At 74.8% G+C, this 45473-nt stretch carries 45 protein-coding genes and 1 riboswitch; of the genes, 23 read left to right on the top strand and 22 right to left on the bottom strand.

Annotated elements, in window-relative coordinates:
• Positions 1-199 precede the first annotated feature (199 nt).
• From pknB to ACI8AX_RS19380, 5 genes are all read left to right on the top strand, one after another.
• The gene (pknB, locus tag ACI8AX_RS19400; protein ID WP_456551493.1) at positions 200-2191 is read left to right on the top strand and encodes a Stk1 family PASTA domain-containing Ser/Thr kinase; all 1992 of its coding nucleotides are present in this window, start codon (positions 200-202) and stop codon (positions 2189-2191) included.
• An 8-nt stretch (positions 2192-2199) separates the two neighbouring features.
• Positions 2200-3111 carry a deoxyribonuclease IV gene (locus tag ACI8AX_RS19395; protein WP_456551492.1) on the top strand — a complete coding sequence of 304 codons (912 nt, stop codon included), beginning with the start codon at positions 2200-2202 and terminating at the stop codon, positions 3109-3111.
• A gap of 100 nt (positions 3112-3211) precedes the next feature.
• Positions 3212-3412, top strand: coding sequence for a (2Fe-2S)-binding protein (locus ACI8AX_RS19390; protein ID WP_456551491.1), 201 nt, complete (start codon positions 3212-3214; stop codon positions 3410-3412).
• 108 nt (positions 3413-3520) lie between these two features.
• Positions 3521-4009, top strand: coding sequence for a bacterioferritin (gene bfr, locus ACI8AX_RS19385; RefSeq protein WP_456551490.1), 489 nt, complete (start codon positions 3521-3523; stop codon positions 4007-4009).
• A gap of 176 nt (positions 4010-4185) precedes the next feature.
• On the top strand, positions 4186-5406 hold the full coding sequence (locus tag ACI8AX_RS19380; RefSeq protein ID WP_456551489.1) for a S8 family peptidase: 1221 nt from the start codon (positions 4186-4188) through the stop codon (positions 5404-5406).
• A 45-nt stretch (positions 5407-5451) separates the two neighbouring features.
• Here ACI8AX_RS19380 and ACI8AX_RS19375 read toward each other — a convergent pair whose 3' ends face one another.
• The 5 genes from ACI8AX_RS19375 to ACI8AX_RS19355 all read right to left on the bottom strand — a co-directional run bounded on the left by ACI8AX_RS19375 (position 5452) and on the right by ACI8AX_RS19355 (position 9905).
• On the bottom strand, positions 5452-6459 hold the full coding sequence (locus ACI8AX_RS19375; RefSeq protein WP_456551488.1) for a threonine aldolase family protein: 1008 nt from the start codon (positions 6457-6459) through the stop codon (positions 5452-5454).
• Positions 6460-6461: 2 nt separating this feature from the next.
• A complete protein-coding gene (locus tag ACI8AX_RS19370; RefSeq protein ID WP_456551487.1) occupies positions 6462-7799 on the bottom strand; it encodes a class II 3-deoxy-7-phosphoheptulonate synthase in 1338 nt (445 codons plus the stop codon).
• A 76-nt stretch (positions 7800-7875) separates the two neighbouring features.
• Complete coding sequence (locus ACI8AX_RS19365; RefSeq protein WP_456551486.1) at positions 7876-8901, bottom strand: 6-phosphofructokinase; 1026 nt, start codon at positions 8899-8901, stop codon at positions 7876-7878.
• A gap of 66 nt (positions 8902-8967) precedes the next feature.
• A complete protein-coding gene (locus tag ACI8AX_RS19360; protein ID WP_456551485.1) occupies positions 8968-9453 on the bottom strand; it encodes a polyadenylate-specific 3'-exoribonuclease AS in 486 nt (161 codons plus the stop codon).
• Between the two features lie 2 nt (positions 9454-9455).
• On the bottom strand, positions 9456-9905 hold the full coding sequence (locus tag ACI8AX_RS19355) for a RidA family protein (RefSeq protein WP_456551484.1): 450 nt from the start codon (positions 9903-9905) through the stop codon (positions 9456-9458).
• An 80-nt stretch (positions 9906-9985) separates the two neighbouring features.
• Here ACI8AX_RS19355 and glpK point away from each other — a divergent pair, with 80 nt between their 5' ends.
• On the top strand, positions 9986-11461 hold the full coding sequence (gene glpK / locus ACI8AX_RS19350; RefSeq protein WP_456551483.1) for a glycerol kinase GlpK: 1476 nt from the start codon (positions 9986-9988) through the stop codon (positions 11459-11461).
• Between the two features lie 142 nt (positions 11462-11603).
• Here glpK and ACI8AX_RS19345 read toward each other — a convergent pair whose 3' ends face one another.
• Together ACI8AX_RS19345 and ACI8AX_RS19340 are read right to left on the bottom strand one after the other, a co-directional pair.
• Positions 11604-12899 carry a cation:proton antiporter domain-containing protein gene (locus ACI8AX_RS19345; protein WP_456551482.1) on the bottom strand — a complete coding sequence of 432 codons (1296 nt, stop codon included), beginning with the start codon at positions 12897-12899 and terminating at the stop codon, positions 11604-11606.
• A gap of 43 nt (positions 12900-12942) precedes the next feature.
• Positions 12943-13848, bottom strand: coding sequence for an SDR family oxidoreductase (locus ACI8AX_RS19340; protein WP_456551481.1), 906 nt, complete (start codon positions 13846-13848; stop codon positions 12943-12945).
• Positions 13849-13949: 101 nt separating this feature from the next.
• Between ACI8AX_RS19340 and ACI8AX_RS19335 the strand changes: the two genes are divergently transcribed.
• Genes ACI8AX_RS19335 through ACI8AX_RS19325 form a run of 3 tightly spaced genes read left to right on the top strand, consistent with a single transcriptional unit; the run spans position 13950 to position 17010 of the window.
• Complete coding sequence (locus ACI8AX_RS19335) at positions 13950-15479, top strand: flavin-containing monooxygenase (protein WP_456551480.1); 1530 nt, start codon at positions 13950-13952, stop codon at positions 15477-15479.
• Entirely contained in the window at positions 15476-16426 is a 951-nt protein-coding gene (locus tag ACI8AX_RS19330) for an alpha/beta fold hydrolase (protein ID WP_456551479.1), read from the top strand. Before ACI8AX_RS19335 ends, ACI8AX_RS19330 begins: the two co-directional genes overlap by 4 nt.
• A 2-nt stretch (positions 16427-16428) precedes the next feature.
• Positions 16429-17010: a TetR/AcrR family transcriptional regulator gene (locus tag ACI8AX_RS19325; RefSeq protein ID WP_456551478.1), complete on the top strand. Its 582-nt coding sequence runs from the start codon at positions 16429-16431 to the stop codon at positions 17008-17010.
• Here the strand turns inward: ACI8AX_RS19325 and ACI8AX_RS19320 are convergent.
• Positions 17007-17771 carry a lysophospholipid acyltransferase family protein gene (locus ACI8AX_RS19320; RefSeq protein WP_456551477.1) on the bottom strand — a complete coding sequence of 255 codons (765 nt, stop codon included), beginning with the start codon at positions 17769-17771 and terminating at the stop codon, positions 17007-17009. The two genes, ACI8AX_RS19325 and ACI8AX_RS19320, sit on opposite strands and share 4 nt — an antisense overlap.
• A 114-nt stretch (positions 17772-17885) precedes the next feature.
• Here ACI8AX_RS19320 and ACI8AX_RS19315 point away from each other — a divergent pair, with 114 nt between their 5' ends.
• A complete protein-coding gene (locus tag ACI8AX_RS19315) occupies positions 17886-18692 on the top strand; it encodes an alpha/beta hydrolase (protein WP_456551476.1) in 807 nt (268 codons plus the stop codon).
• On the top strand, positions 18689-19375 hold the full coding sequence (locus ACI8AX_RS19310) for a DUF308 domain-containing protein (RefSeq protein WP_456551475.1): 687 nt from the start codon (positions 18689-18691) through the stop codon (positions 19373-19375). Before ACI8AX_RS19315 ends, ACI8AX_RS19310 begins: the two co-directional genes overlap by 4 nt.
• 27 nt (positions 19376-19402) lie before the next feature.
• Here ACI8AX_RS19310 and ACI8AX_RS19305 read toward each other — a convergent pair whose 3' ends face one another.
• Genes ACI8AX_RS19305 through ACI8AX_RS19290 form a run of 4 tightly spaced genes read right to left on the bottom strand, consistent with a single transcriptional unit; the run spans position 19403 to position 22345 of the window.
• Complete coding sequence (locus ACI8AX_RS19305) at positions 19403-20368, bottom strand: ROK family protein (RefSeq protein ID WP_456551474.1); 966 nt, start codon at positions 20366-20368, stop codon at positions 19403-19405.
• 1 nt (position 20369) lies between these two features.
• On the bottom strand, positions 20370-20759 hold the full coding sequence (locus ACI8AX_RS19300) for a hypothetical protein (RefSeq protein WP_456551473.1): 390 nt from the start codon (positions 20757-20759) through the stop codon (positions 20370-20372).
• Complete coding sequence (locus tag ACI8AX_RS19295) at positions 20756-21907, bottom strand: ion transporter (protein WP_456551472.1); 1152 nt, start codon at positions 21905-21907, stop codon at positions 20756-20758. The genes ACI8AX_RS19300 and ACI8AX_RS19295 overlap by 4 nt, the downstream gene beginning before the upstream one ends.
• A gap of 6 nt (positions 21908-21913) precedes the next feature.
• Positions 21914-22345, bottom strand: coding sequence for an SRPBCC family protein (locus ACI8AX_RS19290; RefSeq protein ID WP_456551471.1), 432 nt, complete (start codon positions 22343-22345; stop codon positions 21914-21916).
• 159 nt (positions 22346-22504) lie between these two features.
• Between ACI8AX_RS19290 and ACI8AX_RS19285 the strand changes: the two genes are divergently transcribed.
• On the top strand, positions 22505-24298 hold the full coding sequence (locus tag ACI8AX_RS19285) for an AMP-dependent synthetase/ligase (RefSeq protein ID WP_456551470.1): 1794 nt from the start codon (positions 22505-22507) through the stop codon (positions 24296-24298).
• Between the two features lie 42 nt (positions 24299-24340).
• On the opposite strand, the gene ACI8AX_RS19280 is transcribed toward ACI8AX_RS19285, so the two are convergent.
• From ACI8AX_RS19280 to ACI8AX_RS19260, 5 genes are all read right to left on the bottom strand, one after another.
• Positions 24341-25474 carry a glycosyltransferase family 4 protein gene (locus ACI8AX_RS19280; RefSeq protein WP_456551469.1) on the bottom strand — a complete coding sequence of 378 codons (1134 nt, stop codon included), beginning with the start codon at positions 25472-25474 and terminating at the stop codon, positions 24341-24343.
• A complete protein-coding gene (locus ACI8AX_RS19275; RefSeq protein WP_456551468.1) occupies positions 25471-26736 on the bottom strand; it encodes a M48 family metallopeptidase in 1266 nt (421 codons plus the stop codon). Before ACI8AX_RS19275 ends, ACI8AX_RS19280 begins: the two co-directional genes overlap by 4 nt.
• Before the next feature lie 146 nt (positions 26737-26882).
• Entirely contained in the window at positions 26883-27875 is a 993-nt protein-coding gene (locus tag ACI8AX_RS19270; RefSeq protein ID WP_456551467.1) for an NlpC/P60 family protein, read from the bottom strand.
• Positions 27876-28002: 127 nt separating this feature from the next.
• Positions 28003-28176, bottom strand: a riboswitch (cyclic di-AMP (ydaO/yuaA leader).
• Between the two features lie 200 nt (positions 28177-28376).
• Positions 28377-28682: a hypothetical protein gene (locus ACI8AX_RS19265; protein WP_456551466.1), complete on the bottom strand. Its 306-nt coding sequence runs from the start codon at positions 28680-28682 to the stop codon at positions 28377-28379.
• 68 nt (positions 28683-28750) lie between these two features.
• Complete coding sequence (locus ACI8AX_RS19260) at positions 28751-30493, bottom strand: NlpC/P60 family protein (protein WP_456551465.1); 1743 nt, start codon at positions 30491-30493, stop codon at positions 28751-28753.
• Between the two features lie 193 nt (positions 30494-30686).
• On the opposite strand from ACI8AX_RS19260, the gene ACI8AX_RS19255 reads away from it, so the two are divergent.
• Together ACI8AX_RS19255 and ACI8AX_RS19250 are read left to right on the top strand one after the other, a co-directional pair.
• Complete coding sequence (locus ACI8AX_RS19255) at positions 30687-32579, top strand: DEDD exonuclease domain-containing protein (RefSeq protein ID WP_456551464.1); 1893 nt, start codon at positions 30687-30689, stop codon at positions 32577-32579.
• Positions 32576-32863: an Lrp/AsnC family transcriptional regulator gene (locus ACI8AX_RS19250; protein WP_456551463.1), complete on the top strand. Its 288-nt coding sequence runs from the start codon at positions 32576-32578 to the stop codon at positions 32861-32863. The genes ACI8AX_RS19255 and ACI8AX_RS19250 overlap by 4 nt, the downstream gene beginning before the upstream one ends.
• On the opposite strand, the gene trpD is transcribed toward ACI8AX_RS19250, so the two are convergent.
• Positions 32860-33906: an anthranilate phosphoribosyltransferase gene (trpD, locus tag ACI8AX_RS19245; protein WP_456551462.1), complete on the bottom strand. Its 1047-nt coding sequence runs from the start codon at positions 33904-33906 to the stop codon at positions 32860-32862. The genes ACI8AX_RS19250 and trpD overlap by 4 nt on opposite strands.
• Before the next feature lie 4 nt (positions 33907-33910).
• Positions 33911-34342: a hypothetical protein gene (locus ACI8AX_RS19240; RefSeq protein ID WP_456551461.1), complete on the bottom strand. Its 432-nt coding sequence runs from the start codon at positions 34340-34342 to the stop codon at positions 33911-33913.
• 129 nt (positions 34343-34471) lie between these two features.
• Here ACI8AX_RS19240 and ctaE point away from each other — a divergent pair, with 129 nt between their 5' ends.
• Genes ctaE through qcrB form a run of 4 tightly spaced genes read left to right on the top strand, consistent with a single transcriptional unit; the run spans position 34472 to position 38763 of the window.
• A complete protein-coding gene (gene ctaE / locus ACI8AX_RS19235; protein WP_456551460.1) occupies positions 34472-35086 on the top strand; it encodes an aa3-type cytochrome oxidase subunit III in 615 nt (204 codons plus the stop codon).
• Positions 35087-35093: 7 nt separating this feature from the next.
• Positions 35094-35975, top strand: a complete 882-nt coding sequence (gene qcrC, locus ACI8AX_RS19230) for a cytochrome bc1 complex diheme cytochrome c subunit (protein WP_456551459.1) — start codon at positions 35094-35096, stop codon at positions 35973-35975.
• On the top strand, positions 35972-37084 hold the full coding sequence (qcrA, locus tag ACI8AX_RS19225; RefSeq protein ID WP_456551458.1) for a cytochrome bc1 complex Rieske iron-sulfur subunit: 1113 nt from the start codon (positions 35972-35974) through the stop codon (positions 37082-37084). The genes qcrC and qcrA overlap by 4 nt, the downstream gene beginning before the upstream one ends.
• Complete coding sequence (gene qcrB / locus ACI8AX_RS19220; RefSeq protein WP_456551457.1) at positions 37084-38763, top strand: cytochrome bc1 complex cytochrome b subunit; 1680 nt, start codon at positions 37084-37086, stop codon at positions 38761-38763. The genes qcrA and qcrB overlap by 1 nt, the downstream gene beginning before the upstream one ends.
• A 768-nt stretch (positions 38764-39531) precedes the next feature.
• On the opposite strand, the gene ACI8AX_RS19215 is transcribed toward qcrB, so the two are convergent.
• Both ACI8AX_RS19215 and ctaC read right to left on the bottom strand, forming a co-directional pair.
• The gene (locus tag ACI8AX_RS19215) at positions 39532-39933 is read right to left on the bottom strand and encodes a cytochrome c oxidase subunit 4 (protein WP_456551456.1); all 402 of its coding nucleotides are present in this window, start codon (positions 39931-39933) and stop codon (positions 39532-39534) included.
• A gap of 51 nt (positions 39934-39984) precedes the next feature.
• On the bottom strand, positions 39985-40866 hold the full coding sequence (gene ctaC, locus ACI8AX_RS19210; protein ID WP_456551455.1) for an aa3-type cytochrome oxidase subunit II: 882 nt from the start codon (positions 40864-40866) through the stop codon (positions 39985-39987).
• Between the two features lie 267 nt (positions 40867-41133).
• Here ctaC and ACI8AX_RS19205 point away from each other — a divergent pair, with 267 nt between their 5' ends.
• From ACI8AX_RS19205 to asnB, 3 genes are read left to right on the top strand one after another with little or no spacing between them, the layout of a single operon-like run.
• A complete protein-coding gene (locus ACI8AX_RS19205; protein ID WP_456551454.1) occupies positions 41134-41499 on the top strand; it encodes a metalloprotease in 366 nt (121 codons plus the stop codon).
• Positions 41489-41863, top strand: coding sequence for a DUF3817 domain-containing protein (locus tag ACI8AX_RS19200; RefSeq protein ID WP_456551453.1), 375 nt, complete (start codon positions 41489-41491; stop codon positions 41861-41863). Before ACI8AX_RS19205 ends, ACI8AX_RS19200 begins: the two co-directional genes overlap by 11 nt.
• 47 nt (positions 41864-41910) lie before the next feature.
• Positions 41911-43845 carry an asparagine synthase (glutamine-hydrolyzing) gene (asnB, locus tag ACI8AX_RS19195; RefSeq protein ID WP_456551452.1) on the top strand — a complete coding sequence of 645 codons (1935 nt, stop codon included), beginning with the start codon at positions 41911-41913 and terminating at the stop codon, positions 43843-43845.
• A gap of 120 nt (positions 43846-43965) precedes the next feature.
• Here asnB and ACI8AX_RS19190 read toward each other — a convergent pair whose 3' ends face one another.
• Positions 43966-44313 (bottom strand): HesB/IscA family protein, encoded by a 348-nt coding sequence (locus ACI8AX_RS19190; RefSeq protein WP_456551451.1) that lies wholly within the window; start codon positions 44311-44313, stop codon positions 43966-43968.
• Between the two features lie 144 nt (positions 44314-44457).
• Here ACI8AX_RS19190 and ACI8AX_RS19185 point away from each other — a divergent pair, with 144 nt between their 5' ends.
• Entirely contained in the window at positions 44458-45063 is a 606-nt protein-coding gene (locus tag ACI8AX_RS19185; RefSeq protein WP_456551450.1) for a DUF3043 domain-containing protein, read from the top strand.
• 77 nt (positions 45064-45140) lie between these two features.
• The coding region (locus tag ACI8AX_RS19180) for an aldo/keto reductase (protein WP_456551449.1) at positions 45141-45473 on the top strand (333 nt) is incomplete at its 3' end.

Below are 45473 nucleotides of genomic sequence, written 5' to 3'. Positions count from 1 at the left end.
GGCCAGCCCCCCCGCCCTCGCCCGCCCGCGCCGACGCCGCCCCCCCCCCCGCGGCGCGGCGGCCCCCCCCCGCCCCCCCCCCGCCCCCGCCCCCCCCTCCACCCGGGCCGGCGGGACCCCTGGGACTGCTGGTCCGGCCGGGAACGGCTCCGGCGCGTGCGGGCCTTCCTGCGGCAGCTGCGCTCCTACACTCGGGCGCGTGGACACCGCCGTGACCGACCCCGTGGTGGGGATGGTCCTCGAGGGGCGCTACCGCCTCGAGGAGCGGCTGGCCCGCGGCGGCATGTCCACCGTCTACGCCGCCACCGACCTGCGCCTGGACCGCACGGTCGCGGTCAAGGTGATGGCCGAGCACCTGATGCACGACCCGTCCTTCGTCGACCGGTTCACCCGGGAGGCGCGGGCCGCGGCGATGCTCAGCCACCCCAACGTCGTGTCGGTCAGCGACCAGGGCAGCGACCAGGGCCTGGTGTTCCTGGTCATGGAGCTGGTCCGCGGCCGCACCCTGCGCGACCTGCTGCAGGCCCGCGGCCGGCTCACCGTCGGCGAGGCGTTCGCCGTCCTCGAGCCGGTGCTGTCCGGGCTGGCCGCCGCCCACCGGGCCGGCATCGTCCACCGCGACATCAAGCCGGAGAACGTGCTCATCGGGCACGACGGCGTGGTGAAGGTGGCCGACTTCGGCCTGGCCCGCGCCGTCGCCGGCACCGGGCAGACCAGCCACACCGGCGGCGTCCTCATCGGCACCGTCGCCTACCTCTCCCCCGAGCAGCTCGAGCGCGGCAAGGCCGACGCCCGCAGCGACGTCTACGCCGCCGGGATCGTGCTGTTCGAGATGCTCACCGGGCACCCGCCCTTCGGCGGCGACACCCCGCTCGCGGTCGCCTACCAGCACGTGCACCACGACGTCCCGACGCCGTCGGAGGAGGTCCCGGGGCTGGCCTGGCAGGTCGACGAGCTCGTCGCCCGCACGACCCGCCGCGACCCGGTGGTGCGGCCGCTGGACGCCGGCGCCTTCCTGGCCGACCTGGAGGACGTGCGCTCCGACGTCGGCATCCCCCGCGTCCCCGTGCCCACCGGCCGCAGCTCCGCCGGGCCGGACACCCTGCGGCCCACCAACCGGCCGACCCGCCCCCGGGCCACCGGCCCGCAGCGGCACCCCAGCACCCCCGGCGACGGCACCGAGGTCCTCGGCGGCGGCCGCCCGCGCGGCTCCCGGACCAGCATGCTGCCCGGCATGGGCTCCGGCCCCACGACCGACGTGGGCGGGGCCCGGCCCACCCCGCCCCGGCCGCGGCCCGGCGTGCCGGACTCCGTCCGCCGGCGCCGCGCCCGCCTGGCGATCGCCGTCGTCCTGCTGCTCGTCGTCACCGTCGGCGCCGTCGGCTGGTGGTTCGGCTCGGGCCGGTGGACGACGGTCCCCCAGCTCGTCGGCCTGGACCGCGAGGCCGCCGTGGGGCAGCTGCAGGAGGCCGGCCTCGAGCCGGACTGCTGCGAGGAGGTCTTCAGCGAGGAGGTGCCCGCCGGGCAGGTCATCGCCGCCGACCCGGCCGACGGCGACGCCATCCGTGGCACCGACGTCCGCCTCACCGTCTCCAAGGGTCCCGAGCGGTTCTTCGTCGAGGCCGCATGGGCCGGCCTGCCGATCGAGGACGTCCGCGCCCGGCTCGACGGCGTGCCCGTCGCCGTGACCGAGGTGCAGGACTACGACAACGAGGTCCCCGTCGGCCACGTGACCGGCTTCGACCCGGCGCCGGGCACGCCCATGCCCCGGGACTCCGCCCTGACCGTGTTCGTCAGCCGCGGGCACGAGCCCGTCGCGATCCCCGCGGTGGTCGGGGTGGCCGCCGACGACGCGCAGGACACCCTGGAGCAGCTCGGCTTCACCGTCGAGCGGACCACCGGCCGCAGCCCCGACGTGGAGACCGGCGAGGTCATGGCCGTATCGCCCGGCTCCGGCGAGGTCGTCGCGTACGGGAGCACCGTCACCGTCCAGGTGTCCGAGGGCCTGCCGCAGGTCGAGGTCCCCGACGTGCGCGGCATGGACGCCGACGAGGCCACCGAGCAGCTCGAGGCGCTGGGCCTGCAGGTCGAGGTGGACACCTTCATCGCGGGCTCGACCGTCCGCTACCAGAACCCCAGCGGCGGCACCGTCGAGTGGGGCACGACGATCAGGCTGCTGGTCACCTTCTGAGGGAGCACGTGCGCACACCCCGTGTCGCGCCGCCGGTCGGCGCGCACATCCAGATCAAGGGCGGGCTGGCCAAGGGCGGGCTGCCGTACACCGACGCCACCGGGGCCCGGGCCGTCCAGGTCTTCGTCGGCAACCCGCGCGGCTGGAAGCCGACCCCGGGCACCCCCGCCCAGGACGCCGCCTTCACCGCCGGCTGCGCCGAGCGCGGGATCCCGTCGTTCGTCCACACGCCGTTCCTGGTGAACGTCGGCTCCCCCACCGAGGCCACCGTCGAGGCCTCGATCGCGAGCATCGCGCACAACCTGGCCCGCGGCGCCGAGCTGGGCTGCGCCGGGGTGGTCGTGCACGCGGGCTCCGCCGTCGGCGAGGACCGGTACGACGACGCCCTCCGCCAGCTGCACGAGCGCCTGCTGCCGGTGCTCGACGCCGCGCCCGCCGACGGGCCGCGGCTGCTGATCGAGCCGACCGCGGGCGGCGGGAGGTCGCTGGCCGCCACGGTCGAGGACCTGGGCCCGTACCTGGCGGCGCTGGAGATGCACCCGCTGGTCGGCGTCTGCTTCGACACCTGCCACGCCTGGGCCGCCGGCCACGACCTGGCCACCCCCGGCGGGATGACGGCGACCCTGGACGCGCTGGAGGCCGCGGTCGGCCCCGGCCGGCTGGGGCTGGTGCACGCCAACGACTCCCTCGACGGGTGCGGGTCCAAGCGCGACCGGCACACCACGATCGGGGAGGGCCGGATCGGGGCGGCGCCGTTCGCGGAGCTGCTCGCGCACCCCTCGACGTCCGGCGTCCCGGTCGTCGTCGAGACCCCCAGCGAGGCCCACGGCACCCCGTGGGGCGGCCACGCCCGCGACATCGCGCTGCTGTGCGCCCTCCGCGACGGGACGGCGCTGCCGGAGGGCGGCGCGGCCGCCTGACCAGCGGCGGAGCAGTTCACCCACCAGTGACTCTTGGCACACAGGCAAGGCTGGGCTAACTTAGGCGGGCCTTCCCGTCGCAGCACCCAGGAGCGCGCCCGTGTACGTCTGCATCTGCTTCGCCGTCACCGAGGTCGAGCTGACCGGTGTCCTGGCCGCGGGCGCGCGGACCGAGGAGGAGGTCGGCGACGCCTGCGGCGCGGGCACCGGCTGCGGCAGCTGCCTCGACCGGATCTGCGACCGGATCAGCGCCGTCGACCCGCTGCACGGCCTCGCCGTGGCGGCCGCCGACGCCGCCTGATCGGCGCAAAACCGCAGGTGAGCCTACCCACAGCAAGGGTGACCTGAAGAGGTGGCACCCCCACGGCTCCGGTTAGCCTCGTCGCAGCCGGACCCCAGGGAGGACCCCATGCAAGGCGACGCTCGCGTCATCCAGATGCTCAACGAGCAGCTCACCAGCGAGCTGACCGCGATCAACCAGTACTTCCTGCACGCGAAGATGCAGGAGAACTGGGGCTACAACAAGCTCGCCGCGTACACCCGCAAGGAGTCCATCGAGGAGATGGTCCACGCGGAGCGGATCACCGAGCGCATCCTGTTCCTCGAGGGCCTGCCGAACTACCAGAAGCTGCTCGCCCTGCGCATCGGCCAGACCGTCCGCGAGCAGTTCGAGGCCGACATGGCCATCGAGCTCGAGGTCGTCGAGCGGCTGCGGCCCGCCGCCGCCTACTGCGACGAGGTCGGCGACCGGGTCACCAAGAACCTCTTCGAGGAGATCCTCCAGAACGAGGAGGAGCACATCGACTACCTCGAGACGCAGCTGCACCTGATGGACACCATCGGCGAGCAGCTCTACCTCGCCGGCCAGATCGACCACCCGACCACCGGCAACGGCTGACCGGACCCCGGCTGCCGCGGGCCCGTACCCCTGCCGGGGTGCGGGCCCGTCGTCGTCCCGGGCGTCTCGTCCGGCACTCCCGTCCCGCGTCCGCGTGGGAATCCGGCCGGGCCCGTCTCGTCGTGTTGGCTGCCGACGCCCCCGCCCCGGGGGTGCCGTCCGCCCGAGGAGTGCCCGTGTCCGTCCGCCGTCCCCTCGCCGCCCTCAGCGCGGCCCTGCTGACCTGCGCGGGTCTCGCCGCCGGCGTCGGCACCGCGTCCGCCGCGCCGTCCTCCCCGAGGGCCGACTACATCGTCACGCTGGCGGACGACGCCCCGCAGAGCGCCGCTCTCCAGCATGCACGAGGGCTGGGCGGGCGGATCGGTCACACCTACACGCACGCGCTCAACGGCTTCTCCGTGTCGCTGCCCGAGCGCGCGGCCGCACGCTTGTCCGACCTGCCCGGCGTCGTCGACGTCGAGCCGGTCGTCACGGTGCAGGCCAAGCCGCAGGCGGCCCCGGCACCCCCGGCGCTGTGGGGCCTGGACCGCATCGACCAGCGCACGCTGCCCCTGAGCGCCATGCCGTACGCCCCCGCGGCCACCGGCGGCAGCAACGTCACCGCCTACGTCGTCGACACCGGGATCAACGCCGGGCACGAGGACCTGAGGGGTCGCGTCCTGTCCGGCACCGACCTCGTGGACGCCCTCCCCGCCGACGACTGCAACGGTCACGGCACGCACGTCGCGGGGACCATCGGCGGGACCCGCCACGGTGTCGCCCCGGCGGTCACCCTGGTCCCGGTCCGCGTGCTCGACTGTGCCGGCAGCGGCACCAATGCCGACGTCGTCAAGGGTCTGGACTGGGCGGCCGGACACCATGTGGGAGGTCCCGCGGTCGCCAACCTGAGCCTCGGCGGCGGCGCCAGCACGGCCGTGGACGCGGCGGTGAACGGGCTCATCGCGGACGGCGTCACCGTCGTGGTGGCCGCGGGCAACGGCAACCAGGCCGGGCGTCCGCAGAACGCGTGCAACTACTCCCCCGCGCGCGTGCCGGCGGCGCTGACCGTCGCCGCCACCGACAGCACCGACACCGTGGCCTCGTTCAGCAACTACGGGACGTGCGTGGACCTGTACGCGCCCGGCGTCTCGATCACCAGCACCTGGTACGGGAACCCGACCGCCACGAGGACGATCAGCGGCACCTCGATGGCCAGCCCGCACGTCGCCGGCGCCGCGGCCGTGTACCTGACGGCGCACGCCGCGGCCTCCCCCGCGGACGTCGCAGCGGCGATCACCGGTACCGCCACCGGCGCCACGACCGCCGACGTCGTGCGGGGAGCACCGGCCGGCACGCCCAACCTGCTGCTCTTCGCCGGGGCCGACCTGGTGACCGCCGGCTCGACGGCCACCAGCTGAGCTCGGGGCCGGGTCGCCGCGAAGGGCGGCCCGGCCCACCCGGCGTCAGCGGTCGAGGAACTCGACCAGCACGTCCGCGGCGCGCTCCACGGCGGCCCGGTCCACGTCCAGGTGGGTGACCAGCCGCAGCTTCCGCGGGCCGACCTGCGACACCAGCACGCCCCGCGCCTTGGCCGCCTCGGCGACCACCGGCGCGGGGACGTCGTCGACCACGACGATGTTCGTCTCCACCCGCGCCTCGTCGACGCCCAGGCGCTTGGCCAGCACGCGGGCGTGCTCGTGGTCCTCGGCGAGCCGCTCGAGGTGGTGGTCCAGTGCGTACTGCCCGGCCGCGGCCAGCACGCCGACCTGGCGCATGCCGCCGCCGAGGCGCTTGCGCCACAGCCGGCCGGTCGCGATCCGCTCGGCGGAGCCCACCAGCACCGACCCGACCGGCGCGCCCAGGCCCTTCGAGAGGCACACCGAGGCCGTGTCGACCAGCCGGCCGTAGGTCTCCAGCGCCACGCCGGAGGCCACCGAGGCGTTGAACAGCCGGGCGCCGTCGAGGTGGACGGCGACGCCGTGGTCGCGCGCCCAGCCCGACAACCGCTCCAACTGGTCCAGCGGCTGGACCAGCCCGCCGCCGCGGTTGTGCGTGTTCTCCACGGCGATCGCCGCGGTGGCGGTCAGGTGCCAGTCGTCGCGGCCGCGCACCTGCTCGATGAGCTGGTCGGCGTCCAGCCGCCCGCCCGTGACCACCGTGCGGGTCGAGATGCCGAAGACGGCCGCGGCCGCGCCCATCTCGTAGGTGACGACGTGGGCGTCGGCGTCGCAGAGGACCTCCTGGCCCGGCTCGCAGACCAGCCGCATCCCGATCTGGTTGCCCATCGTCCCCGAGGGGACGAACAACGCGGCCTCGTGCCCGAGCAGGCCGGCGACCCGCTCCTCCAGTGCCCGGACCGTCGGGTCCTCGGCGTAGACGTCGTCGCCGACCTCCGCCTCGGCCATGGCCCGGCGCATGCCGGGCGATGGCCGGGTGACGGTGTCGGAGCGGAGGTCGACCAGGTCGGACACACTCAGCCGCGCAGCATCTCGGCGACGAGGAACGCCAGCTCCAGCGACTGCCCGGTGTTCAGCCGCGGGTCGCAGGCGGTCTCGTACCGGCTGTTGAGGTCCTCGTCGCTGATCTCCATGGCCCCGCCCAGGCACTCGGTGACGTCCTCACCGGTGAGCTCGACGTGGATGCCGCCGGGCCAGGTGCCCAGCGCCCGGTGCACGTCGAAGAAGCCGAGCACCTCGTCGACCACCCGGTCGAAGTGCCGGGTCTTGTAGCCGGTGGAGGACTCGTGGGTGTTGCCGTGCATCGGGTCGCACTGCCAGACGACGGTGTGCCCGCTGGCGGTGACCTTCTCCACGATGGGCGGCAGGACGTCGCGGATCTTCCCGTTGCCCATCCGGCTGATCAGCGTCAGCCGGCCGGGGATGCCGTCGGGGTCGAGGCGCTCGACGAGGTCGACGGCCTGCTCGGGCGTCGTCGTGGGGCCGATCTTGACGCCGATCGGGTTGGCGATCCTGGAGAAGAACTCGACGTGGGCGCCGTCCATCTGGCGGGTCCGCTCGCCGATCCAGACGAAGTGCGCGCTGGCGGCGTAGGCGCGGCCCTCGTGCACGCGCAGCAGCGCCCGCTCGTAGTCGAGGATCAGGCCCTCGTGGCTGTTGTAGAGCTCGACCCCGCGCAACGCGTCGGAGTCGATGCCGCAGGCCTTCATGAACGCCAGCGCCCGGTCGATCTCGCGGGCGATGACCTCGTACCGCACGCCGGCCGGGGAGTTGGCGACGAAGTCCTTGTTCCAGTCGTGGACGGCGTGCAGGTCGGCCAGGCCGCCGCGGGCGTAGGCGCGGATCATGTTCATCGCGGCCGCGGAGTTGGCGTAGGCGCGCACCAGCCGGTTCGGGTCCGGGATCCGCTTCTCGAGCACCGGCTCGAGCGAGTTGACCATGTCGCCGCGGTAGGACGGCAGGCCGAGCGCGTCGAGGTTCGACGACCGGGGCTTGGCGTACTGACCGGCCACCCGGCCGACCTTGACCACCGGGACGCTCGCGCCGTAGGTGAGGACGACGGCCATCTGCAGCAGCGTCCGCGTGGTGCTCTGCAGGTGCGGCTCGGTGTTCAGGTCGAAGGTCTCGGCGCAGTCGCCGCCCTGCAGCAGGAAGGCCTTGCCCTGTGCCACCTCGGCCAGCTGCGCGCGCAGCGTGTCGACCTCGCTGGGCGCGACGATCGGCGGCACGGTCGACAGGGTGTCCAGGACGGCGTCGAGGGCGCCGCGGTCGGGCCACTCGGGCTGCTGGGCGGCGGGCAGCTCCCGCCACCGGTCCAGGTCGGGGACCAGCTCAGCAGGTTCGGTCAGGCTCACGGTCCCAGGGTACGTGGAAGGGCCCCGCCGCCTCCCAGCACTCGCACGCTCGCGCCGGGACCCTGCGCCGGGGCCGTCAGCCGAAGAAGACCTCGGCCTCGGCGTACCTCTCCAGGGGAACGAGCTTCAGCCGCGCGGTCGCCTCGGCGACCGGCACCCGCACGATGTCGGTCCCGCGCAGCGCGACCATGACCCCGGTGGCCCCGTCGTGCACCGCGTCGACCGCGGCCAGACCGAACCGGGTGGCGAGCACGCGGTCGAACTGCGAGGGGGTGCCGCCGCGCTGCACGTGCCCCAGCACCACCGCGCGCGCCTCGCGGCCGGTGCGCTCCTCGATGACCGCGGCCAGGGCCGCGCCGATGCCGCCGAGCCGCACGTGCCCGAAGGCGTCGGTCTGGCCGGTGGAGGTCACCAGGTCGCCGTCGGCGGGCCGGGCACCCTCGGAGACGACGACGATCGGCGAGTAGCCGGACTCGAACCGGTGGCGGCAGTGCGCCACGACGGCGTCGACGTCGAAGGGCCGCTCGGGCACCAGCACCACCGTCGCCCCGCCGGCCATCCCCGCGTGCAGCGCGATCCAGCCCGCGTGCCGGCCCATGACCTCGACGACGAGCGTGCGGTGGTGGCTGTCACCGGTGGTGTGCAGCCGGTCGATGGCCTCCATCGCCACCCCGACGGCGGTGTCGAAGCCGAACGTGTAGTCGGTGCCCTCCAGGTCGTTGTCGATCGTCTTCGGCACGCCCACGACCTGGACCCCGACGTCGCCCAGCCGCGCGGCGACGCCGAGGGTGTCCTCGCCGCCGATGGGCACCAGCGCGTCGATGCGCAGCCGCTGCAGGCAGTCGCGCAGCCGCTGCTCGCCGTCGTCCAGGGCGTACGGGTTGGTCCGGGAGGTGCCCAGCACGGTGCCGCCGCGGGGCAGCAGGCCGCGGACGGCGGCGAGGTCGAGCGGGACGGTGTCCCCCTCCAGCACGCCGCGCCAGCCGTCGCGGAAGCCGACCACCTCGTCGCCGTGCTGCCCGACCCCCTTGCGGACCACGGCGCGGATGACCGCGTTGAGACCGGGGCAGTCGCCCCCGCCGGTGAGGACGCCGATGCGCATGCTGGACCTCCGCGGAGCGGGCGGGTTCCCGGTCGGCGCCATCCTGCCGCACCGGGGGCCCGCTGGTCAGCGCCCTGCGGCCTCGATCGCGCGCCAGCGGGCCAGGTTGTAGCGGGCGTCGACCAGCGCGTCGTGGGTCCCGGCCGGCTTCGGCGGCAGCGGCGGCTGCCCCGCGTCGTCCCACCGCTGCCGCAGCTCGCGGGTGAACCGCGGGATCGCGCGGGGCAGCGCGGTCATCGGCCCCCACAGCTGGGCGAGCGCGACGTGGTCGTAGGCGGCGAACCAGGCCCACAGCTCGACCTCCTCCCCCGGTCCGGTGAGGAAGGCGAGAAGGTCGTCGCGGATCCGCCGGCGGTCGCGCCAGGCCCGGTCCGACGGCAGGGGCAGCTGGTCGAGCACGTTGCGGCGCACCCACGGGACGGCCTTGCGGTCGTCGAACTCGGTGCTGACGGCGTAGAACTCGCGACCGGCCTCGTCGACCACGCCGATGGAGACGAGGTCGATCGTCGTGCCGTCCTCGATGAACTCGGTGTCGTAGAAGAACCGCCGCACGGTCAGTCGCCCCCGCCCGTGCCGTCGTGCGGTGGCGCCGGCTCCTCCCAGCTGTCCCGCACGGCCACCGCCTCGACCTCCACGAGCTGGTCGGGCCAGCCGAGCACGGTCACGCCGACCAGGGTGCTCGGCGCGTCGTGGTCGGCGAAGGCCGCCCGGACCACGTCCCAGGCGGCCAGCAGGTCGGTGCGCTCGGTGGTGGCCACGTAGACGGTCGTCCGGAGGACGTCGCCGAGGCCGGCGCCGGCCGCCGCGAGGGCGGTCTCCAGGTTCGCCATGACCTGCCGCGCCTGGCCGGCGACGTCCCCGGGCGCGACGGTCGCGCCGTCCGCGTCCAGCGGGCAGGCGCCGGCGGTGAAGACCATCCGCCCGGGGTCGGTGACCGCGGCGTACGCGTAGGGGACCGCGCCGGTCAGGCCGGGCGGGCGGACGAGCTCGATGCCGGTGGTCACCGTTCGATCCTGGGGCACGACCGACCCGCTGTCGTGCGCAGCCCCTGCGCTCCCCCGGAGCCGCCGATAGGTTCGCCGGCATGCCGGTTCTCGCCATCGACGCAGGGACGACCGGGGTGACCGCGCTGGTCGTGAGCGAGGACGGCGGCGTCCTGGCCCGCGGCTACCGCGAGTTCGCGCAGCTGTTCCCCCGCCCCGGGTGGGTGGAGCACGAGCCCGACGACATCTGGACGGCGACGCTCGCCGCCTGCCGCGAGGCGCTGGCCGGCACCGGGCACCAGCCGACCTGCGTCGGCATCACCGACCAGCGCGAGACCGCCGTCGTCTGGGACCGGCGGACCGGCCGTTCGCCGCGGCCGGCGATCGTCTGGCAGGACCGGCGGACCACCGGCACCTGCGACCGGCTGCGCGAGGCCGGGCACGAGCCGCGCGTCGCCGAGCTGACCGGGCTGCGGCTGGACCCCTACTTCACCGGCACCAAGTTCTGCTGGCTGGCCGCCGAGGAACCCCGGGTGTGGGACGGCGTCCGCGACGGGTCGCTGGTGCTGGGCACGGTCGACTCCTACCTGGTGCACCGGCTGACCGGCGGCGCCGCGCACGTGACCGACCCGAGCAACGCCAGCCGCACGCTGCTCTACGACCTGGCCGCCGGGGACTGGTCCGACGAGCTGTGCGAGCTGTTCGAGGTCCCGCGCTCGGCGCTGCCCGAGCTCGTGCCCAGCTCCGGCGTCGTCGGCACGACCGACCCCGACGCCTTCCTCGGGCTGGAGCTCCCGGTCGCCGGCATCGCCGGCGACCAGCAGGCCGCGCTGTTCGGCCAGGCCTGCTACTCCCCCGGCGACTCCAAGTGCACCTACGGCACCGGCTCCTTCGTGCTCACCAACACCGGGACGACGCCGGTGCGCTCGGACGCCGGGCTGCTCACCACCGTGGCCTGGGACGTCGGCGACGGGCTCGTCTACGCGCTGGAGGGGTCGATCTTCGTCACCGGCGCGGCCGTGCAGTGGCTGCGCGACGGGCTGGGCCTCATCGACTCCGCCGCCGAGATCGAGGGGCTGGCCCGCACGGTGCTTGACTCCGGGGACCTGGTGTTCGTGCCGGCGCTGACCGGCATGGGCGCCCCGCACTGGGACCCGCACGCCCGCGGCGCGATCGTCGGCATCACCCGCGGCACCACGCGCGCGCACCTGGCCCGCGCCACGCTGGAGGCGATCGCCTTCGAGGTGCGCGACGTCGTGGACGTGATGGTCTCCGAGGCCGGCCTCGAGGTGCCCGAGCTGTCGGCCGACGGCGGGGCCAGCGCCAACGACCTGCTGCTGCAGCTGCAGGCCGACCAGCTCGGCGTGCCGGTCCGCCGTCCGCGGGTCACCGAGACGACGGCACTGGGCGCGGCCTTCCTGGCGGGCCTGGGCACCGGCGTCTGGGGCGGGCAGGACGAGCTGGCCGCCACCTGGGCGCTGGACCGCCGGTTCGAGCCCGAGCCCGGCCGCCGCGACGACGGCCGCCACGGCCGCTGGCGGGATGCCCTCGGCCGCGCCGGGCACTGGACCGGCTGAGCGGCCAGGGGGGCGGCCGGCGCGGGGCGCCGGGGTCAAGGCCAGCCTGGCCGGCGACCCCGCCGCCTTCTACGGCCGGCTCCCGGCCTGACCGCTGCCCGGCGGCCGCACGACCGCGGCCGCCGGGCAGCATCGACCCGTCTCACACCGCGGTGACCGGCGCCTTGTCCTCGGTGCCGTGGACCCGGCGGGCCCGCCGCGCACGCCGCCGGTCCAGCCAGAGCATGACGGGACCGGCCGAGACGCCGTGCACGAGCACCGACCCCAGGACGACCAGCACCGTGACGCGCCACAGCTGCTCGGCGCCCGGGATCTCCGCCTCCTCCAGGCCGTAGGCCAGGTAGTACAGCGAGCCCACGCCGCGGACCCCGAAGAAGGCGATCGCGTTGCGCTCCCACCGCCCGGTGTCCCCGCCGAGCTGCGCCACCCAGCCGGTCAGCGGCCGGACCACGAGGAGGAAGAGCGCGGCGAACACGTACTCCTCCCACCCGGTGCCGGCCAGCACGCCGCGCGCCACGGCTCCGCCGACGAGCACGAGGACGACGACGGTCAGCAGCCGCTCCAGCTGCTCGACGTAGGCGTGCAGCACCTGGTGCCGCCCGTGCTGCCGCTCGGCGGCGCGGACGGTGCAGGCGCCGACGAAGACCGCGACGAAGCCGTACCCACCGATCAGCTCGGCCAGGCCGTACGCCAGCGCGATGCCGGACAGCGCGATGAACCCCTCGGCCCGCTCCGCCAGCCCGACCCGCTCGGCGGGCCGGGAGAAGAACAGCGCCCGGAGCGCCCAGCCCACCGCGATGCCGGTGACCACCCCCGCGGTGAGCCGCCAGAGGACGTCGACCAGCAACCACTCCCCCAGCCAGCCCCCGGGTGCCAGCCCGGCCGCGGCGACGGCGATCGCGGCGTAGGTGAAGGGGAACGCCAGACCGTCGTTGAGCCCTGCCTCGGAGGTCAGCGCGAAGCGGGCCTCGTCCTCGCTCTCCACGTCCTCGGTCGGCTCGGCCACCTGCACCTCGCTGGCCAGCACCGGATCGGTCGGCGCGAGCGCGGCGGCCAGCAGCAGCGCGGCGGCGGCGCCGAGACCGAGCAGCCAGCCGCCGAGCAGCGCCATGGCCAGGATCGTCAGCGGCATGGTGATCCCGAGCAGCCGCCAGGTGGTGGACCACCGCCGCCACCCCACCGGCCGGTCCAGCGCGAGCCCCGCGCCCATGAGCGACACGAGGACCACGATCTCCGTGAGGTGCACGGTGGCCGTGCCGTGCTGGACGGGGTCCGGCGAGGGCAGGCCCTCGACCAGGGCGAAGCCGAGCACCCCGATGCCGACGAAGACCATCGGCATCGACAGCGGGGCGCGGCTCAGCGCCCGGGGCAGGAGGGCGGCCAGGAGGGTGGCGACCCCGGCTGCGGCGTAGGCCAGTCCGGTGGGGTCCAGGGGCACCCCGCCAGTGTGTGCGCGGGTGGTCCCGGCGGCTCGGCGGAGGTCAGGCCGGGCGCCGCTGGTTCCCCACGGACGAGCGCCCGAACTCCTGCCCCTGCAGCGCCTCGATGTCCCGCTCGAGCTGCGGCACGGCGGTGGCCGCGATGCGGGTCATGAGCCGCTCGGCCAGCGCCCCGGTGACGACCTGGCGGAGGGCGGCCACGGTGCCCACCGACCGGGGCACGAACACGCGGCGGCCGCGGGTCTCCAGGTTGTCCAGCAGCGCCTGGGCGCACTCCTCGACCGAGGTGTGGGCGCCCAGCGGGCCGGGGAGCCGCTTGCGGGTCTCGGCGAAGGTGGGCAGCGCCGCCTCCGTGTCGCGGACCAGGTCGGTGTCGATCCAGGTCGGGTGGGCGCTGGCCACGGTCACCCCGCGGTGGGCGACCTCGAGCCGCAGCGCGTCGCCGAAGCGCTCGACCCCGGCCTTGGACGCGCAGTACGCGCTCATCCCCGGCAGCACGGTGAAGGCGGCGGCCGAGCTGACGAGCAGCACGTGTCCCCGGCGCTTCGCCACGTAGGGCAGCGCGGCGTGGGCGGTCAGCATCGTGCCGATGAGGTTGACCTCGATGGTGCGCGCGAGCGCGTGCGCCGAACTGGTCATGACGGTGGTCAGCGGTGCGATGCCGGCGTTGGCGACGACGACGTCCAGCCCGCCGAAGGTGTCGACCACCCGCTGCACCGCCGTGGCCAGCGCCTCGGGGTCGGTGACGTCGCACTCGACCCACAGGTGCTCGGGCCCGAGCTCGTCGGCCACCCGGGCCAGCAGCTCCGGCTCCAGCCCGGCCAGCGCCACCCGGGCGCCCCGCGCCGCCGCCTTGCGGGCCAGGGCGGCACCGATGCCGCGGGCCGCGCCGGTGATCAGCACGCTCTTGCCGGCCAGGGGCGTGCGCGTGCGGGACAGAAGCGCCATCGGGGACTCCAGGGCTCGGTGCGCTCGTGTTGAGCACTGCTCAAGAGCCGTTGTAGCTTGCTGACCGTTGCTCAGCAAGCCGAGGACAGGAGCACCCCACGGTGACCAGCACGCTCGAGACCCGGTCCGACGCGGACCGGGCGGCCCGCACCGTGCGGGTGGCGATCATCGGGACCGGCTTCGCCGGGCTGGGGATGGCCATCGCGCTGCGCCGCCGCGGCGAGGAGGACTTCGTGCTGCTGGAGCGTGCCGACGACGTCGGCGGCACCTGGCGCGACAACCACTACCCCGGCGCCGCCTGCGACGTGCAGTCGAACCTCTACTCGTTCTCCTTCGCGCCCAACCCCGACTGGCCGCGCTCCTACTCCGAGCAGCCGGAGATCCAGGCCTACCTGCAGGCCACCGCCGACCGCTACGGCGTCCGCGAGAGGTGCGTGTTCGGCGCGGAGGTCACCGCGGCCCGCTGGGACGACGCCGCGCGCCAGTGGGTGGTCACCACGACGGCCGGCGAGTTCCGGGCGACCGTCCTGGTCTCCGCCGCCGGGGCGCTGGCCGACCCGACGTACCCCGACATCCCGGGCCTCGACTCCTTCGCCGGCACCGTCATGCACTCGGCCCGCTGGGACGCCGGCCACGACCTCACCGGCGAGCGGGTCGCGGTCATCGGCACCGGCGCCTCGGCCATCCAGATCGTCCCGGCGATCCAGCCGCGGGTGGAGAGCCTCGCCGTCTACCAGCGGACGCCGCCGTGGATCGTGCCGCGCACCGACCACCCGGTGCGGCCCTGGACGCAGCGGCTCTACCGGGGGCTGCCGGGGTTCCAGAAACTGGTGCGCGCCGTCCTCTACGTCGTGCGGGAGCTCCTCGTCGTCGGCATGGCCAAGCGGCGGCGGTTCCTGAAGCCGGTCGGCCGCCTCGCGCGGGCGCACCTGGCGCGGCAGGTGCGCGACCCGAAGCTGCGCGCGGCCCTGACGCCGGACTACACGATCGGCTGCAAGCGGATCCTGATCAGCAACGACTACTACCCGGCGGTCGCGGCCCCCAACGCCGAGCTGGTGACCGCCGGGATCGCCGAGGTCCGGCCGCACTCGGTCGTCACGCGCGACGGGCTGGAGCGGCCCACCGACACCATCGTGCTGGCCACCGGCTTCCACGTGACCGACCTGCCGATCGCCGAGCGGATCGCCGGCCGCGACGGGCGCACGCTGGCCGAGGTGTGGGCCGAGGGCATGGTCAGCAACCGCAGCACCACCGTGGCCGGGTTCCCGAACCTGTTCCTGCTGGTCGGGCCGAACGTCGGCGTCGGCCACACGTCGATGGTCTACATGATCGAGTCGCAGGTCGCCTACGTCGACGACGCCCTGCAGACCATGGCCGCCGAGGGCCTGGCGGTGCTGGAGACCACGCCCGAGGCGCAGCGCGCCTACCGCGACCTCATCGCGAGGAGGTCACGGGGCACCGTCTGGCTGACCGGCGGCTGCGCCTCCTGGTACCTGGACCGGCACGGGCACAACACCACCCTCTGGCCGGACTTCACCTTCCGGTTCCGGCGGATGACCCGCCGGCTGGACCGCGAGAACTACGTCGGCACCCCCGCCGGCGACCGGCGTCCCTCGGAGGTGGCGGCGTGACCGGCCGACAGCTGCGGCAGCGACGCACGGCCGCCGTCCGCACCGACGACGACGCGCTGCTGCACGCCACGGTGGACGGCTCGGACGACGCGCCGGTGACCCTCGTCCTCGCCCACGGCTGGACGCTCTCGCAGGCCTCCTGGGACGACCCGGTCGAACGGCTCGTCCCCCGCATCGCCGCCGGCGACCTGCGGCTGGTCCGCTACGACCAGCGCGGCCACGGCCGGTCGACCTGGGCGGCGGGCGACGACGACCCGGCCGCGGTGACCATCGACCGGCTGGGCCTGGACATGGGGAACGTGCTGGACCGGCTGGCGCCCCGCGGCCCCGTCGTCGTGGCCGGCCACTCGATGGGCGGCATGACGATCATGTGCCTGGCCGCGGCCCGCCCGGAGCTGTTCGGCGACCGGGTGCGCGGTGCCCTGCTGGTGTCGACGTCGGCCGGCGAGCTCGGGCCGCCACCGGGGACGACCCAGGAGCGGCTGGCCCGCCGGTTCGCCCCCGGGCTGGTCGCCGCCGCGGTGGGCGGCGCGCGGGTGGTCGAGGCCCTGCGACGCCTCGCCCCGCCGGCCGGCCGGCGGCACCGGCAGCTGGTCCGCGGGCTGCTGTACGGCGCCGACGCGACCGACGAGATGGTCCGCGAGGGCGCGGAGATCATGCACGCCTCGACGGTCCGCGCGTTCGCCGTCTTCTACCCGGCGCTCGGGGACCACGACAAGCGAACCGAGCTGGCCGCGCTGTCGCGGGTGCCGGTCGAGGTCCTCGTCGGCGACGGCGACAAGCTCACCCCGGTGCGGCACAGCCGGCAGCTGGCCGAGGCGCTGCCCGACGCGGTGCTGCACGTGGCGCCGCGCACGGGGCACATGCTGCTGCAGGAGCGGACCGGGCTCGTCGTCGACGCCCTCGACCGGCTGCTCGCCGGGGCGCTCGACCGGGTCGCCGCCTGACCGTGGCCCCCGCCGGAGCCGGACCGTCCCGGCGCCGCTCGGCCGGCGACCGCCGTGCCCAGCTGGTCGCGATCGGCCTGGAGCTGCTGCCCACCACCCCGGTGCAGGAGCTCACGATCGACGAGGTGGCCCGCCGGGCGGGGATCAGCCGCAGCCTGCTGTTCCACTACTTCGCCAGCAAGCGCGACTACTACACCGCCGTCACCCGGGCGGCGGCCGACGTCCTGCTCGAGCACCTGGCGCCGCGGCCGGGCCTGCCGGCCGGCGAGCAGGCCGCCGGGATGCTGGAGCGCTACGTCTCCTGGGTGGAGACCTACCGCGACGCGCACCTGTCGTTCGTCCGCGGCGCGGCGGCCGGCGACCCCTGGGTGGCCGAGGTGTACGACCAGACGCGCGAGCAGCTGGTCGAGGTCACGCTGACCGCCCTGGGCGCCCCGGACGACGCGCGCCGCCGGCAGCTCGTCCGGGCCTGGTTCGCCTTCACCGAGGACCTGGTGAGCCAGTGGGTGCGCGACCCCGCGATGGAGCGCGCGGAGCTGGTCGACCTGCTGCGCGGCCTGCTCGACCGGCTGCTGGAGCGCTAGCCCGCCAGCGCCTCGGGGGCCCGGTCCCCGGCCTCGTCGGCCGGGGGCTGCAGCCGGCGGACCGCCTCGGAGGCGCTCACCCCGCCGGCGTCCATCGACTTCTTCACCTGCGCGCCGTACACGTCCACGTACTCCTGGCCCGACAGGGTCATGACCTCGTACATGATCTCGTCGGTGATCGAGCGCTCGACGAAGCGGTCGCCGGCCAGCCCCTCGTAGCGGGAGAAGTCCAGCGGCCGGCCGAAGCGCACGCACACCTTCGGCAGGTACCGGCCGACCACCGGGATCCTGCGCTCGCGGTAGATCATCGCGACCGGGACGACGGGGACGCCGACCTCCAGCGCCATCCGGGCCACGCCGATCTTGCCGCGGTACAGCCGGCCGTCGGGCGACCGCGTGCCCTCGGGGTAGATGCCCAGCAGCTTGCCGTCGCGCAGGATGCGGACGCCGGTGCGGATGGCGTCCTCGGCGGCCGACGCGCTGGACCGGTCGATCGGCACCTGGCCCGCACCGGAGAAGAAGGCGCGCTGCAGGAAGCCCTTCACGCCCTTGCCGGTGAAGTACTCCTGCTTGGCGAGGAACGTGACGCGGCGGCGCAGCTGCAGCGGCATGAAGATCCAGTCCGCGGCCGAGAGGTGGTTGCTCGCGAGGATGGCCGCACCGGAGCGCGGGACGTTGTCCACGCCCTCGGCCTGCGGCCGGCAGACGAGCGTGACCCAGGGCCCGATCGCCACGAACTTGAGGAACCAGTAGAACAACACGCCTCCCTCGGGAACTGTCAGACTAGGGAGCCGCGCGGCGGAACGACAATCCGCCCGCTCCCGTACCGCGACACGCCGGCCCGTCGGCACGGCCACCGGACGCCGAGGAGACCCGTGCCACCCACCCCGCCGCCGTCCGCCGGTGCGACCGTCGTCGCCGGCGCCGAGCCGTTCGCCTTCCCCGCCGGACCGGGCGGCGACGGCACGGGCGTCCTGCTCGTGCACGGGTTCACCGGGTCGCCGTTCAGCATGCGGCCGTGGGGCGAGCACCTGGCGGCCGAGGGCTTCGCCGTCCGCGCCCCCCTGCTGCCCGGTCACGGCACCCGCTGGCAGGACTGCAACCTCTCCACCGAGCCGGACTGGCTCGACGCGGTCGGCGGCGCCTTCGACGAGCTGCGCGCCGAGTGCGACCGGGTGGTCGTCGCGGGCCTGTCGATGGGCGGCACGCTGGCGGTCCGGCTGGCGGAGCTGCGGCCGGACGACGTCGCCGCGCTCGTCCTGGTCAACCCCTCACTGCTCACCGAGCGGCTCGACGCCAAGCTGCTGCCCGTGCTGGCGCGGCTCACGCCGAGCTGGAAGGCGATCGCCAACGACGTCAAGAAGCCGGGGGTCGACGAGCGCGCCTACGCGAAGCTGCCGACCCGCGCCGTGCTCGGCCTGCGCCGCCTCTGGACGGCCACCCGTGCCGACCTCGCCCGGGTCACCGCCCCGCTGCTGGTGTTCCGCAGCGTCATCGACCACGTGGTGGAGCCGGCCTCGGTGCGCGTGCTGCTGGCCGGGGTCTCCAGCACCGACACCACCGAGGTGCTGCTCGAGGACAGCTACCACGTGGCCACGCTCGACAACGACGCCCCGCGGATCTTCGCGGAGTCGGTGTCCTGGATCCGCGAGCGGGTGCCGGCGCCGGGGCAGGGCTCGTGAGCGAGCCCAGGCGCGGCCGGGGCCGCCGGGACAACGGCCTGGACGCCGCGCTGTGGTCGCCGCTGCGCGACGTGGACCCGCGGGTCGGGGAGCACCTGCTCGACGTCCTGCGCGAGGCGGGCATCGCCGCCTACCTGGAGCCGGCCACCGACGTCGGCCCCTACACCCGCACGGTCTTCCTCCCCAGCCCGCCCAGCGACCGGCTCTTCGTCGACCGGGCCCGGGTGCGGGAGAGCCGGGAGCTGGTCGAGCAGCACGGCGACGAGCACGCCCCGGAGCGGACCGCGACACCCCGGTCCGCCCGGCGGGAGGTCGACGAGGACGCCGAGTGGGCGCGCATCGTGTCGGCCTACGAGGCGGAGCACGGCCGGGTCGTCGTCGACCGCGAGCCGGCCGACGGAGCGCCCCCGGCGCCGCACGAGCTGCCGGTGCTCGACCGCCCCGAGGAGCACTTCGAGCCGCCGCCACCTCCTCCGGTGGGCGTGCCGTCCCCGAACACGCTCTACGCCAGCCTGCTGATCGCCGTCGGCGCGCTGCTGGTCATCGCGCCGGGCGTCGTCGGCCTGACCCTCGACGTCGGCCTGGTGCTGGGCGTCGCCGCCGTCGTCGGCGGGGTCTACATGCTCGTGTCGCGGATGCGCGAGCGCTCCGTCGAGGACGGCGACGACGGCGCGGTCGTCTGACGTCCCGCCGGCGGGGGTGCCTCTCGGCTAGCGGACGCCGGCCTCCAGCCGGGCGAGGTCGGCGGCACCGACCAGGCCGGCCTGGGCGCCCAGCGTCGCGGCGACGACCTCCGGGCCCGGGCGGAAGCCCCGCCCGGGCAGCGCCCGCTCCAGGCGCTCCCGCGCGGGCGCCAGCACCGCCTCCCCCAGCACGCTGACGCCCCCGCCGATCACGACGACGTCGGGGTCGAGGACGGCGGCGAGGTCGGCGATGCCCTGCCCCAGCCAGTGCCCGACCTCGGCGATCAGCTCCCGGGCCAGCGCGTCCCCCGCCGCGGCGGCCTCGGCGACGTCCTCGCCGGTGAGCGCGTCGGCCCGGCCGGCCACCCGCTCGAGCAGCCCGGCGGCCGCGGCCGGGGAGCTCCGCGCGACCTCCCGCGCGGTCGAGGCCAGGGCCGTGCCGCTGGCATACTGCTCCCAGCACCCGCGGTTGCCGCAGGCGCACAGCCGTCCGTCGGGGACGACGCGCATGTGGCCCCACTCCCCCGCCACGCCGTGCGCGCCGCGCTGCAGCCGGCCGTCGAGCACGATCCCGCCGCCGATCCCGGTGCCGAGCGTGACCATCAGCGCCAGCCGGGCGCCCCGGGCCGCACCGAACCGGTACTCGGCCCAGGCGGCCGCGTCGGCGTCGTTGCCCACCCACAGCGGGAGCGGCAGCCGCCGGGCCAGGTCTCGCCGCAGCGCGGTGTTGCGCCAGGCGAGGTGCGGGCTGAACAGGACCGTGTCCCCGGTGCGGTCGAACCAGCCGGCCGCACCGACCCCCACGCCGACCGGCGGCTCCCCCGCCGCGGCGGTGAGCTCCTCGACGACGGCGACGATCGCGTCCTCCGTCTCGGCCGGGGAGCCGCCGGGCGTCGTCCGGCGTGCCGTGCCGACGACGCCCCCCTCGGCGGTGACGAGGCCACCGGCGACCTTGGTGCCGCCGATGTCGACGCCGACGGCGGGGGCGTCCACCTCAGGCGATCTCGATGTGCTGCACCACGGGACCGGCGGTCTCGGGCCCCGGCTGCGGGCCCGGCGCGGCCGCGGGCTCCGCCCCGGCCGGCTGCTCCGCCCGCCCCGGCTCCTCCGCGGGGCGCCCGGGCTCGGCGGCCAGCGCCCGCAGGGCCGCGGCCGCGGCGCCGAGCGCGTCGGCCAGCGCCGCGGTCACCTCCGGCCGCTCGCCGCGCAGCACCGCCGCCGCCTGGCACAGCGGGCACCACCGGCAGTCGGACCCGTGCGCGGCGGCCGGCTCCGGCCCGTCCGCGGCGTCCGCGCGGTCGGCCGGCGCGGCGGCCGCCAGCGACTGCCCCAGCCCGGCCACGAGCCGCCGCGCGTGCTCCAGCCAGTCGTCCCCCGGGTTCATGCGGTGCTCCCCTCGGCGGCCAGCAGGTCGGCCGGCCACTGCTGCGGATCAGGTGCGAAGTCGACCTCCAGCCGCGCGGTCGCGGTGCCGGCGTCGGTCAGCGACCCGCCGGTCACCACGCAGCGGCGCAGCAGCGGGTCCAGGCGCAGCGAGCGGCGGGCGCCGGCCACCGTGACGACGAGGTCGTCGTCCCACCGGGTCAGCTCCAGCGCCCCGCGCCGCGCGAAGGGCAGCGGGACGGCGAGCCGCCACCCGCCGGGCACCCGCGCCGGCGCCGGGACCTCGGGCGACGCCACCGGCGCGACGGCGTCGGCGGCCAGCAGCGCGGCGAGCGCGTCGGCCCCGGCGGGCGCGCGGGCGAGCTCCGGGAGCGGCGCCACCGGGGCGAGGCCGGCCAGGTCGGCGAGGCAGCGGTCCTGCTCGGCGACGCGCGCGTCCCACCACGGGCCCGAGCCGCCGTCGGCCAGCACGCGCGCGTGCACCACGGCGGGACGCTGCCCGTGCAGCGCCAGCACCGGGAGCGCGTCGCGGACCGCGGCGACCGCGGCCTCCCGCGGCTCGGTGACCAGCCGCAGCTCGGTGGTGGCCGGGTCGGCGAGGTCCACCCGGGCGAGCAGCCGCTCGACCGCCGGCACCGCGGCGAGGGCGGCGTCCACCGGGCCGGGGCGGACGGCGCCGGTGCGCACCGCGGCGGTGCGGACGGCGCCCAGCATGCGCAGCCGGGTCGGCAGCACCTGGCCGAACCACCACCGCAGCCCCGCGGGCAGGGCCAGCAGCGCCAGCGCGGCCTCCAGCGGCCCCGCGTCCACCACGACGAGGTCGGCCCCGCCGTCGGCCTGGGCGTCGGCGAGCCCGGCGAGCAGCGCCAGGTCGGCCGCGCCCGGCGGCGCCACCACCGACGAGGCCGGCGGGACCGGCAGGTCGGGCAGGGCCGCGGTCAGCGCCGGGCCGACCGAGCCCCACAGGCCCTCGAAGGCCCGCTGCGGGTCGGGGGTGACCACGCGCAGGCCCTCGACGTCGCCGACCGGGACCGGCCGGCGGGACAGCAGCACGGCACGGCGGCCGGCGAGTGCCGCGCGGACGGCCAGGGCCGCCGACACCGTGGAGGAGCCGGCCCCGCCGGGACCGGTGACGAGCGTGGTGGTCACGCCGGGTCAGCCCTCGACGCGCTTCTTGAGCTCCTTGAGCGCGGTGTCGAGGATGACCTTCTCGGCCTTGCGCTTGATCATCCCGAGCATCGGGATGGAGAGGTCGATCGTGATCGCGTACGTGACCTCGGTGCGGCCGTCGGTCTCGACGAGGGTGTAGGACCCCTCCTGCCGCTTCTGCATCTGGCCCTTGACCAGCCGCCAGGAGACCCGGCGGTCGCCCTCCCAGGTGTAGTCGAGGACGTAGTCGTCCTTGACCGCGCCGGCGTCGAGCACGAAGTGGACCTGCCGGGCGCGGCCGTCGGGACCGGTCTCGAGGACCTCCACCCGCTTAGCCGCGGCCACCCACGTCGGGTAGGCGTCGAAGTCGGCGATGACCGCCATCACGTCGGCAGCGGGGGCGTCGACGACGATCGACTGGGTGGACTGGTCGGCCATGCGGAGCAGGCTAACCGCTCGCGCGCCCGCCGCCGCGGGCAGACGCCCGCCTCAGCTACTCACGAGTAGCCACCACCGACTAGATTTGCAGGCCGGACGCCCCACCGGGGCCGGCCGGGCGACGGCGCCCGGGGCGCGGTGCGGCAGAGAGGACCAGGCGTGCGCGAGTTCAGCGTCCCCGCGACGACCGAGGTGGGCCCGGACGAGGCCCTCCCCGACATGCTGGCCGAGAACGTCGCCGGACACGGTGACGAGGTCGGCCTGCGCATCCAGCGCAACGGCCGCTGGGAGGACGTGACCTGGCGGGAGTTCGGCGACCAGGTCCGCGGCGTCGCCAAGGGCCTCGTGGCCGCCGGCGTCCAGGCCGGTGACCGCGTCGCCCTGCAGGCCAAGACCCGCTACGAGTGGACGGTCGTCGACTTCGCCATCTGGACCGCCGGCGCCGTCGTCGTCCCGGTGTACGAGACCTCCAGCCCCGACCAGGTGGCGTGGATCCTCTCCGACTCGGGCGCCACCGCCATGATCGTGGAGAAGGGCGAGCACGCCGCCGCGGTCGACTCCGTCCGCGACCAGGCGCCGGACCTGGGTCCCGTCTACGTCATCGAGGACGACGCCCTCGGCACGCTCACCGCGGCCGGCGCCGAGGTGCCCGACAGCGAGCTCGACGCGCGCCGGGCGACGCTGAACGCCGACAGCCTGGCCACCCTCATCTACACGAGCGGGACGACGGGCCGGCCCAAGGGCTGCGAGCTCACCCACCGCAACTTCCTCTTCGAGGTCGGCAACGGCATGAGCCTGCTCGGCCGGTTCATGAACGTGCAGGGCTCCCTGCTGCTGTTCATCCCGCTGGCGCACGTGCTGGCCCGGGTCCTGCAGGTCGGCGCGATCAAGACCCGCACGGTCATCGGCCACACCCCCGACGTGAAGAACCTGGTCGAGGACCTCGGCGCCTTCAAGCCGACCTTCGTCCTCGCCGTCCCTCGGGTCTTCGAGAAGGTCTTCAACCAGGCCAAGGCCAAGGCCGAGGGCGACGGCAAGGGCAAGATCTTCGACCGGGCCGCCCAGGTGGCCATCGACTGGTCCCGCGCCCAGGACACCGGCGGCCCCGGCCTGGCCCTGCGCGCCCAGCACGCGCTGTTCGACAAGCTGGTCTACGGCAAGCTGCGCGCCGCGCTCGGCGGCCGCTGCCTGGGCGCCATCTCCGGCGGCGCCCCGCTCGGCGACCGGCTGGGCCACTTCTTCCGCGGCATCGGCGTCACGGTCTACGAGGGCTACGGCCTGACCGAGACCACCGCCGCCGCGTCGGTCAACCACGACGACGCGCTGCGCATCGGCACCGTCGGCCGGCCGCTGCCGGGCGTCGCCTTCGCGATCGCCGACGACGGCGAGATCCTCATCCGCGGCGGCGTCGTGATGCGCGGCTACTGGAAGAACGAGCAGGCCACCGCCGAGGCGATCGACGCCGACGGCTGGTTCCACACCGGCGACCTCGGCGAGATCGACGCCGACGGGTTCGTCAAGATCACCGGCCGCAAGAAGGAGATCCTGGTGACCGCCGGCGGCAAGAACGTCGCCCCGGCCGTCCTCGAGGACCGCCTGCGCGCGCACCGGCTGGTCAGCCAGTGCATCGTCGTCGGCGACCAGCGGCCGTTCATCGGCGCGCTGATCACCCTCGACGAGGAGGCCCTGCCCCAGTGGCTGGAGTCCAAGGGCAAGCCCGCCGACACGAAGATCACCGCGCTCGTCGACGACCCCGACGTGCGGGCCGAGCTCGACGCCGCGGTCGCCGACGCCAACAAGGCCGTCTCCCAGGCCGAGGCGATCAAGAAGTACAAGGTGCTGACGACCGACTTCACCGAGGACAACGGGATGCTGACCCCGAGCCTGAAGCTGAAGCGCAACGTCGTCCTCAAGGAGTTCGACGCCGAGGTCGAGTCGATCTACGCCCGCTGAACCACCTCGCCGAGCCCCGTCCCGCCACCGGCGGGGCGGGGCTCAGCCGTTCCCGGGCTCCAGCAGGGCCGCGAAGGTCTCGGCGATCCGGGTCCACGACCACCGCTGCTCCACCCAGGCCCGGCCGGCCCGGCCCATGGCCCGCGCCCGCTCGGGGTCGTCCAGCAGCCCGGTCAGCACGGCAGCCACGCCCTCGGGCGAGCGCGGGTCGGCCACGACCCGGCCGGTGACGCCGTCCTGCACGGCCTCCGGGGCGCCGCCGGAGGTGCCGGCGACGACGGGCAGCCCGCAGGCGGCGGCCTCGAGGTAGACCATGCCCAGCCCCTCGACGTCGAGGCCGCCCCGCCGGGTGCGGCAGGGCATGGCGAACACGTCCCCGGCGGCGTAGTGGTCGGGCAGCTGGCCGGGGGGCACCGGCCCGGTGAGGACGACGGAGTCGCCCAGCCCCCGCGCCGCGACGGCGCGACGCAGGGCGGCCTCCTCGGGCCCGCCGCCGACCAGGAGCAGCCGCGCGTCCGGGTGCCGCGCGAGCACCCGCGGCCAGCCGGCCACGAGCACGTCCTGGCCCTTGCGCGCGACCAGCCGGGACACGCAGACGACGACGGGGGCCTCCCCCAGCCCGTACCGGCGGCGGACCGCCGTCCCGTCGGCCGCCGGGGAGAACGCCTCGACGTCCACCCCCGGGGAGAGCTGCGCCATCCGCGCGCGCCCGCGCAGCGCCGGCTCCAGCCGGCCGCGGGTGTACTCGCTGATGTAGGTGAGCACGTCGAGCTCGGCGGCGATCCGGCGCATCAGCTGCCGGCCGCCGGGCACGGCGACCCAGCCGGTCTCGTGCCCGTGGGTCGCCCCGACCTGGTGGCGCACCCCCGCCGAGCGCAACGCCGGCGCCAGGAGCCCGAGCGGGGCGGCCGCGCCGTAGAAGGCGGTGTCGCAGCCGTACCGGCGGGCGAGGTCGGCGGCGGCCCGGGCGGCGCCCCGGGTGGGCAGCAGCATCGCCGTCGGACGGCGGACCACCGGGTACGGCAGCGCGGCGTCGTGCTCCTCCCAGCCCGGCGAGCGCGAGGCGAGCACCACGAGGGAGTCAGGCGGGCGGCGGGCCAGCAGCGCCGCCACGAAGGTCTGGATGCCGCCCTGGCGCGGCGGGAAGTCGTTGGTGACGACGAGCGTGCGGCTCACGGCTCCCCCGCGCGCAGCCAGTCCTCGGCGAAGGCGATCCGCTGCGCCGAGGTGGGGTGCGACCCGAAGAACCAGTGCCAGGCCGCCGGCGGGTCGGGGTCGGAGAGGTTGGTCGAGGCGAGCCGCTCCTGCATGTCGACGAACGCCTGCGCGTCCCCGGTCAGCTCGAGGGCGTGCAGGTCGGCGCGCGTCTCGATCTGCCGCGACACGAGGTTCTGCACCGGCGTGGCCAGCAGGGTGCCGGCGGAGACGAGCAGCAGCGCCAGCGCGACCACCCGGCCGTCGCCCGGGGACCCGACGCCGGCCCGGCGCAGCAGCGGCGCGGAGGTGAGCAGCCAGCCGAGCAGGCACACGGCGCCGGCCGCGCCGAGGGCGCCCATCAGCGTGCCGGTGAGGACGTCGTCGGTGGCCACGTGGCCCAGCTCGTGGGCGACGATCGACTCGATCTCGTCGTCGGGGAGCCGGGTCAGCAGGGTGTCGTAGAGGACGATCCGGCGGGTGCTGCCGAACCCGGAGACGTAGGCGTTCAGCGACGTCGTCCGCCGGGAGGCGTCGGACACCAGCACGTCCTCGACGGGTGTGCCGTTCTCGTCGGCCAGCTCCAGCAGGTCCGTGCGCAGCTGTCCGGCCGGCAGCGGCTCGAAGCTGTTGAACGCCGGCTCGATGACCACCGGGTAGAGGAAGGACCCGACGACGACGAGCGCGGCCGCCGCACCGGCGGCCCAGGCCCACCACGTGCGCGGGGCCCTGCGCACCAGCCAGACGAGCACGAGCAGCCCCAGGGCGGTCAGGGCCGCGTCGATGGCCAGCGAGACGACGACGTCGCGCGCCCACAGGGGCCAGCTGCGGGTCGACAGCCCGTACCGGTGGCGCACCACCTCGCCGTAGACGCTGATCGGCAGGGTGACCAGGCGGCCCACGGCGCTGAGCGCCAGCGTGCCGAGCAGCACCTGCCAGACCCACCCGCCGCCCAGCGGCCGGGCGACGGCCTGGACCAGCCGCGCGCCGAGGCGGGTCAGCCCGAGGACGGCGGACACCGCCAGCCCCAGCACCAGCGAGGCGAGCGACGCCGGGCGGATGGCGCCGGCGAAGGCCTCCGCCCGCTCCACCACGGCGGCCGGGAGGCCGGCGCCGGGGTCGGGCGCGGTGGCGCCGCCCGGCAGGGCGGGCAGGAGGGTCCAGGGCGTCCGCAGGACCACCACGAGGACGAAGGCCGCACCGAGGACGACCGCGGCCACGAGCGCGGCCCGGCGGGCGGACACATCCCGAGCTTAGAAGAAGGGCCCCGCTGCCCCTCACGCCTGGCGAGCTCGGCGCGGCCCTCTGCACCGGGGCCGAAGGGACCGGGCCGGTGACCCCCGAGGGGTCACCGGCCCGGTCCTGTCGACGCCCGCTGCGGGGCGCCGGCTCAGACGATGCGGCGGATGGCGGTGATCCCGCCCATGGAGTCGACGCTGACCACCTTCACCGGCTGCCCGGAGGTGGAGGCGTGCACCATCTGGCCGTTCCCGATGTACATCGAGACGTGGCTGACCGGGCTGTAGTAGAAGATCAGGTCGCCCGGCTGCATCTCGCCCCGCGAGACCGAGGTGCCCATCTGCGACTGCATGCGGCTGGAGTGCGGCAGGCTCACGCCGGCGGCGGCGTAGGCGTACTGCGTCAGGCCCGAGCAGTCGAAGGAGTTCGGCCCGCCGGCGCCCCACACGTAGGGGTCCCCGACCTGGGCCAGCGCCGTGTCGACGGCGACCTGCGCGGCGGCGCTGTTCGCCACCGGGCGGGCGACCGCGGCCGGCGCCACGGCCTGACCGGTGTGCGCGGCCTGGGCCTGCTGCACCTGCGCCTGCTGGGCGGCGGTCAGCTCGTCGTACTGCCGCTGGTAGTCGGCGATGTCGGACTGGAGCTGGTCCTCCTGGGCGCTGAGGTCGTCCAGCGTCTGCTGGGCGGCCTCCTCGGCCGACTCGGCGTCGGCCCGGGCCTGCTCGGCCACCTCGGCAGCGGCCGAGACGTCGTCCAGCACACCGGTGGTGTGGCCGGCGATGTGCTCGAGCATCGCCAGGCTGCTGACGAAGTCCTCGGCGGACTCGCTGGTCATCAGCAGGTCGAGGGTCGCCAGCCCGTCGTCGGCGCCGGTGTAGGCGCTGCGGGCGACCTGCCGGATCTGCCCGTCGAGGGAGTCCAGCTGCGCCTGGGTGGTCTCGACCTCCTGGCGGGCGGCCGCGGCGGCGAGCTGCTGCAGGGCGAGGACCTCGCGGGCCTCGTTGACCTGCTCGGAGACCGCCTCGAGGCGGTGGCTGGCGTCGGCGACCAGCTGGGCGGCCTGCTCCGGGGTGGTGGCCGCCTCCGGGTCGGCGGCGGCCGTGCCCGGCAGGACGGTGATCGTCAGGGCGGCGGTGGTCCCCACGAGCACTCCGCGGCCGAGCCGGCGGGAGCGGGTGGGACGGCGGTTCCCGGACGGGAGACCGGGGTGGAACTGATCTCGTGCATGCCCCAGGGCAGGGCGAGGCGTCGCCACGGTCGGCGGCTCTCCGTTCTTCCTCAGCAACCGCCTACCGAGTTAGCTGACGGGTTCGGGCTGGGAAGACGTGCCCTATCTCTGCGCGCCGCGGACGGCGCGTGCACACCGGCATGCCGGCGCACACGAGAACTCACCCCAGTGCTGCGGTGGGTCCCCGGCTCACCTCGGTCCCGGGCGCCCCGTGGTGGCGGCGCCGGAGCCTGCGGTGACTCGGCGGTGTCCGGCCGAGGTCACCCCGCGCGGGGCGACGACCACCCGGTCGGACGCCGGACACGGTACGGACGTGATGCAGAAGTGACAAACGGGGGGTGCGTGCGTTGTGGGAAACAGCACGATCAGCACGCTCGCCACTCCGGTGCGTCACCGTCCCCGGGTCCCCCGGACCCGTCAGCCGATCCGGCGGTGGTCGCCGGACGCGTCGTCGGGCCCCGTCCGGTGCCGCAGCGGGGGCACCAGGCCGCCCTCGGCGAGCGCCCGGACGGCACGGCGCTCCACCTCGTCGAGCTCCACGACCACCCCGGCCTGGGTGGTCGCCGTCACGGGCTCCTCCGCGGGGGACGCCGGACGGCGGGTCATCGGCACCACGGCCGGATCCGTGCCCTGCCAGCCCGGCGGGGCCCCCAGCAGCACCGTGACCACGCAGTCGGCGCAGCCGGTACCGCGGGCGGTGCAGGTGTCGCAGTCGATGAGCATGGCCGCTCTCCTCCCGGTCCTCTCGTCGGTCAGGCGCGACGCTAGGCACGGCCACCGACAGTTCCGGGTCAGGTGCCCGCGTACTCCCAGTGCCAGGGCTCCTCGCGCCCGTTGCCGGGATCGGCCCACGTGGGGTGCAGCCAGCCGAAGCGGCCGGCGTTGGCCACCATCCACCGGTACTGCGGGGTGCCGAAGTCCTGGATGCCGCCGCACAGGTCGACCGCCAGTCCCCAGCCGTGGTTGCTGGTGCCGGGCACGGCCGCCAGCGCCGGCTTCTGCCCGTAGAGGCGGACCTGGCTGGCGTAGGTCCGGTAGGAGTCGGTGATGCAGATCGGCGAGCCGAACGCGGCGGCGTAGGCGGCGTCCATCGCCCGGTAGGCCGCGGCCGCGTCGCAGCGCAGCGAGTGGGCCGCGACCCCGATCTCGCACAGCGCGCTCGGCGGGATCAGGCCGTTGGGGTACCCGCCCCACGACCGCGCGCCGTCGAAGCTCGGCGGGTAGACGGTGTTGCCGCACTCCACCTCGAGCGCGCCCCCGGTCGGCCCGGGCGCCGGCTCGGCCGGGCGCTGGCCGGTGCTCGGCCGGCCGATCATCAGCACCTGGTCCATCGGCAGCGAGCGCACGACGACCGCGCCGGCCCGCGCGTCGGCGGCCAGCATCGAGCGGGTGTCCAGGGCCAGGCCCACGTGCCCGAGGCCCGCCTCCGGCGTCCCCAGGAAGACCAGGTCCCCGGGCAGGACGTCCTCGTTCGCGATCGGCCGCGTGACCGCGAACAGGCCGGCCTGGTCGGCCGGCAGCTCGATGCCGGCCGTGCGGTAGGCCGACTGCACCAGCGACCCGCAGTCGAACGACTCCGGGCCCGTGGTGCCCGGCGCGTAGGGCAGGCCCAGCTGCCCCATCGCCGTCGTCACGGCCGTGAGCACCTCGCGGGGCAGGACGAGCAGCGACGTCGGCTGGCGGGGCAGCTGCGCGGCGCCGGCCTGGGCGCCCCCGGAGACCGAGCCGACCGGGACCAGCCCGCCGGGCAGCCCGGCGACGGGGTCGAGCATCTCGGCGGCCGGCGGCGCCTGCACCCCGGCGGCCACCAGCTCGTCGAGGTAGGCCTGCCAGTTGGCGGCGGTCTGCTCGTTGACCCGGACCTGCTCCTGCTGCAGCTGCGCCAGCTGCCGGTCGACGTCGCCCAGGGCGGCGTCCAGCTCGCCGGTCACGGCGGCCGCGGCGTCCTCCAGCTCCTGCACCTCCGCGGCGACCTGGTCGGCGCGGGCCTGGGCCTCCGCCAGCGCCGCGGCGGCGCGGTCGCGCTCGGCGACCGCCGCCTGGCGCTGCCGCTCGGCCGCGGTCACCACCTCGGCGGCGTGCGCGTCGACGGCGTCCAGGTAGCCCATCGCGGCGACGATCTCGCCCGGGTCGCCCCCGGTCAGCAGCAGGGTGAGCGGGGTGAGCGCGCCGCCGTCGCGGTAGACCGCCGAGGCGTACTCGGCCACGACGTCCTGGTAGCCGGCCAGCTCCCCCTCCACGTCGGCGACCACGGCCTCGGCCTCCTCGGCCGTCACCCGGGCGGCGGCCAGCGCCTCCTGCGCCGCGACGACCTCCCCCTGGCGCGCCAGCAGGTCGGCCTGGACCTCCGCCGCCCGCCGCTGGAGCTCGTCGAGCGCGTCGCTGTCCAGGACGCCGGTGGTCCCGCCGGGCTGGTCGCTCGGGTCCGCCGCGGCGGGTCCGGCCAGCGGGCCGGCGAGGGCGACCACGACGGCGGCCGCCCCGGCCAGGAGCACCGACGGACGACGTGCGCGCCACGGCCAGCGCTGGAGCATCGGTTCCCTCTCTCCGGCGGGGTCCTCGGCGACCCCGACGGGATGGTGTCCCGTCCGACGCCCCTCCGCCACCCCGACCTGGGGGTTCGTCCTCGCGGGGGACACCCCCGAGCTGGAGGAGGACCCCCGCGGGAGGCGGGCGCGTCGGCGTGGCTCGGCGGGACTGTCGGTGCCCCGACCTACCGTCCGCCGCGTGCCACCCGCTCCCGCCACCCCGCACGGGTGGGTCCCTCCCGCCGGCTCCGGCGGCCGCGACCTGGCACCGCGCTTCGACCCGGGTCCGCGGTACGTGCAGGCCACGATCGAGGAGCTCGGCACACCGCTGTCGGAGGTGACCTTCGTGGTGGTCGACCTCGAGACGACCGGCGGGTCGCCGCGGGACAGCGCGATCACCGAGATCGGCGCCGTCAAGGTGCGCGGCGGGGAGGTCCTCGGGGAGTTCCAGACCCTGGTCGACCCGGGGCGCGAGATCCCGCCCTACATCAGCGTGCTGACCGGCATCACCACCACGATGGTCGCCGCCGCGCCGCGCATCGGCAGCGTGCTCCCGGCCTTCCTCGAGTTCGCGCACGGCGCCGTGCTCGTCGCCCACAACGCCCCGTTCGACCTCGGCTTCCTCAAGGCGGCGTGCGCGGAGAACGGCATCCCCTGGCCGGCGGCGGCCTCGGTCGACACCGCCGTCCTGGCCCGCCGGCTGCTCAGCCGCGACGAGGTGCCCAACTGCAAGCTGGCCACCCTCGCGCCGTACTTCTCCGCCACCACCGACCCCTGCCACCGCGCGCTGGCCGACGCCCGCGCCACGGTCGACGTGCTGCACGGCCTGTTCGAGCGGCTGGGCCCGCTGGGCATCACCTCGCTGGAGGAGCTCACCGGCCTGACCCGGCAGGTCGACCCCGAGCGGCGGCGCAAGCGGCACCTGGCCGACGGCGTGCCCAGCGGGCCGGGCGTCTACCTGTTCCGCGGCCCGAAGGACGAACCGCTCTACGTGGGGACGTCGAACGACCTGCGCAGCCGGGTGCGCAGCTACTTCTCCTCCAGCGAGCAGCGCAGCCGGATCACCGAGATGGTGGCGCTGTCCCAGCGGGTCGAGGCCATCCCCTGCGCCCACGACCTCGAGGCGGCCGTGCGCGAGCTGCGCCTGATCGCCGAGCACAAGCCGCGGTACAACCGGCGCTCCCGGTTCCCCGAGCGGGCGCTGTGGATCCGGCTGACCGAGGAGGTCTTCCCCCGGCTCTCGGTCGTCCGCCGCGTCCGCCCGGGCGCCGGCGTCTTCCTCGGCCCGTTCCCCGACCGCCGGGCGGCCGACGCCGCGGCCGCCGCGATCCACGAGTCGCTGCCGCTGCGGCAGTGCACCTCGCGCCTGTCGCTGCGGGTCCTGGGCACGGCCTGCGCGCTGGCCGGCATGGGGCGGTGCGGGGCGCCGTGCACCGGGGCGCAGTCGGCCGAGGAGTACGGCGAGATCGCCGGCGTCCTGCGCGCCGCCGTCGCCTCCGACCCCGAGGCCCTCCTCAGCCCCCTGCTCGCCCGCGTCGACCGGCTGGCGGCCGAGGAGCGGTTCGAGGACGCCGCCGTCCTGCGCGACCGCGCCGCCGTCCTCGTGCGCGCGGTGCGCCGCCGGCAACGGCTGGAGTCGCTGGCCGCGGTGCCGCAGCTGGTCGTCGCCCGGCCCGACGGCGCCGGTGGGTGGCACCTGTCCGTCGTCCGCCGCGGGCGCCTGGTGGCCGCGGGCGGGGCACCGCGGGGCAGCTCGGTGCGGCAGACGCTGGCCGGCCTGCTGGCCACCGCCGAGACCCCGGTGGGGCCCGAGGGGGAGCTGGCCGCGACCGTCGACGAGACCGAGCTGGTGCTGCGCTGGATGGAGAAGCCTGGCACGCGGCTCGTGGAGGTCGACGGGACGCTGGCCTGCCCCGTGCCGGGGACCGGCTCCTACAGCGGCTTCCTGGAGCGCGTGGAGGCCGGCCGCCGCGAGCGCGAGCCCTTCGCCGACGGCCGGTCCCTCGGCACCCGGGCCCGTCCCGAGCGGGTCTCCCCCGGCCGGTCCGCACCCGACGGGAGGGCCTCGGCCCGGCTAGCATCCCCGGCGTGATCACCGCCATCGTCATGATCGACGCGGCCACCGACGTCATCCCCGAGGTGGCCGAGGCCGTGGCCGGCCTCGAGGGCGTCAGCGAGGTCTACTCGGTCGCCGGCGACGCCGACCTGATCGCGATCGTGCGGGTCCGCGAGTTCGACCAGATCGCCGAGGTGATCGCCGGGCGGATCAGCAAGGTGCCCGGTGTGCTGGAGACCGACACGCACATCGCCTTCCGGGCGTACTCCCGCCACGACCTCGAGGCCGCCTTCGCCATCGGGTTCGACACCGCCGACTAGCGGGCCGGGGCCACCTCGCGGCTCACCTGCACCCACCGGTCGAGCAGCGCGGCCGCCCGCCCGTCGTCCACCGCGGCCGCCGCCCGTCCCAGGGCCGCCGACAGCGCCGCGGTCAGGTCGTCGCCGGGGCCGTCGAAGGCCGCCAGCGCCGCCGCCGCGTTGAGCAGCACGGCGTCGCGCACCGGTCCGGGCTCCCCGCCGACCACCCGGCGGAAGACGTCGGCGTTGAACGCCGGGTCGCCGCCGCGCAGCGCGTCCACGGGCGCGGCCGGGATGCCGAGCGCGGTCGGGTCCACCCGGTCCGGCCGCACCGTGCCGTCGGACACGACCCACACCGCCGAGGTCGTCGCGGTGGTGAGCTCGTCGAGGCCGTCGTCCCCGCGGAACACCAGCGCGCTCGTGCCGCGCCCGGCCAGCACCGCGGCGAGGACGGGGGCCATCCGCGGGTCCGCGCAGCCGATCGCGGCCGCGACGGGCCGCGCGGGGTTGGCCAGCGGCCCGAGGAAGTTGAAGACCGTGCCGATGCCCATCTCGCGGCGCGGGGCCCCGGCGAACCGCAGGCCGGGGTGGAAGACCGGCGCGAAGAAGAAGCCGATCCCCGCCCGTTCGACGCACCGCGAGACGGCGTCGGCGGGCAGGTCGATGACGACCCCGAGCGCCTCGAGCACGTCGGCCGCGCCGGAGGACGACGACGCCGCCCGGTTGCCGTGCTTGGCGACCGGCACCCCGGCCGCGGCGGCCACCACCGACGCCATCGACGAGATGTTCACCGTGTGCGCGCCGTCGCCACCGGTCCCGACGATGTCGACGCAGCCGACGGTCAGCTCCACGGGCGTGGCACGTTCCAGCATCGTGGCCGACAGCCCGGCCACCTCGGCCGGCGACTCCCCCTTCGCGCGCAGCGCGACGGCGAACGCCGCGATCTGGGCCGGGGTGGCCTCCCCCGCCATGATCTCGCGCATCGCCCAGGCCGCGTCGTCGGTGGCCAGGTCCTCGCGGGCCAGCAGCCGGGTCAGCAGCGCCGGCCAGGTCGGTGTGCCCACGCGCTCAGCGGCGGACGGCGGGCAGGCCCACCCTCGACCGGAGCACGTCGGCAACGGCGCGCGGGGCGGTCAACGGGTCGACCGGCAGCGGCAGCGTCAGGTCCGCCTGCGACCAGTGCGCCAGCCAGCGGTCGGGCTGGCGGGCGATGAGCACGCACAGCGCCGGGCAGTCGGCCACCTCGACCTTGAGCTGGCGGGCCAGGGCCATGCCGCCGGTGGGCTGGGCCTCGCCGTCGAGGACGCACAGGTCGATGCCGCCCTCGTCGACCGCGGCGACGACCTCCTCGCCGGTGGCGCACTCGATCCACGTGATCGGTCCGACGTCGGCCGCGGGCTGCCGCCCCACCGCCGTCCGCACCGCCTGGCGGACCTCCGGCCGGGAGCTGTAGACCACGACGGTGGCCGGGACGGCCGGGTTCGCTGAGGTGGCGCTCACACCCGGGAGCCTAGTGGTCACGCCGCGCCGCACGGATCCCCGCCGGGCCCGGGTCTCGACCCGGTCACAGCCCGCAACGCGCACCCACCCACGGTCGTCGTCGTCGGCACGCGGTGCCATGATGGCGGCGTGACAACGGCTCCCGTCGCGAGCGGCACCTTCGACACCTCGCGGGTGCACTCCCTGACCCGACCGAACATGGTCAGCGTCGGCACGATCGTCTGGCTCTCCAGCGAGCTGATGTTCTTCGCCGGGCTCTTCGCCATGTACTTCACCGCGCGGGCGCGCGCCACGGACGGATGGCCACCCGAGCCCACCGAGCTCAACCTGCCGTACGCCCTGGTCTTCACGACGATCCTGGTCGCGTCGTCGGTGACCTGCCAGCTCGGCGTCTTCGCCGCGGAGCAGGGCAACGTGTACGGGCTGCGCCGCTGGTTCTCCATCACCTTCGTGATGGGGCTGATCTTCGTGCTGGGCCAGGCCTTCGAGTACGTCACGCTGGTCGAGGAGCACGGCACCTCGATCTCCTCCAGCACCTACGGGTCGGTCTTCTACATCACGACCGGGTTCCACGGGCTGCACGTCATCGGTGGGCTCATCGCCTTCATCTACGTGCTCATCCGGTCCACCATGGGCCGCTTCACGCCGGCACAGGCGACCTCGGCGATCGTGGTCTCCTACTACTGGCACTTCGTCGACGTCGTGTGGATCGGGCTGTTCGCCACGATCTACCTGATCCGCTAGGGAAACGGTGTCCACCACGAACCCGCAGTCCGACGCCCAGCCCGACGACGTGCCGCGTCGCGCCCGCACCCGGCGGTTCCGTCCCGCCGCGGGCACCCCGGCCGCCGCCGCCCGTTCCCGACGCCTGTCCAAGGCCCGTCGCCGCGTGGCCAACGTGGCCGGCCTGATGGCCGCCCTCGTGCTGACCGGCGCGCTGTACTCGACCCTCGCCCCCGCGCACGCGGAGGAGGCGCAGGGCGCCGAGAGCGCCGACTACACGGCCGGGCGCGAGATCTACGAGAACAGCTGCATCACCTGCCACGGCGAGAACCTCGAGGGCGTCGAGGGCCGTGGCCCCTCGCTCATCGGCGTCGGCGGCGCGTCCGTCTACTTCCAGGTGCACACCGGCCGCATGCCGCTGGTGCGCCAGGCCGAGCAGGGCCCGGACAAGCCCGTCGTGTTCAGCGACGAGGAGATCGACCAGCTCATCACCTACGTGCAGGCCAACGGCGGCGGGCCCGCGGTGCCCAGCGGCGACCTGCGCGACGGCGACCTGGCCCTCGGCGGCGAGCTGTTCCGCCTGAACTGCGCCTCGTGCCACAACTTCGTCGGCGAGGGCGGCGCCCTCTCCTCCGGCAAGTACGCGCCGAGCCTGCACGACGCCGACGACCTCGAGGTCTACACGGCGATGCTGAGCGGCCCGGAGAACATGCCGGTCTTCGGTGACAACCAGCTCACGCCGGAGGAGAAGCGCTCGATCATCAACTACATCCAGACCGTCAAGGAGATGCCCGACCCGGGCGGTGCCGGCATCGGCCGCATCGGCCCGGTCGGCGAGGGCCTGGTCATCTGGGTGGTCGGGATCAGCGCACTGATGTTCGGGATCTTCTGGATGGGGACCAAGGCGTGACCACGCACGACACCCGCCCCGGCTCCGCCGGGGGCGCGGACACCCCCGGCCCGCTGCACGGCGGGCCGGACGACGACTACACCCCGGAGCAGCTCGCGGCGATGCCGCGCGAGGAGCTCGACCGCCTGGGTGCGCTGTACGACGGCGTGCAGGTCCTGCACGTGGACCCGGGCCCCGAGCCGGGCTCGGCGCTCGAGCGTCGCTACGTCCGCCAGATCGGCACCGTGTTCGGTCTCGCCGGCCTCGCGGGCTTCGGGTTCGTCGTCGTCTACCTCGGCGCCGGCTGGTTCCTCCCCGACTGGGAGTGGACCATCGACAGCGACTCGTTCAGCACGCTGTTCACGCCCCTGCTCGGCCTGCTGATGGGCCTGGCCCTCACGCTCGTCGGCGTCGGCCTGGTGCTCTACACCAAGAAGCTGCTGCCGCACGAGACCGCGGTGCAGGACAAGCACGACGGCTCGCACTTCGACCGCGTGACGACCGGCGCCACCCTCGTCGGCGGGCTGCACAACAGCGGCCTGGCGCGGCGCAAGCTCATCACCCGGTCGCTGGCGTTCATGGGCGGTGGCCTCGGGCTGATGCTGCTCATGCCGCTGGGCGGCCTGATCAAGAACCCGAACAAGGGCGACCCGCTGGGCCGTACCTCCTGGGCCGAGGGCGTCCGCCTGGTCCGCGACGACGGCACGCCGATCCGCCCGGGCGACGCCGTCCCCGGCTCCCTGGAGACGGTCTTCCCGGCCGTCCCGGGCGGCAACCGCGAGTCCGACGCCGCCACCATGCTCTTCCGGCTGCGCCCCGAGCAGGTCGCGGTCAACCAGCCCCGCGAGGGCCAGGACGACTTCGGCTACGGCGATTACGTCGCCTACTCCAAGATCTGCACGCACGCCGGCTGCCCGGTGTCGCTGTACGAGCAGGAGACCAGCCGGATCCTGTGCCCCTGCCACCAGTCGCAGTTCGACATCACGCAGGGCGCGAAGCCGGTCTTCGGGCCGGCCACCCGGTCGCTCCCCCAGCTGCCGCTGGCGGTCGACGACGAGGGCTACTTCATTGCGCGCAGCGATTACATTGAGGCCGTGGGTCCCACCTATTGGAACCGGGAGCGCATCTGATGGCTCGCACCGCCACGGCCCCGGGTGCCCCGACCACCCGCGCCGGAAAGATGGCCCTGGAGGTCGACGACCGTCTCATCGTCGCCGGTCCCCTCCGCCGCACCCTCAACAAGGTCTTCCCCGACCACTGGTCGTTCCTGCTCGGGGAGATCGCGCTCTACTCGTTCATCATCCTGCTGCTGACCGGCACCTACCTGACCTTCTTCTTCGACGCGTCGCTGCGTGAGGTCACGTACAACGGCAGCTACGCCCCGCTGCGCGGCGTGGAGATGTCCGCGGCCTACGAGTCGACGCTCGACATCTCCTTCGACGTCCGCGGTGGCCTGCTCATCCGGCAGATCCACCACTGGGCCGCGCTGCTGTTCATGGCGTCGATCGTCTGCCACCTGCTGCGGATCTTCTTCACCGGTGCCTTCCGCCGGCCGCGGGAGACGAACTGGCTGATCGGCGTCGGCCTGCTCGTGCTCGGGATCCTCGAGGGCTTCGCCGGCTACTCGATCCCCGACGACCTGCTGTCGGGCACCGGCCTGCGCATCATGTCGGCGATCATCCTGGCCATCCCGGTGGTCGGCACCTGGGTGCACTGGGCGGTCTTCGGCGGCGACTACCCGGGTGAGCTCATCGTGGGCCGGTTGTACATCGCCCACGTGCTGCTCATCCCGGCGATCCTGCTGGCGCTGATCGCGCTCCACCTGCTGATCCTGGTGAAGCAGAAGCACACCCAGTTCCCCGGCCCGGGCCGGACCGAGCACAACGTGGTCGGCAACCGCCTGTTCCCGACCTTCGCCGGCAAGGCCGGTGGCCTCTTCTTCGTCGTGTTCGGTGTGTGCGCCGCGCTCGGCGGGCTGGTGCAGATCAACCCGCTGTGGCTCTGGGGCCCCTACAACCCGGCGCAGGTCTCGGCGGCGTCCCAGCCCGACTGGTACGTCATGTTCCTGGACGGCTCGACACGTCTCTTCCCGGCCTGGGACATCAACCTGCCCGGTGACTACACGATCCCGGCGCTGTTCTGGCCGACCGTGGTGCTCCCGGGGATCATCTTCACGGTCCTGGCGCTGTACCCGATCATCGAGCGGAAGCTCACGGGCGACACCGCGTCGCACCACCTGCTGCAGCGGCCGCGCGACGTCCCGGTGCGGACCTCGCTGGGCGCGATGGCCCTGACCTTCTACATCGTCCTGCTGCTGTCGGGCGGGAACGACGTCATCGCCGACAAGTTCATGATCAGCCTCAACGCCATGACGTGGGCCGGCCGGATCGGGCTCGTCATCCTGCCGCCGATCGTCTACGTGCTCACCTACCGCATCTGCCTCGGACTCCAGAAGCACGACCGCGAGGTGCTGGAGCACGGCATCGAGACCGGTGTCATCCGGCGTCTGCCGCACGGTGAGTTCATCGAGGTGCACCAGCCTCTCGGCCCGGTCGACGAGCACGGCCACGGTCAGCTCGCCTACGGCGGCGCTCCCGTGCCCAAGCGGATGAACCAGATCGGTGGGGCGCGCCGCGCGATCCGCGGGTTCTTCACGCCGATCGAGGAGCCGGCCCAGGTCGAGCTCGAGCAGCGGCGCGAGGAGCGCGGCCTGTCCGGCGCGGAGGACCGCGAGCTGACCAGCTCCGGGCGTCCGTCCGAGGGCGGCCGCCCCTCCGAGGGCGGCAAGCCGCAGGAGCCGCGCGACTGACGCGGTCGAACTGATCGAGAGGGCCCGGTGGACACCGTCCACCGGGCCCTCTCGCTGTTCCGGGACGACGTCCCGGCTCCCCACGTCCGGGTGACGGGCCGCCCAGGTTCCGTCAGGCGGCACTCCGAGCCTCACAAGAGGTGCCTGGTCGGGCCGCCGGCACTCCCCCGCGGCGCCGTCGAGGGCCCGCTGCGCGTTCCGGCGAGGGAGCAGGCGGACCGGGCCAGGCCTCGTGGGCTGGTCCCCGCCACGGTGCGGTCGGCACGCGCGCGCGTCCGCCGGCGGTCCGCCCGGGAGGCTGCACGGGCGCCTCAGCAGTCGGTGGGCGGTCCCGCGGCACCCTGGAGCAGGCGTTGGCCCCTCAGCGGCCACTCCAGGCCGGTTGGTGGCCGGCTGCGGGTCGACGGTCGGCCGGGTCGATCCGCTCTGGCGGGACGTCGCCGCCTGGTCACCCGCTGGCGCGCGACGCCGTCGACCCCCGGCCGCCGGAGCGACGGCTCGACGGCCGTCCCACGTCCCCCCGTCGGCGGCTGCGCCCGTGCTCACGACCAGCGTCGGTCGTGAGCGGCCGCAACGGGCCGGGATCGGCCGGCCGGCGGGACGACGCCCGGCCGTCGACCCCCGGCCGCCCGGACGACCGCGGCCCGGCGACGGCCCCGGAGGCCCACGACGGGCCCAGACCCGGGCCCGGCCCGGACCGGGGCGCGGAAGACGTCGAGGGCCCCTCCTGCGGCTGCAGGAGGGGCCCTCGGTGTCAGGCGGTGCGCGTCAGCTGTGCGCGTTCTGCCCGACGTAGTACTCGAACAGCAGCCCGCCGACCGTGATGAGCACGGCGACCAGGCCGATGAGGATCAGCCACGGGTAGAAGAACGCCAGGCCCAGCGCGGTCGTGGCCGCGGAGAGGGCGATCCCGAGCGGCCAGTAGCTGGCCGGGCTGAAGAAGCCGAGCTCACCCGCGCCGTCGGCCATCTCGGCGTCCTTGCGGTCCTCCGGGCGGGCGTCGATGCGCCGGGAGATGAACCAGAAGAACCCGCCGACCAGGATGGTCAGCCCCGCCGACAGCGCCAGAGCCGTGGTGCCGATCGGCTCCTGCGCCCACAGCCCGTACACCACGGCGAAGACGACCAGGGTGACGGAGACGATGTTGAAGATTGCGGCTTCGACCTTCACGGTCGCCCTCCCTGCTGCGTCGTGCTCTGGGACGTCGTCTGCGCGGCCACGTCAGCCGTCGACCTGCTGGGCGTCCTCGGCGATGTCCCAGGGCTGGGTCGACACCGACGAGCCACCGAGCTCGGGGTCGACCTCCTCCAGCGCCTCGAAGGTCGTGGCGCCGTCCTCGCGGAGCTCGATGTAGCGCGCGTAGTCGTCCTGGTTCACCACGCGGATCTCGAAGTTCATGTACGCGTGGTAGGTGCCGCAGAGCTCGGCGCAACGCCCGACGTAGGCGCCCTCCTGGCCCTCCTCGATGGTCACCTCGAACACGTTGTCCCGGCCGTTCTCGTTGCCCGGGATGACGTCGAGCTTGAAGAGGAACTCCGGCACCCAGAACGAGTGGATGACGTCGGCGGAGCGGACGTAGAACTGCACGGTCTGCCCGGTGGGCAGCACGAGGATCGGGATCTCCTCGCTGTTGCCGACGGTGCTGACCTGGTCGGCCTCGTCCTCGGCCGTGTCGGCGTAGAGGAACTCCCAGTTCCACTTGAAGGCCTGGACGGTGATGTTCACGTCCGGGTCGTCCGAGCGTTCCTGCACCCGGTTCTGGACGACGACCGTGAAGAAGAACAGGCCGGCGATGATCAGGAACGGGATGATCGAGTAGACGATCTCCAGCGGCAGGTTGTACGCCGTCTGCCGCGGGAGCTCGTCGCTCTTCTTGCGGTGGCGCACGATCGACCAGCCGATGAGGCCCCACACCAGGATGCCGACGACCAGGGCGGCGATGACCGACCAGATCCACAGCTCCTTCATGCTCTGGGACTGCTCGGTGATGCCCTCGGGCCAGCCCCAGCGCCAGAACTCGTTGTCGGGGGTGCACCCCGAGAGGGCCGGGACCCCCAGGAGACCGAGCGCGGCGACCCGCGCGAGCCTGTTGCCTCGAGCCACTGCTCGTTGCCTCCTCGTCCGCCGTCCGGCAGTTCCTGGACGGTCATCCCCGGTGCCGCCGCACACCGCTCCGGCGTGCGGTCGCGCACCGACCACAGTCTGCGGCGAGACTAGCCGACCCCGCTCGGCGGCCCGGCACCGGAGAGACACGACCCGCGGCGTCGTCGCCGGGTCGTGACCCTGGAGCTGCGGGCGCCGCCCCGCGGACGCCGTGACGGCCGCCACGACCGGGCCCGGGCGCCGGGTCCCGGCGGTTAGAGTCGGGGGGTGTTCTCCCGGCTGCTGACCCCGAAGTGGGTGGCCATGCACCTGCTCGTGGCGGCGCTGTTCGTCGCCACGTTCTTCCTCGGGCACTGGCAGCTGACCAAGGCCGAGGACGGCGGCGGCGCGGTGAACTGGAGCTACGCCCTGCAGTGGCCGCTCTATGGGTTCATGGGCCTGTGGTTCTACATCCGCATGGTCCGCGACGAGCTGCGCCGCGACCCCGACGAGGACGAGCCGGGCAACTCCCTCGTGCTCTACCAGCGGCCCCGGGTCGACACGACCGGCGACCCCGAGCTGGCCGCGTACAACGCCTACCTGGCGGAGCTGAACGAGAAGGCGCTCGGCCAGCGGGGTCCCGGTGGCCGCTGAGCCCACCGCGGCGCCGGCCGGGCTGCCGCGCGCCCTCGCCCGCCGGGTCGGCAAGGACGTCCCCGCCGCCCTGCTCCGCTACCGGGTCATGGCCTGGGTGGTCGGCGTCCTGCTGATCGCACTGGTCCTGGTCGCCGTCCCCGTGAAGTACCTCGGCGGCCCCGACGCCCCGGTGGCGGTCATCGGGACCGCCCACGGCTGGCTCTACTTCGTCTTCTTCGTGACCGCCGTCGACCTGGCGATCCGCGCCCGCTGGACCCTGCGGGGCAGCGTGCTGACGATCCTCGCCGGCACCGTCCCCATCCTGTCCTTCGTCGCCGAGCGGATCGCCACCCGCAAGACCCGCGCCGGCGAGCGCGTCTGACCACCGTCCCGGCCCACCGCCGGGACACGAACCGGAGACCTGCGCCCATGTGCGGCCTGCTGGCCTACCTGTCCACCGACGCCGACCGGGTCGGCGAGCCGATCGTCGACGGCGTCCGCGAGGCGCTGCACTGCCTGCACCACCGCGGGCCCGACGACACCGCCGTCTGGTCCGACGCGAACGTGGTGCTCGGCTTCAACCGGCTGTCGATCATCGACCTCGAGGGCAGCCCCCAGCCGCTCCCCTACGCCCGGGACCGCTACCGGATCCTGTTCAACGGCGAGATCTACAACTACCTCGAGCTGCGCGAGGAGCTGCAGGCCGCCGGGGCCGAGCTGGCCACGCACGGGGACACCGAGACGATCGTCGCCGGCTACCACCTGTGGGGCCAGGACGTCGTCCGCAGGCTGCGGGGGATGTTCTCCTTCGTCATCTGGGACACCCAGACCCGGACGGCGTTCGGGGCCCGCGACCCCTTCGGCATCAAGCCGCTGTTCACCGCGCGCCTGGCCGACGGCGGGCTGGTGTTCAGCTCCGAGAAGAAGGCCGTGCTCCAGCTCCTGGGCGGCAGCGCCGCCGCGGGCGGGGTGGACCCGGCCTCCCTGCAGCACTACCTGACCCTGCAGTACGTGCCGGAACCGGCCACGCTGCACCGCGGGATCCGCCGGATCGAGAGCGGCACGAGCTTCACCGTCGTCGACGGCGAGCTGCACACCAGCCGCTACTTCCACCCGGCGTGGAAGCCGCAGCCGGTGCCCGCCGGGCGCGAGCAGGAGCTCTACGACCGCATCGCCGAGGCGCTCGACGAGTCGGTGGCCAAGCACATGCGCGCCGACGTGACCGTGGGGTCGTTCCTCTCCAGCGGGATCGACTCCACTGCGATCGCGGCTCTCGCCCACCGCTACAACCCCGACCTGATGACCTTCACGGTCGGCTTCCAGCGGCAGGAGCAGTCGGAGATCGAGATCGCCGCGGAGTCCGCGCAGATCCTCGGCGTGCGGCACGTGCCGGTGGAGATCACCGCCGAGGAGTTCGCCGAGGCCATCCCGACGGTGGTCTGGTACCTCGACGACCCGGTCGCCGACCCGGCGCTCGTCCCGCTGTACTTCGTCGCCCGCGAGGCCCGCAAGCACGTCAAGGTCGTGCTGTCCGGCGAGGGCGCCGACGAGCTGTTCGGCGGCTACACCATCTACCGGGAGCCGCTGAGCCTCGCGTGGGCGTCGAGGCTGCCGGCCGCCGGCCGCCGCACGCTGGCCCGGCTGTCGAAGCTGGTCCCCGAGGGCGTCCGCGGGCAGAGCCTGCTCGAGCGCGCCTCGCAGCCGCTGGAGGAGCGGTACTACGGGAACGCCCGCAACCTCAACGCCGACGAGCTGGCGCAGCTGCTGCCGGGCCGCGACCCGGACCTGTCGCACGTGCACGTCACCGAGGAGCTGTACCGCCGCACCCGCGAGGCCGGGTACGACGACGTCACGGCGATGCAGTACGTCGACCTGTTCACCTGGCTGCGCGGCGACATCCTCGTCAAGGCCGACAAGATGACGATGGCGAACTCGCTCGAGCTGCGCGTGCCGTTCCTGGACCCCGAGGTGTTCGCGCTGGCCAGCACCATCCCCGTGGAGCAGCGGGTGCCCCGCCGCGGGGACGCCACCAAGTACGCGCTGCGCCAGGCGATGGCCCAGATCGTGCCGCCGCGGATCATGAACCGGCGCAAGCTGGGCTTCCCGGTGCCGACGGCGGACTTCCTGGCCGGCCCGCTGCACGAGTGGGCGCGGGGCATCGTGACCGAGAGCCAGACCGACGAGTGGCTCGACCGCGACCACGTCCTCGGGCTGCTCGACCGGCTGCGCGCGGCCGACGTGCCGAGCAAGCGCATCGCCCGTCAGGTCTGGGAAGTGCTCGTCTTCATGGTCTGGCACGGCATCTTCGTCGAGGAGCGCGTGAAGCCCGAGATCCCCGAGACCGTCTACCCGGTCAAGCTGTAGGACGAGACGACGGAGGCCCGGCCCCCCGAGGGGGACCGGGCCTCCGTCACGTCTGGAACTGCCCCGTCGCAGGGACCCAAGGCGCGCGGAGCGCGTTCTGGGGGGCGACGGGGTCCTCCGTCAGCTGAAGCTGTCGCCGCAGGCGCACGAACCCGTGGCGTTCGGGTTGTCGATCGTGAAGCCCTGCTTCTCGATGGTGTCGACGAAGTCGATGACCGCGCCACCCAGGTACGGCCCGCTCATCCGGTCGACGATGACCTCGACCCCACCGAAGTCGTAGGTCTGGTCGCCGTCGAGGAAGCGCTCGTCGAAGAAGAGCTGGTAGCGCAGACCGGAGCACCCGCCCGGCTGCACGGCGATGCGCAGCCGCAGGTCGTCACGACCCTCCTGGTCGAGCAGCGCCTTCACCTTGGCGGCCGCCGGCTCGCTCAGGACGACGCCGGTCGCCGTGGTGTCCTGCACCGTCATGTGTGTTCCTCCCACGTCCGAGGGGTGCCTGGTGCGGCAGGTCCCGCACCGGGCCAACACCGCCGCAGCGGGTCCTCTTCCCACTGTACGGCGCGATGCCGTGACCGGCGGGGATCGTGCCGGTCCCCACGTAGACTCGTTCGCGTGAAGCTCCGTCTGCCCGGGCGCCGCGACCGCGCCGAGGCCGCGCCCGACACGCCCGCCGACCTGACCGCGGAACTGGTCAAGGCGGGCAAGGGGCGTCCCACGCCGAAGCGCAGCGAGGCCCAGGCCCGCCGGCCCGGCCCTCCCCCGCCGCCCCCGGCCACCCGCAAGGAGGCCTACAAGCGGATGCGCGAGCAGCAGGCCGCCCGCCGGGCGAGCACGCGCGAGCGCATGGCGATGGGCGACGACTCCTACCTGCCGGCCCGCGACCGGGGCCCGGTCCGCAAGCTGGTCCGCGACGTCGTGGACTCGCGCCGCAACCTGGGCTCCTTCTTCCTGCCGATCGCGGCGCTGATCCTGGTCGGCTACTTCGTCCCCAGCCCGGCGGTGCAGGGCTACACCGTGCTGATGTGGATGGCCTACTTCCTGGTCTTCATCGGCGACTCGGTGGTGCTGGGCCGGCGCATCTCGCGGACGGTGCGCGACCGCTTCCCGAACGAGAAGACCAAGCCCCGGAGCCTGGTCTGGTACGGCATCAGCCGGTCGACGATGATCCGCCGCTGGCGCTTCCCCAAGCCCGAGGTCGCCGTCGGCCAGCAGGTGTAGGACCCTCCTGCCCCCACCGCTCGCGAGCTCGCGGCGGCCCCTGCAGGAGGGCCGTCCTTCGCTTAGCGTCCGGGGTCGTGGAGTACCGACGCCTCGGCCGTTCCGGCCTGACCATCAGCGAGATCGCCTACGGCAACTGGCTCACCCACGGTGACCAGGTCGAGGAGGACGCCGCCCGCGCGTGCGTGGCCGCGGCCCTCGACGCCGGCATCACGACGTTCGACACCGCCGACGTGTACGCCGGCACGCGGGCCGAGGCGGTGCTCGGGCGGGGGGGGGGGGGGGGGGGGGGGGGGGGGGGGGGGGGGGGGGGGGCGGCGGGGGCGGGGGGGGGGGGGGGGGGGGGGGGGGGGGGGGGGGGGGGGGGGGGGGGGGGGGGGGGGGGGGCGGGGGGGGGGGGGGGGGGGGGG

This window comes from Blastococcus sp. SYSU D00813 (assembly GCF_054050735.1).
Note: the sequence above shows the minus strand (reverse complement) of the source record. Positions and strands in the feature narration are given on the sequence as shown.

Coding starts and splice junctions, on each gene's coding strand:
- ACI8AX_RS19190 (WP_456551451.1), bottom strand. CDS start 44,313: ATGACGGTGCAGGACACCACGGCGACCGGCGTCGTCCTGAGCGAGCCG.
- ACI8AX_RS19365 (WP_456551486.1), bottom strand. CDS start 8,901: ATGCGCATCGGCGTCCTCACCGGCGGGGGCGACTGCCCCGGTCTCAAC.
- asnB (WP_456551452.1), top strand. CDS start 41,911: ATGTGCGGCCTGCTGGCCTACCTGTCCACCGACGCCGACCGGGTCGGC.
- bfr (WP_456551490.1), top strand. CDS start 3,521: ATGCAAGGCGACGCTCGCGTCATCCAGATGCTCAACGAGCAGCTCACC.
- ACI8AX_RS19290 (WP_456551471.1), bottom strand. CDS start 22,345: ATGGCCGACCAGTCCACCCAGTCGATCGTCGTCGACGCCCCCGCTGCC.
- ACI8AX_RS19260 (WP_456551465.1), bottom strand. CDS start 30,493: ATGCTCCAGCGCTGGCCGTGGCGCGCACGTCGTCCGTCGGTGCTCCTG.
- glpK (WP_456551483.1), top strand. CDS start 9,986: ATGCCGGTTCTCGCCATCGACGCAGGGACGACCGGGGTGACCGCGCTG.
- ACI8AX_RS19340 (WP_456551481.1), bottom strand. CDS start 13,848: ATGGCGCTTCTGTCCCGCACGCGCACGCCCCTGGCCGGCAAGAGCGTG.
- ACI8AX_RS19300 (WP_456551473.1), bottom strand. CDS start 20,759: ATGAACCCGGGGGACGACTGGCTGGAGCACGCGCGGCGGCTCGTGGCC.
- qcrB (WP_456551457.1), top strand. CDS start 37,084: ATGGCTCGCACCGCCACGGCCCCGGGTGCCCCGACCACCCGCGCCGGA.
- ACI8AX_RS19265 (WP_456551466.1), bottom strand. CDS start 28,682: ATGCTCATCGACTGCGACACCTGCACCGCCCGCGGTACCGGCTGCGCC.